General features: G+C 48.6%; 46 protein-coding genes (2 of these 46 only partly in view). 24 read left to right on the top strand and 22 right to left on the bottom strand.

The window, feature by feature from the left end:
- Positions 1–783 carry the 5' portion of an alpha/beta hydrolase gene (locus tag ACJJIY_RS17200; protein ID WP_445358470.1) on the bottom strand. It extends 39 nt beyond the left edge of the window, so only the first 783 of its 822 coding nucleotides appear in the window; it begins with the start codon at positions 781–783; its stop codon lies off the left edge, out of view.
- Between the two features lie 558 nt (positions 784–1,341).
- Between ACJJIY_RS17200 and ACJJIY_RS17195 the strand changes: the two genes are divergently transcribed.
- From ACJJIY_RS17195 to ACJJIY_RS17180, 4 genes are all read left to right on the top strand, one after another.
- Positions 1,342–2,034 (top strand): TetR/AcrR family transcriptional regulator, encoded by a 693-nt coding sequence (locus tag ACJJIY_RS17195; protein ID WP_445358469.1) that lies wholly within the window; start codon positions 1,342–1,344, stop codon positions 2,032–2,034.
- The gene (locus ACJJIY_RS17190) at positions 2,024–3,385 is read left to right on the top strand and encodes an efflux RND transporter periplasmic adaptor subunit (RefSeq protein WP_445358468.1); all 1,362 of its coding nucleotides are present in this window, start codon (positions 2,024–2,026) and stop codon (positions 3,383–3,385) included. The genes ACJJIY_RS17195 and ACJJIY_RS17190 overlap by 11 nt, the downstream gene beginning before the upstream one ends.
- On the top strand, positions 3,382–6,519 hold the full coding sequence (locus tag ACJJIY_RS17185; RefSeq protein ID WP_445358467.1) for an efflux RND transporter permease subunit: 3,138 nt from the start codon (positions 3,382–3,384) through the stop codon (positions 6,517–6,519). Before ACJJIY_RS17190 ends, ACJJIY_RS17185 begins: the two co-directional genes overlap by 4 nt.
- A 600-nt stretch (positions 6,520–7,119) precedes the next feature.
- Positions 7,120–7,512 (top strand): DUF3224 domain-containing protein, encoded by a 393-nt coding sequence (locus ACJJIY_RS17180; protein WP_413665625.1) that lies wholly within the window; start codon positions 7,120–7,122, stop codon positions 7,510–7,512.
- A gap of 288 nt (positions 7,513–7,800) precedes the next feature.
- Here ACJJIY_RS17180 and ACJJIY_RS17175 read toward each other — a convergent pair whose 3' ends face one another.
- The gene (locus ACJJIY_RS17175) at positions 7,801–9,918 is read right to left on the bottom strand and encodes a TonB-dependent siderophore receptor (protein WP_445358466.1); all 2,118 of its coding nucleotides are present in this window, start codon (positions 9,916–9,918) and stop codon (positions 7,801–7,803) included.
- A gap of 224 nt (positions 9,919–10,142) precedes the next feature.
- Here ACJJIY_RS17175 and ACJJIY_RS17170 point away from each other — a divergent pair, with 224 nt between their 5' ends.
- Together ACJJIY_RS17170 and ACJJIY_RS17165 are read left to right on the top strand one after the other, a co-directional pair.
- Positions 10,143–10,643 carry a GNAT family N-acetyltransferase gene (locus ACJJIY_RS17170; RefSeq protein ID WP_445358465.1) on the top strand — a complete coding sequence of 167 codons (501 nt, stop codon included), beginning with the start codon at positions 10,143–10,145 and terminating at the stop codon, positions 10,641–10,643.
- Between the two features lie 37 nt (positions 10,644–10,680).
- Positions 10,681–11,235 carry an RNA 2'-phosphotransferase gene (locus tag ACJJIY_RS17165; RefSeq protein WP_444905401.1) on the top strand — a complete coding sequence of 185 codons (555 nt, stop codon included), beginning with the start codon at positions 10,681–10,683 and terminating at the stop codon, positions 11,233–11,235.
- Between the two features lie 167 nt (positions 11,236–11,402).
- Here ACJJIY_RS17165 and ACJJIY_RS17160 read toward each other — a convergent pair whose 3' ends face one another.
- Positions 11,403–11,618: a DUF1330 domain-containing protein gene (locus ACJJIY_RS17160; protein ID WP_445358464.1), complete on the bottom strand. Its 216-nt coding sequence runs from the start codon at positions 11,616–11,618 to the stop codon at positions 11,403–11,405.
- A gap of 655 nt (positions 11,619–12,273) precedes the next feature.
- On the opposite strand from ACJJIY_RS17160, the gene ACJJIY_RS17155 reads away from it, so the two are divergent.
- Positions 12,274–12,957 (top strand): hypothetical protein, encoded by a 684-nt coding sequence (locus ACJJIY_RS17155; protein WP_444941879.1) that lies wholly within the window; start codon positions 12,274–12,276, stop codon positions 12,955–12,957.
- 83 nt (positions 12,958–13,040) lie between these two features.
- Here the strand turns inward: ACJJIY_RS17155 and ACJJIY_RS17150 are convergent, their stop codons facing one another.
- Positions 13,041–13,418, bottom strand: a complete 378-nt coding sequence (locus ACJJIY_RS17150; RefSeq protein WP_413665631.1) for a hypothetical protein — start codon at positions 13,416–13,418, stop codon at positions 13,041–13,043.
- 680 nt (positions 13,419–14,098) lie between these two features.
- Here ACJJIY_RS17150 and ACJJIY_RS17145 point away from each other — a divergent pair.
- Positions 14,099–16,060 (top strand): GMC family oxidoreductase, encoded by a 1,962-nt coding sequence (locus tag ACJJIY_RS17145; RefSeq protein WP_445358463.1) that lies wholly within the window; start codon positions 14,099–14,101, stop codon positions 16,058–16,060.
- Between the two features lie 46 nt (positions 16,061–16,106).
- On the opposite strand, the gene asnS is transcribed toward ACJJIY_RS17145, so the two are convergent.
- The 3 genes from asnS to ACJJIY_RS17130 all read right to left on the bottom strand — a co-directional run bounded on the left by asnS (position 16,107) and on the right by ACJJIY_RS17130 (position 18,650).
- Positions 16,107–17,513, bottom strand: a complete 1,407-nt coding sequence (gene asnS / locus ACJJIY_RS17140; RefSeq protein WP_445358462.1) for an asparagine--tRNA ligase — start codon at positions 17,511–17,513, stop codon at positions 16,107–16,109.
- A gap of 199 nt (positions 17,514–17,712) precedes the next feature.
- Positions 17,713–18,186 carry a L,D-transpeptidase family protein gene (locus tag ACJJIY_RS17135; protein WP_444941876.1) on the bottom strand — a complete coding sequence of 158 codons (474 nt, stop codon included), beginning with the start codon at positions 18,184–18,186 and terminating at the stop codon, positions 17,713–17,715.
- A gap of 167 nt (positions 18,187–18,353) precedes the next feature.
- Positions 18,354–18,650, bottom strand: coding sequence for a hypothetical protein (locus ACJJIY_RS17130; RefSeq protein WP_282932628.1), 297 nt, complete (start codon positions 18,648–18,650; stop codon positions 18,354–18,356).
- Between the two features lie 264 nt (positions 18,651–18,914).
- On the opposite strand from ACJJIY_RS17130, the gene ACJJIY_RS17125 reads away from it, so the two are divergent.
- From ACJJIY_RS17125 to ACJJIY_RS17105, 5 genes are all read left to right on the top strand, one after another.
- Entirely contained in the window at positions 18,915–20,549 is a 1,635-nt protein-coding gene (locus ACJJIY_RS17125; RefSeq protein ID WP_445358461.1) for an alpha/beta hydrolase, read from the top strand.
- 51 nt (positions 20,550–20,600) lie between these two features.
- On the top strand, positions 20,601–21,842 hold the full coding sequence (locus ACJJIY_RS17120) for a lipoprotein-releasing ABC transporter permease subunit (RefSeq protein WP_445358460.1): 1,242 nt from the start codon (positions 20,601–20,603) through the stop codon (positions 21,840–21,842).
- Positions 21,843–21,903: 61 nt separating this feature from the next.
- Positions 21,904–22,656 (top strand): lipoprotein-releasing ABC transporter ATP-binding protein LolD, encoded by a 753-nt coding sequence (gene lolD, locus ACJJIY_RS17115; protein WP_445358459.1) that lies wholly within the window; start codon positions 21,904–21,906, stop codon positions 22,654–22,656.
- Complete coding sequence (locus tag ACJJIY_RS17110) at positions 22,649–23,908, top strand: lipoprotein-releasing ABC transporter permease subunit (protein ID WP_445358458.1); 1,260 nt, start codon at positions 22,649–22,651, stop codon at positions 23,906–23,908. Before lolD ends, ACJJIY_RS17110 begins: the two co-directional genes overlap by 8 nt.
- A gap of 50 nt (positions 23,909–23,958) precedes the next feature.
- Complete coding sequence (locus ACJJIY_RS17105; RefSeq protein WP_445358457.1) at positions 23,959–24,333, top strand: hypothetical protein; 375 nt, start codon at positions 23,959–23,961, stop codon at positions 24,331–24,333.
- On the opposite strand, the gene ACJJIY_RS17100 is transcribed toward ACJJIY_RS17105, so the two are convergent.
- The gene (locus ACJJIY_RS17100; protein WP_413665638.1) at positions 24,330–24,854 is read right to left on the bottom strand and encodes a DUF2062 domain-containing protein; all 525 of its coding nucleotides are present in this window, start codon (positions 24,852–24,854) and stop codon (positions 24,330–24,332) included. The two genes, ACJJIY_RS17105 and ACJJIY_RS17100, sit on opposite strands and share 4 nt — an antisense overlap.
- Before the next feature lie 312 nt (positions 24,855–25,166).
- On the opposite strand from ACJJIY_RS17100, the gene ACJJIY_RS17095 reads away from it, so the two are divergent.
- The 6 genes from ACJJIY_RS17095 (at position 25,167) to ACJJIY_RS17070 (ending at position 35,138) form a co-directional block, all read left to right on the top strand.
- Positions 25,167–25,847, top strand: a complete 681-nt coding sequence (locus ACJJIY_RS17095; RefSeq protein WP_282932633.1) for a GntR family transcriptional regulator — start codon at positions 25,167–25,169, stop codon at positions 25,845–25,847.
- Between the two features lie 3 nt (positions 25,848–25,850).
- Positions 25,851–26,729: a methylisocitrate lyase gene (gene prpB, locus ACJJIY_RS17090; RefSeq protein ID WP_413665639.1), complete on the top strand. Its 879-nt coding sequence runs from the start codon at positions 25,851–25,853 to the stop codon at positions 26,727–26,729.
- Positions 26,730–26,839: 110 nt separating this feature from the next.
- A complete protein-coding gene (gene prpC / locus ACJJIY_RS17085) occupies positions 26,840–27,967 on the top strand; it encodes a bifunctional 2-methylcitrate synthase/citrate synthase (protein ID WP_282932635.1) in 1,128 nt (375 codons plus the stop codon).
- Positions 27,968–28,093: 126 nt separating this feature from the next.
- A complete protein-coding gene (gene acnD, locus ACJJIY_RS17080) occupies positions 28,094–30,691 on the top strand; it encodes a Fe/S-dependent 2-methylisocitrate dehydratase AcnD (protein WP_444897150.1) in 2,598 nt (865 codons plus the stop codon).
- Between the two features lie 3 nt (positions 30,692–30,694).
- The gene (gene prpF / locus ACJJIY_RS17075) at positions 30,695–31,873 is read left to right on the top strand and encodes a 2-methylaconitate cis-trans isomerase PrpF (protein WP_444897151.1); all 1,179 of its coding nucleotides are present in this window, start codon (positions 30,695–30,697) and stop codon (positions 31,871–31,873) included.
- Positions 31,874–32,498: 625 nt separating this feature from the next.
- A complete protein-coding gene (locus ACJJIY_RS17070) occupies positions 32,499–35,138 on the top strand; it encodes a TonB-dependent receptor (protein ID WP_444897152.1) in 2,640 nt (879 codons plus the stop codon).
- A 142-nt stretch (positions 35,139–35,280) separates the two neighbouring features.
- On the opposite strand, the gene ACJJIY_RS17065 is transcribed toward ACJJIY_RS17070, so the two are convergent.
- Complete coding sequence (locus ACJJIY_RS17065; protein WP_445358456.1) at positions 35,281–36,078, bottom strand: DUF4349 domain-containing protein; 798 nt, start codon at positions 36,076–36,078, stop codon at positions 35,281–35,283.
- A 222-nt stretch (positions 36,079–36,300) separates the two neighbouring features.
- Here ACJJIY_RS17065 and ACJJIY_RS17060 point away from each other — a divergent pair, with 222 nt between their 5' ends.
- The gene (locus ACJJIY_RS17060; RefSeq protein ID WP_413665644.1) at positions 36,301–36,546 is read left to right on the top strand and encodes a DUF2164 domain-containing protein; all 246 of its coding nucleotides are present in this window, start codon (positions 36,301–36,303) and stop codon (positions 36,544–36,546) included.
- 58 nt (positions 36,547–36,604) lie between these two features.
- Here ACJJIY_RS17060 and ACJJIY_RS17055 read toward each other — a convergent pair whose 3' ends face one another.
- Positions 36,605–37,537, bottom strand: coding sequence for a DMT family transporter (locus tag ACJJIY_RS17055; protein WP_445358455.1), 933 nt, complete (start codon positions 37,535–37,537; stop codon positions 36,605–36,607).
- 103 nt (positions 37,538–37,640) lie between these two features.
- Between ACJJIY_RS17055 and ACJJIY_RS17050 the strand changes: the two genes are divergently transcribed.
- The 3 genes from ACJJIY_RS17050 (at position 37,641) to ACJJIY_RS17040 (ending at position 40,446) form a co-directional block, all read left to right on the top strand.
- On the top strand, positions 37,641–38,546 hold the full coding sequence (locus ACJJIY_RS17050; protein WP_445358454.1) for a LysR family transcriptional regulator: 906 nt from the start codon (positions 37,641–37,643) through the stop codon (positions 38,544–38,546).
- Positions 38,547–38,664: 118 nt separating this feature from the next.
- A complete protein-coding gene (locus tag ACJJIY_RS17045) occupies positions 38,665–39,267 on the top strand; it encodes a nitroreductase family protein (protein ID WP_445358453.1) in 603 nt (200 codons plus the stop codon).
- A gap of 267 nt (positions 39,268–39,534) precedes the next feature.
- Positions 39,535–40,446 carry a right-handed parallel beta-helix repeat-containing protein gene (locus ACJJIY_RS17040; RefSeq protein WP_445358452.1) on the top strand — a complete coding sequence of 304 codons (912 nt, stop codon included), beginning with the start codon at positions 39,535–39,537 and terminating at the stop codon, positions 40,444–40,446.
- Between the two features lie 244 nt (positions 40,447–40,690).
- On the opposite strand, the gene pbpC is transcribed toward ACJJIY_RS17040, so the two are convergent.
- From pbpC to ACJJIY_RS17010, 6 genes are all read right to left on the bottom strand, one after another.
- Positions 40,691–43,057: a penicillin-binding protein 1C gene (gene pbpC, locus ACJJIY_RS17035; protein WP_445358451.1), complete on the bottom strand. Its 2,367-nt coding sequence runs from the start codon at positions 43,055–43,057 to the stop codon at positions 40,691–40,693.
- On the bottom strand, positions 43,054–48,177 hold the full coding sequence (locus ACJJIY_RS17030; protein WP_445358450.1) for an alpha-2-macroglobulin family protein: 5,124 nt from the start codon (positions 48,175–48,177) through the stop codon (positions 43,054–43,056). The genes pbpC and ACJJIY_RS17030 overlap by 4 nt, the downstream gene beginning before the upstream one ends.
- Before the next feature lie 297 nt (positions 48,178–48,474).
- Positions 48,475–48,633 carry a hypothetical protein gene (locus ACJJIY_RS17025; protein WP_282932647.1) on the bottom strand — a complete coding sequence of 53 codons (159 nt, stop codon included), beginning with the start codon at positions 48,631–48,633 and terminating at the stop codon, positions 48,475–48,477.
- 49 nt (positions 48,634–48,682) lie between these two features.
- Positions 48,683–49,093 carry a hypothetical protein gene (locus ACJJIY_RS17020; RefSeq protein ID WP_413665651.1) on the bottom strand — a complete coding sequence of 137 codons (411 nt, stop codon included), beginning with the start codon at positions 49,091–49,093 and terminating at the stop codon, positions 48,683–48,685.
- A gap of 388 nt (positions 49,094–49,481) precedes the next feature.
- On the bottom strand, positions 49,482–50,432 hold the full coding sequence (locus ACJJIY_RS17015; RefSeq protein ID WP_445358449.1) for an IS5 family transposase: 951 nt from the start codon (positions 50,430–50,432) through the stop codon (positions 49,482–49,484).
- Between the two features lie 108 nt (positions 50,433–50,540).
- Positions 50,541–50,960, bottom strand: a complete 420-nt coding sequence (locus ACJJIY_RS17010; RefSeq protein WP_413665652.1) for a hypothetical protein — start codon at positions 50,958–50,960, stop codon at positions 50,541–50,543.
- A gap of 273 nt (positions 50,961–51,233) precedes the next feature.
- On the opposite strand from ACJJIY_RS17010, the gene ACJJIY_RS17005 reads away from it, so the two are divergent.
- Positions 51,234–52,295 (top strand): FAD-dependent oxidoreductase, encoded by a 1,062-nt coding sequence (locus ACJJIY_RS17005; protein WP_445358448.1) that lies wholly within the window; start codon positions 51,234–51,236, stop codon positions 52,293–52,295.
- 84 nt (positions 52,296–52,379) lie between these two features.
- On the opposite strand, the gene ACJJIY_RS17000 is transcribed toward ACJJIY_RS17005, so the two are convergent.
- The 6 genes from ACJJIY_RS17000 to ACJJIY_RS16975 form a co-directional block, all read right to left on the bottom strand.
- A complete protein-coding gene (locus ACJJIY_RS17000; protein ID WP_445358447.1) occupies positions 52,380–52,694 on the bottom strand; it encodes a heavy metal-binding domain-containing protein in 315 nt (104 codons plus the stop codon).
- Between the two features lie 489 nt (positions 52,695–53,183).
- A complete protein-coding gene (locus tag ACJJIY_RS16995) occupies positions 53,184–53,690 on the bottom strand; it encodes an arsinothricin resistance N-acetyltransferase ArsN1 family B (RefSeq protein ID WP_444905377.1) in 507 nt (168 codons plus the stop codon).
- A 93-nt stretch (positions 53,691–53,783) separates the two neighbouring features.
- On the bottom strand, positions 53,784–54,392 hold the full coding sequence (locus ACJJIY_RS16990) for a hypothetical protein (protein WP_444897161.1): 609 nt from the start codon (positions 54,390–54,392) through the stop codon (positions 53,784–53,786).
- A 73-nt stretch (positions 54,393–54,465) separates the two neighbouring features.
- Positions 54,466–54,837, bottom strand: a complete 372-nt coding sequence (locus ACJJIY_RS16985; RefSeq protein WP_444897162.1) for a RidA family protein — start codon at positions 54,835–54,837, stop codon at positions 54,466–54,468.
- A gap of 137 nt (positions 54,838–54,974) precedes the next feature.
- Positions 54,975–55,883, bottom strand: coding sequence for an alpha/beta fold hydrolase (locus ACJJIY_RS16980; RefSeq protein WP_445354345.1), 909 nt, complete (start codon positions 55,881–55,883; stop codon positions 54,975–54,977).
- 88 nt (positions 55,884–55,971) lie between these two features.
- Positions 55,972–57,671: the 3' portion of an ABC transporter permease gene (locus ACJJIY_RS16975; RefSeq protein WP_445358446.1), read on the bottom strand. 736 nt of this gene lie beyond the right edge of the window; the window shows 1,700 of its 2,436 coding nt (coding positions 737–2,436); its start codon lies off the right edge, out of view; the stop codon is at positions 55,972–55,974.

The following is a 57,671-nucleotide window of genomic DNA, read 5'->3' as shown; positions in this document are numbered from 1 at the left end:
CGCATCGTAAACAGCAAGATGCAGAGTGTCACCATGGTCTAGTTGTTCAAAGTAGCCGAAGTGTATTTTTGTGTTGCTCTTCTTATTATCTAGCTTGTTGTATAGTGTTCGCGCTAGGCGCTCCATCACTTCCCCCTCTTTTCCAACTCCAATATAGATCTGTTTGTCCTCACAGCAGTCTTCAGGGATGCTTGTCAGAAGAGATTCTCCACTCCACCATAAGCTTGGGCTGATAATAATATAGTTGTCGAAAAGGTCCGTATGCTTTATCAGGATTTCTGTAGCTACAAGTCCTCCCAGAGACTGACCTATCAGTGTGGAATTTTCTTTTGTACGGAAATTGCTCGCAATAATGGGTTGAACCTCTTTGTCCAAAAAATCAATAAATTCCTTTGATCCGCCTGATGATGGAAATTCTTTTTGATCTAAAGCTATTTTGGATGGAAATGTATAGTCGCGTTTTCTATCAATATTTTCTATGCCTACAAGAATGGATTCTGGAAGCATATTAATCCATGAGAATGAGCCGAATTGGAGCACTCCCGCTATATGGATAAAGTCTTCGGATAAGGAGCCATCTAAAAGATAGATTACGGGGTAGTTTCTTTCAGGTTCACGATGGTAGCTCTCGGGTAAGTAGACATTTAAGGTGCGCTTTTCCTTTAATATCTTTGACTGAAAACTAATTGAGTCGCCAATTACCAGGGGAGAACTCTTAAGGTCTGTAGCCTTTGCGAAAGTAGCCATAAGAAAAAATGAGATGAGAGCGAAATACTTGACCATAAGTTATATGCCCTTTGAAGGTTAAATTATTCTTGAAATAGATAGGGTCTGTAGAATATTCATATTGAAACGGCCTAATACTAACATTGAGGAGGGTGTTGGTTGTAGTAATGCTTTATTTAAAGCTTAAAATTATTCATCACTCATCATTTATACAGAAAGTCTTGTTGGGATTGGCGTTCGGATATGGAAGAGGATGAGATTGCGACGTTTTTCTTCTGCTCTAGCTGAATGGCTTTCCTGGTTTCGCATTCAGGCCGCTTTAAGTAGAAATTTGGATATTTGGCCTGAAAATGTACCAATCTAAGTGGTTGGAATTTTTCCGGTAAGTACTGCTGAATTTAGTAAAGGTGGCCACTTGCAGGAGGTCAATTTTACAACCTATTTTGCTAGCCCCGTCAAACCCTTGATCATTGGCACGTATTGCGTCCCGAGATGTTTAGCTTGTGAATCAGAAATTAACCCGGCACAACCTGACTGTCTGGTCGGATTTTGGGGTTGTTGCATGGGTGTAATTCCTATTTAATTAATCAACTGATTAATTAAGGATAAATGCCTGTGACTGACAATCCATCCGCTCGAGGCCGCGGGCGCCCAAAAGATCCTGAGCGTGAATCCCAGGTGCGCGAAGCGCTCATGCAGTCAGCCTACTCTCTACTTCGGAATAAGGCCTTCCGTGATATTTCCATTCGGGAGATTGCTCAGGGAGCAGGGGTGAATTCTGCGATGATCAGTTACCACTTTGGCGGCAAGGAGGGGCTAATTATCGAGGTGGTTCGGAGCCAAATCATGCAGTATGGCCCCGCGTTCGTCAGTGCAGGGCTGGATGGAGGGGAGCCCTCTTTAGAGTTGCTGAAAGAAGCAATGAGTCGAATGATACGCCTATACATCAAGGAGCCCTGGATTCCGCGCCTGATTGCTGATGAAGTGGCTTCCAAATCTGGTCGAATGCGCGAACTCTTTGTTGACAGGTTAGCCTCACAACTGGTGCCAAAGCTGCGCGGGTTGCTGGGAATTCTCCAATCCAGCGGCCAGTTGCGAGAGGACCTGGATATTGACCTGATGCCAGTCTCTTTTATCAGTCTGATTGCCTTTCCCTTCATCGCTGGCGACCCCTTGAAGGAGGGGTTTGGCTTTGCTCTGGGGGAGGAAAACCGGGAGAGATGGATTAACCATACCGTTCAACTCTTACTCCGTGGCGTTTCCAATAAATCTGTGACCAAAGGCGAGGAAGTCGGCAATGGAAATTAAGACTCATATGAAAGCACTGATGAATCGCCGGCTGGCATTACCAGCTTTGATAGCGGCGGGGGTGTTTATATCTATGGCATTGGTCGTCACTAAAGGTGAGCCTAAACACGATGCTATTGAGGCTCCTATAACGGTGGTAGACGCAATTAAAGTGCAGGAGTTACCGCTGCGAGCTCAAGCTATTGCATATGGTGAGGTGAAACCCAGTACTTTCCTGGAAGCCAATGCAGAAGTCAGTGGTAGGGTGGTGTATACAGCTCCGGAATTGGAGCGGGGAAATATTATCTCTGCCGGTACACTGGTGTTGAAGATCGATGATACCAGCTACCGGCTTGCCCTGGCGCAGGCTGAAAGTGACTTGGCTGCAAATCGCGCTAATTTGCAAGAGCTGGATGTGGAAGAAGCCAATAGTAAACGCTCTTTGGACATCGCCGAGCGCACTCTCAAATTGGGTGAGAAAGAACTCGCTCGCAAACAAAAGTTAGTTGCTAAGGGAACCGTCTCCCGCTCGACCGTAGATACTGAAGAACAAAATATGCTGCGCTTGCGCCAGGAAGTGCAGAACCAGAGCAGCCAGCTTTCCCTTTTCCCGACCCGCCGCAAAGTGATTGAAGCCCAGATAGCTCGCTCAGAAGCTCAGGTACGGGACAGTAAATACAATCTGGAGCGCACCCAGGTGATCCTGCCATTTAATGCTCGTATTGGCGAAGTTCATGTTGAAGAAAACCAATATGTTGCTGGCAATGCCCGTTTATTTGATGCAAGCGGCCTTGCCCAAGTAGAAATTGCAGCAGAGCTTCCTATGGTTCATGTGGCTCCACTTTTGCGCAATTTAAGGCCTGGCATCGCTTCCAATCCGACTCCTGATGATCTACCCAAGATGCTGTTGGGGCTGGAAGCTCGGATCACCCTGGTGGGTGGCCCGGGGAATAGTGAGTGGCAGGGGAGGGTAGTGCGCTTGGGTGGAACCCTGGATAGCACCAGTCGAACACTCTCGGTTGTTGTAGCTGTGGATGACCCCTATGGCAAAGCGGTGACCGGTGAAAAACCACCGCTATTTCGCGGTATGTATGCCCGTGTAGAGTTATTGGCTCCCGCCGCACCAGCACTCGCTATACCCCGCCGCGCCCTCCATGAAGGCAAGGTTTATCTGGTACAAAATGGTCAACTAAGAGTGCGCCCTGTACAGATTGACTACCACCAAGGCGACACCACTGTGATCCGCGAGGGGTTGAATCCCGGTGAGCAGGTTATTGTGACTGATGTAATTCCTGCGATTAATGGAATGGCAGTTTCCGTCGTCAGTGATGAGCAATCCGTTGCGGCGAGTGCTAGAGGTACCCAGCAGTGATACGTTATTTTGCCGGTCACCCAACGGCGGCCAATTTATTGATGGTTGCGCTGATGCTAAGCGGGCTTTTTGTTCTGCCCAGCATGAAGCGTGAAACGATGCCGGAAATCGATAAGTTTGAGGTTCAGGTTTCGGTACCTTATGCCGGCGCTGCGGCAGCCGAAGTGGAAGATAGTATTTGTCTTCCCTTAGAGGAGGCCACCGATGGAATCAGCTTTATTGATGAGCGATTGTGTGAGGCAAAAGATAATTTGGGCCTGATGACCCTCAAGATGCAAGAAGCGGGTGATATGGACCAGTTTGTTGCTGATGTGGAGTCCGCAGTAGACAGTATCGATTCGCTTCCTGCAGAAAGCGAGCGCCCGGTGATCGAAGAACTGGGCCGCACTCAGGGGGTGGTTAGTATTGCTATCAGTGCTGACCTTCCTTTGCCCCAATTAAACCAGCTGGCGGAGCACTACCGCCGCGAATTACTCCGCGATCCCGCTATTCCTATTGTGCGCATTTCCGGTTTTTCTGACCACCAGCTTCAGATTGAAGTTTCAGATTATAACTTGCGCCAGTACGGACTCAGCGTGATGGACCTGGCCAATATTATTGACCAGCAAGCGATCGACATGCCCGCCGGCAAGGTATCCACGCCGGATCGAGAATACCAGGTGCGTTTTACCGAAGAGCGCCGCACGGTTGCAGAATTGGAAAACCTGGTGGTGATTAAAGGTGGTGATGGAGCGGAAGTTCGACTTGGGGATATTGCAAAAATTTACGATGACTTTGAGCTGGCTGAAGACAAAATTACTTTTGACGGTCATCGTGCAGCGCTTCTCAATGTCGAGAAGAATAGTGTGGATGATAGCTTGCGTGTGCTTGAAGCCGTACGGGACTTTGTCGACCGTGAAAATGAAAATCTGCCTGAGGGTATGAAACTCACGCTAACCCAGGACAGCGCCTCTATCGTTGCGGATCGCTTGCAGATGATTATGGCTAACGCCTGGCAGGGCCTGATTTTGGTAGCGCTGGCTCTCTATCTGTTTTTCAGTGGCCGCTACGTCTTTTGGGTGGTCATGGGCTTGCCGGTTTCATTCCTGGGTTCGTTTGCACTGATCACGGCCATGGGCGTGTCCATTAATATGATCAGTCTGGTAGGACTGCTGATTGCCATTGGTATCCTGATGGATGACGCCATAGTGTTATCGGAGAGTATTGCCAGTGAACACCGTGAGGGAAGGTCGCCGTTGGAAGCGGTTATCAATGGCACCAAGCGAGTGGCTCGTGGAGTACTGTCTTCATTCGCAACTACGGTAATGGTGTTTGGAGGACTGGTCTTTATTAAGGGGGATATGGGGCAGGTCCTCAAGGTGCTCCCCATTGTATTGATTTCTGTATTGCTCATTAGTCTGATCGAGGCTTTCCTGATTTTGCCGGCACACTTGCGTCATGCCCTTGAGCATAAAAGTCGCACCCCGGCCTGGAAGCAGGCTTTTGCCAAACGTTTTGATGGTTGGCGAGAAAATATGGGGCGCGCAGCAGATTGGGCTGTTAAATATCGCTATGCCTTTGTCGGGGGTGTATTTGGCTTGTTCCTGGTCACTATTAGTTTGATGACATCGGGGATCGTCAAGTTTCAGGGGTTTCCCACCTTGGAGGGCGATTTATTGCAAGCTCGGATCTTAATGCCTCAAGGCACTTCTTTGGTCGATATGGAGAAATTAGTCGATAAGCAGTTGAAGACGTTGGATCAAGTTGCCTCAGAGTTTTCTGAAAATGAAAGAGCACCTTTGGTAAACCATACGAGTGTCACTTTTGGTGTTAACGGAGATGCCTTTGAATCGGGGCCCCATGTGGCCACAATTAATGTCGATCTGCTTGCCGCTGAAGGCCGCAATACCAGCATGGATGAATTGCGCCATGCTTGGCGTGAGGCCGCCGGCGACACACCAGGGGCAATCGCTATTCTTTACAAAGAACCGGCCTTAGGCCCTGCCGGCCGTGCTATCCACTTGCGCCTTGCCGGTTTGGAGCTTGATCAACTAAAGGCAGCGTCCATTCGCTTGCAGAATTGGTTGCGTGGATACGACGGCGTTGTGAATGTGGTGGATGACTTGCGTCCCGGCAAGCCACAACTCACTGTCAAAATGCGTGAAGGCGCCTATGCCTCTGGCCTGGATGCCAGCAATGTCGCCAATCAGTTGCGAGCTGCTTACCAGGGGATGGAGATAGATGAAATTCAATATCGGGGGGAGACCTACGAGATACAGGTTCGTATGGATGCAGATTCCCGCGGAGCGCTGAGCCGTTTCGATGAATTGGTCATTATCCATCCTGCTACCAAGCAACGTGTTCCGCTGATTGCCGTTGCCGATATAGAAATGAATCGGGAGTATGCGCGTATTCAACGTATTGACGGTGAGCGGGTAGTGAGTGTGTTTGCTGATGTTTTCACAGAGAAAGCGAATGCTGGACAGGTACTTGGCGATACCCAGGAGAAGTTCCTGTCTGAGCTTACCCGTGAGTTCCCAGGATTGCGCGTTGATATGCAAGGGGAAATAAAAAATAGTGAGGTTACCGGTAAGTCCATTGGTCGGGCCCTGTTAATAGGTGCCATTGGTATCTACCTTCTCCTATCCATGCAGTTCCGTAGCTACGTGGAGCCTCTGATTGTATTGGTGGCTATTCCCCTGGCACTGATTGGTGTTATTTGGGGGCATCTGATCATGGGCCAGAATATGTCTATGCCCAGTATGATGGGTTTTGTCTCTCTCGCCGGAATTGTGGTCAATGACTCAATTTTGCTAGTGGAGTTTGTGAAGCGGCGAGTGCGTGAAGGAATGGATGTACATAGCGCGGCAAGTCAGGCCAGTCGCGATCGTTTCCGAGCAATCTTCCTTACCTCGCTGACCACAATTGTCGGTCTGTTGCCACTGCTATTTGAAACCAGTCTGCAGGCACAGGTGTTGGTGCCGCTTGTTACCAGTATTGTATTTGGTATCAGCAGTTCTACTATTCTGATCCTTCTGGTGCTACCGGCGCTCTACGGAATACTGGAGGACTTTGGGTTTACTGAACCTCAAGAAGAGAGTGATGGCGAAGACGTATTAGTACCGGCGCCTATGGTAACTGCGCCAAGTAGTTGATCGTTTTATGTGAAGGGAAGCTAGTTTCCTAGGATATGCCTAGCTTATTACACCTAATAATGGTGCTAATAAGTTAGGCAGAGAGTGTTTTGGGCTAGTCAATCCACAGATCTACGGTCTATCGTTTTGCCAATATTAGTGTAGAAAAAATAACTCATAGCCTCCAAAATGGTTTTAGGGGCATCGTCATTTCGGCTTTGCTCCACTGGACTCTTGTAATCCCGCTTTAGCGATTTCTTTAATTTCCCTCTCTGTAGAATTGACAAGCGTATTTCCACCTGGCCCCAAATAAAAATGAACTATCTTCTCGGGGAGATTGGAAGTGCTAAAAGCCCATGCTGCCTCGGTAAGTTCCAATATTTCTCGCTTATGTCTCTTAACAGTTTGGTGGACATTAGTAATTTTGAGTGTTAATTGCGCACCTTCATAAATATCTCAGTCCATAGTCACTTACTTTGCCATCTTGTGTGTATAAATATACAGTCTTGTATATTAAAATGGAAAACCGATTAGTAGCACTTAAGACTCTCTTAGAGCCTAAGTTGTTACTGGTAAAGCCAGACACGTACTACTTCAATCTAGATTCGCAAAGGAGCAAATATGAAAATTTCAGGAAAGTTCGAGGTTACTGTAAAGCCGATGGATCCGTATGCGAAAGGCAGTGAAGGAAACAGCTTGGGGCGTATGTCAATTAATAAAGTCTTTTACGGTGATCTTTCAGGAGAAAGTCGAGGGGAAATGTTAAGTGCAATGACTCCCGTAAAAGGATCTGCGGGGTATGTAGCTATAGAGCAAGTTGCCGGTACTTTAGGTGGTAAGCGAGGCACGTTTGTTTTACAGCACTTTGGGACTATGAAGAAAGGAGAGGACTTCCTTATTTTAGAAGTTGTGCCTGATTCTGGCACTGGAGAACTAGTGGGACTCTCTGGGAAAATGTCTATTCAGGTGGATGGTGGAGTTCATTACTACGACTTTGAATACCAACTTGATTAATAGGAGTTTGCTGTCTGTATAGCGTCATGGAGAGGTTATTCGATCGAAATTTATACGGTCTGTACTCGTCTTGATTGAAGGTGCAACCTCGGATTGAATATTTGCTAATAGAAATTCAATCTGGGGGATCAGTGTCGTTTTCATAATATCTAAGTTTAGAAGAAGAGCTGAACAGGTGGGTAAGTCTGCGGGGATATATTGGTGAGTGTATCGTCAAAGAACTTCCTTCCCGTATAGAACAAGATGATATCGCCAGTGGAAATCCGCTGACGATAAATTGCTAGGTCGCTAAAAGTCATAGGAAAGCTGGACGATTAGCTCTCGTGGTTGGCCGGGAAAATGTCCTTGCCGCTCATTAAAACCGCTCACTGCATACGTTTTATTCAAAAGGTTTTTCACGTTGATACTCAGCTGAATATCATCCCAGCGAGTTGCCCAGCTGGCATCGAGTACAGTGTAGGCCTTTACTTTTTGATCATCGAAGCTTATTTGATCGCTCACATAGTCGGCACCAATGGCAAATGCTGAGTCCCATATACTGAGGTCATAGCGGGCCCACAAGCCTGCTTGGTGCTTGGGTGCATTTACGAACTGACCTGAGTCTGACACATTGCGTGAGTCACCCTCAGCGATATACGTATCGTTGTACGCATAATTAGCTGTTATGCTGAGTCTCTCAGTTATATCACCGACTAAGGTGAACTCGCTTCCACCACTTTGAACCTGCCCGAGGTTGATAATTTCGGCTTCATTCGGGGTCTCATCGGCACTGATATAGGCGGGGTTACTTTGGGCCATATTTGCTTTTTTTATCTGATAGAAGGCTAGAGTGGTCAGGATACGCCCATCCAGCCATTCCTTCTTCACACCAATCTCCACTTGACTGCCAGTACTGGGTTCAAGCTCCTCGGCGCCGCCCTCAAAGTCGTCTGCGCTCACCGGATTAAAGCTCTGGGAGTAATTTGCATAGAGGGATAGTGTATCTACGGGCTTATAAGTGATGCCTGTACGGTAGCTTGCATCATTATCTTTGTAGCTATTGCCGCTTTCTTTTTCAGTTTCGTCGAACTGATCAAGGCGCGCACCTATCATCCAGAACCACTGATTGGTCAATTCCACAGTGTCCTGGATATAAATGCTGGTACGGATGCTGGCCGTACCATCCTTATTCATATTGATAAGGTTGTAAGTTGACGGGTCAGTTATCCCGTAGTTGAGTTCGTAGATGTTGAGGTTTGTAACACCGTCTGCTCCAGGGCGCGTTCGCCAATAGTCATATTTTGTATCAACATCATGATAGTCACCACCAAGCAAAATCTGATGATTCATACCTGAAATGTCTGTGTCATACACAAAGTCCAAAGTAAGGCTCAGCTCTTCATTTGCCCGGTACTGATCGCGGTACTCACGGCGGATGGTTCCATCTTCAGCATTGGCCATTCCATCACCATTGATGTCTACCCAACCGCGTGATTCGTGATAAGCCTGCTCCCTTTCATTTTCCATGTAACGCACTGTTGCGTTAAAGTTCAGGCTATCTGTCACCTTATGCTTGACTTTAGTTCGAAGAACCAAGGCTTTTAGGTTTTGATAATCAGATTTTTCGTTGGTGTTGTAGGAAGGATCTACCAGGAATTTGCCGTCATCATTAACGGGTACGCCGCGCAAGCGGTTACCGCCTAGGTTTTGTTCTATGTGCTTGAAGGTGGTCGTCAGGTGAGTGTCTGCTGAGAGGTCAAATAGTAGTCCCCCGGCAAGTTCAATGTTCTCGCTGTTCGCATTATTGCGAAAGCTATCTTGAGATTCATAGAAGACTCCTAAACGATAGGCGATATTTCCAATTACACCGCCTGTTAGCTCGATAGAAGCTCCTTTTAGCGATTCGCTTCCGGAGGTGACTGTTAATTCACGACGCTCATCGAAGGTTGGCCTCTTGGAGGTGTAGTTAATCATCCCTCCGGGCTCACCGCTGCCATAGAGGGCGGAGGATGGCCCTTTTAGTACCTCGATGCGCGCTACATTTGATACTTGAGGAACACTAAACCCTGAATAGGGATCGCCGCGGACTCCATCGTAAAATATATTTTTATTGTCTCGAAATCCCCGAAATGTGACTCCGGAATAGCTGAATTCACTAACTCCTGCGATGGAGCGGTACAAGTCAGTGATATCGCGGGCAGCCTGGTCTTCAATAAGCTGTTCACTTAGTACCTGAGCAGACATCGCAATATTTAATAAGTCTGCGTCTACTTTAGTTCCAACTTGTGTATGAGAGTCCAGATAAAATTGTTGGGCTCTACCAATAACTTCAACTTCTTCTACCGTTTGAGTTACTTCCTGGGCAGACACCAACGCAGCAGGGGCTAGTGAGGCCCATACTGCCAAGTTGAGTTGTTGAGGGTACATATTGATAGAATTCCGTACAAATAGGGTCGATTATAATTGATAATGGCTGTCATTTTTGAGATGTAGTAATAAATGTGAAGCAGTCGCAGGAAGCTAAAAAGCTATTGTGCCGATTAGAGGGTAGGCAGGAATAGTTGATAGCTGAGAACCCTAGCTTTCAACAAAGCATTGATTTTCATTGAAAGGGTGTCAGTAATAGGTTAAGGAATTGATGGTTTGTCCGAATGATTGAATTAAGAAACATTGAAAAGAGTGATGAAGCACTACTGGTTGAGTACTTAAATGATGAGTCAGTGCTTAAGTATTTGTCATCGAGAATTCCTCACCCTTATACATTGGAAGATGCGGCTTGGTGGGTTGATAAAGGTTGTGGGAAGGATGGGGTTGTAAAGGCAATAGAGTACAGAGGGGCCTTTTGCGGGATTATAAGTATGCGCGAGCAGCTGTTTGAGCATTCTCACTCCGGTGAGGTTGGATATTGGGTTGCGCGAGAATTTTGGGGGAGAGGAATTGCTACTATTGCTTTGACTCAGTTTACTCGTGAGATTTTTTCTTCACAAAATATTGTCAGGCTTTATGCCTCTGTCTTTTCTGGAAATGTCGGATCAATGAAGGTTTTACAGAAGGCGGGGTATAAGCATGAAGGGACTTTAAGCTGCTCAGTAAAAAAAGGGGGTATTTATTTTGATGAGTACATTTTCGCCAAGGTGAATGTCCCATCATAAAATTTCGAGTTATATTCTTAGTTGTGGAATATTAGAATTGAATAGAGATACTGAATTCAGTAGAGAGCTGAGTAGGATATCAAAATACTTCAGCTACCTGCTCAGGCATAAGCCTGAAGCCATCGGCTTGTTTATGGATGAGAATGGATGGGTGGCAGTTGATGAGTTGATTCAGAAAACTGTAGACTTTGAGCTAAACAGGGATTTGGTTTCTGTCGTTGTGGAAACCAATGATAAGCAGCGGTTTTCTATAAGTGATGATGGTCTTTCTATCAGAGCCAATCAGGGACATTCTGTAGATATTAATTTACATTTAAGCCCCCTTGAGCCACCAGGTGCGCTTCTCCATGGTACTGCAGAGCGTTTTGTTGAAGATATCCTCGCGCAAGGACTGAAGAAAATGCAAAGGCATCATGTTCACCTGTCAGAATCCGAGGCAGTTGCTCGATCTGTTGGGGCCAGGTATGGCAAGCCCGTACTGTTAAGGGTGGAGGCTAAATCCATGCATCGAGATGGTTTTGATTTTTATCGCTCTGCTAATAATGTGTGGCTGGTTGATCATGTGCCAGTCAAGTATATGAAGTTACTTTAAAGGTAGGGATTATCAGTATTGTTATATGGGTACTGTTAGTGGAGGGATACTCTAGAGTCAGCTTATTTATAAAGGAAGAGCCATTGATCAAGATACACCCCTTGAATGGATAGGCCTATTGGGGGTGAAGATCGCTTTATAAATTTTTATGCCATAATAAGGAATAATTATAATTTTTCTGTATACCAAATTTTTGGAGTTACAAGCACGCCAGCCTTTTTTCTAGATTTTTCAAGCTCACTACTATTGACAAACTTGATAGCATGCTCCTTCGAAGGAAACTCATGGATCACTGTTACATTGTGATGGTTGTCAATTTCTCGGTATACAGATGTAGCTGTAGCGCCCATTTGCTTCACTATAGGCATAAACTCTTCTAGCACTCTGTGCCATTCGTTGAAGTCCTTAACATTCGCGTGCATAAATAGATGTATCATATGGATACCAGTTGGTCAGTAGATGCTGCGTGTTATACAACCTTGTGAATAGTTATAGTAGTTAGCTATTCAGGGTCAAGTTTTAAAAAGGTTCCCAATAGTAGCCTTTGGGTCGCAAAGGAGATGTTTGGCGGGTAGTTGGGGGTCGGTTGTTATAATAGGCCTTTAAATTTATTAATTGTATGGAGTCAGGGGATTTGACTTAAATAGTATAGTTAGTAAAGCGCTATCTTGTGAGTCAACCTTTGCCCCTTATTGCGCTGCCTACTTTCTAATTAAATCCATAGGAAAAGTACAAGCTCCGTATATTGCTATTTAATTCTGTGCGATGAGGTGAATTCAAATGGGTACGATTGTTTTGTTTTGGGTTTCTTATAAGGCTCCAGTCTAAAAATAGTAATTTTAACTTATTGATTAGCTTTTCTGAGTAAGTGTATCTTTCTATTTGTTCCTGCCCATTAATGAAAATAGATAGTTTGGCGGTGATTTTCGCAATGTGGCGTGTATCTACTGTGTTGAAATTTTCTGGTATCGGTAGATAGTGATACCAAGATTTGATTTTTAGTGCACATTGAAATTTGAGCTTTTTCTGGGAGAGCTTATGGATCTGACTATTTCTATTTTAGGGCATGCACTTACAGCTATCGCGGCTCTTTTGGCAATTCATGGGAAGACATGGGATGAAACCCAAATTGGCCTGAAAAGGGTAACCAGGATAGGCGGTGTTGCAGCCGGGGTGGCAGTTGTTGGTCTGGCGCTTTCAATCTTTCAGACTATCGATAAGTATCAGGAAAAAGCTGCTTATAAGGAATATGCAATTTCAAAAATTGAAAAGGGGTGGAGCAATCTTTTTGTTCCCTTTGAGGCGCTCCACTACCAGGTGACAGGCTTGAAACCCAAAAAGGGGGAGCACCTGGAGTTTGCCGAGTTAGTATTGAAGGAAAATCTATTGGCCAGTTTTGATAAAGTGGATTTTAAAGAAGTTCATCGATTCCCCAAGTTTGGGACAGTTGGGAATATGGTTTGTGCACAAACACTTTCAGGTATGGGGACGGTTTCCAGATATATTGAAGAGTACTCAGATCATTTGGATTTAGAAATCAAGGCTTCGGTAGAGGAGTTGCAGTTAATGCCTGCTTTTTCCACACTAATACGATTTGGCGGCTGTCCAGGTATTAAGGGGCGCTCAGTCAACGATCCTGATCGTTATCAGGGGAAATTTGATACTCCGGAAATGCGAGCTTACATCAGGAAGCTAATCGCATTTCAGAAATTAATAGGCTAGGGGGTAAGTACTTAGTGGAGAGATAGCAAAACGGCAGCTCAATAGCATACCGTTTTGCAGTCGGCCGTGATCAGGGTCATATATCAGACGGCTCGACCTTGCTTCTTGAAGATTGTGATGGCGCTGATAGTGAGTTCCTTGACTAAAGCCTCAAATTTTTGCAACGGCATATTTCTAGCCGGAGCAATATTCAATAGGTGCTCGCTGACTTGAACGAGTTTCAACCCTTTGGGGGGGTGAATGTGGGCGGGAAATCTACAAACCCATCCTGTTAGCGGTAGTTTGTTGATAGCTTCTCTATCGAGAGCTTGAATTCCTTTGCCGTTGGCAATGATTACTTCGATATCATCAAGGTGGGTGGTATCAATGTTTTGTGGTTTTCTTGGTGTTGAGTTAGGTTTTCTAAAACTCTCGAGTTTTAGAAGTTCTTCGTAGGTGATATAGAGCTCTTTTCCAGACATTCTGATCTCCTTCTCACGGTCATCAACTAAAACTTGTGCCCGATGCTCCTGAGCATTTTGGGTTGAATCGGATCGCTTTTATTTTTTAGTGTTTATTAATCTAGTTGTTATTCCAAAAACCGCAATCAAATTCGATGATTGCATCATATAGACAGATTGATACTTTGGGCAATGTTTTAAGCTCTCAATAGGGGGCTAAGAATATTCCAGCGACTGATTGTGTAGAAAATTCACGAAAACCGCCATTGTGAGTTGAGTTTGTTACTTGCCGGACTGGGTAATTTATTATTTTAAGCGTTGGTGTAATGCTTAAAATAATAAACTTCCTTGCAGTTATTCAAATTTATTTATATTTCCTTTTTGATGTGGTGCTTGAAGGTTTATCTGGTTGATTGAATTTTGAATCGTGAATTCTGGTTTTGGTCAGCTTAAAAACTCGTTTGCCTTTTTATTTGATGCCTCACAGGTGCTTCTCTTCTGAGATCTTCAGGTGGAATGGGAGAGGTTTATTTAATTTCATTTAAGAAGTCTTGCGTCGATATATCTTTTAGGCATGTGATACATCCTGGCGCTGGTAAGTAGGTCGAGTTTTAGATTAAAGCAATCCCTGTAAGACAGAATTGCAAAAGCTGGCGTGCATAATGCTTATCTCGGATACAACATAAAAATGGATAAGCACTATGGAAGAGAAGGATTCGATTGACAAAAAAGTGTCGAGTAAAAAAATTAGCCGTAGAAATTTTACTAAAGGGGCGATGCAACTGGGTATTGCTGCCAGCGCGGCTTCAACAGGATTGGTTTCCGCTCTCTCAATGTTGGATCGGAATTTCTATGATCAATATGACTACGTGATTATTGGGTCGGGTGCGGGTGGAGGGCCATTAGCGGTAAATTTGGCAAAGGCGGGATTTTCTGTTTTGGTGTTGGAAGCTGGTGCTGACGACCCCAGTGATGACACCCATAATATTCCAGCATGGCACCCCTTTGCGTCTGAAGACCCCAAATTGAGCTGGGACTTTTTTGTCAAGCATTATGCGGATATCAATCAGCAGAAACTGGACGAAAAATATGTCTCCGGGAAGGGAATCCTCTACCCACGGGCGAGTACTATCGGTGGTTGTACCACGCACCATGCACTGATTACGGTCTATCCACATAATAATGACTTTGACCGCATAGCTCGGGATACAGGGGATATTTCCTGGGATAGCGCAAATATGCGGCGATATTTTGAGCGATTAGAGCGTTGTGAATATGTGCCCCGCCCAATTTTCTCCAACCCATCCCGCCACGGTTTTGATGGTTGGCTGCCTACGAATCGCGGCAACCCCGCGTTATTGCTGGAAGACCCGGCGATCTTGAAAGTTGCCCAGGCTGCGCTGGCCAAGTATGGGCTCGAAGGGGCCTTGGAAAAAATTATCAGCGGCAATCTTCGCCTGGATATCAATCATTGGGACGTGGCCAGTGGCCAGGAAGGGCCTTTTATCGCCCCTATGGCAGCAGATAGTCGAAACCGCCGTACCAGTGTGCGCGAATACCTCTTAGATACCCAGTCAGTTTATCCAAACTTGCTTCATATTCGTACAAATTCACTGGCAACTCGTGTGTTGTTTGAGGGGAATACTGCTGTTGGGGTGGAGTTTTTAGAGGGGGCGAGCCTGTACAAGGCAGACCCTTACCATGATGAAAGCGGTACTGCCGGAGTCTTGAGGCAAGTGCGGGCAAGTCGCGAGGTTATCTTGTCTGGAGGGGCCTTCAATAGCCCGCAACTTCTCAAGTTGTCGGGAATTGGTCCCGCCCATGAGCTCCGAGATCACGGCATAGAGCCCCTGGTAGATCTGCCTGGGGTAGGAGAGAACCTACAGGATCGCTATGAGGTCGGAATCGTTAGTGAGATGAGTGAGGATCTTGCCCTTCTTAAAGATTGTACTTGGGGGGAGGGGAATGATCCCTGCTTAAATCGCTATCGCTATGGTTGGTTCAATCAGGGGCCCTACAGTGGAAATGGTCCAGTATTGTCTCTGGTCAAACGTTCCAAACCGGAGCTGGAAGATCCCGACTTGTTTATTTTCGGAGTGCCCTCCGATTTCCACGGATACTTTCCCGGGTACTCCCAGGCGTTGCGGGACTACAAAGACCGTTTCTCCTGGATTGTACTGAAAGGCCATACGAACAATACCGCCGGGCGTGTGACCCTGCAATCTGCTGATCCCAGGGACACGCCGGAGATCAACTTCCACTATTTTGGTGAGGGTAATGATGCTCTGGGAGAAGACCTTCAGGCAGTTGTTGAGGGGGTAAAAATTTCCAGGGATATTATGTCGGGCCCTATTGTGAGCAAGCAGGTCTCCAGGGAATTATTGCCCGGTAAAGAGGTTCAGTCAGATCAGCAAATTGGCGATTTTGTTAAGAACCAAGCTTGGGGACATCACGCTTCCTGTTCCAATAAAATGGGGCCTGCTAGTGATCCTATGGCAGTTGTCGACAGTAAATTCCGGGTTCACGGCACCAATAATTTAAGGGTGGTGGATGCTTCGGTGTTCCCCCGAATCCCCGGTTTCTTCATTGTGGTGCCGGTCTATATGATCAGTGAAAAGGCGAGCGATGACATCATTGCTGCAGCAACTGGGCTGAGCGCTTGAAGATTGGTATGTGAAATAAAAAGCCCCGCGTTGCGGGGCTTTTTATTTAGAACGAGATGTTCTTCGGTGTGCGCGGGAAGGGGATTACATCGCGGATGTTGCCCATGCCGGTCACGTAGGACACGATGCGATCAAAGCCCAGGCCAAAGCCCGCATGAGGCACTGTACCGTAGCGGCGCAGGTCGCGGTACCAGTCCAGGTGTTCCTTGGGTACATTCATTTCATCCATACGCTCATCGAGCTTTTCCAAACGCTCTTCACGTTGGGCGCCGCCGATAATTTCGCCGATTCCCGGTGCCAGAACGTCCATTGCGGCAACAGTTTTACCATCGTCGTTCATGCGCATGTAGAAGGCTTTAATATCCTTCGGATAGTTCATCACGATAACTGGCTTTTTGAAGTGCTTCTCTGCCAGGTAACGCTCATGCTCAGAGGCCAGATCAATACCCCAGGATACGGGGAACTCGAACTTCTCTTTGCAGCTTTCCAGGATTTCAATCGCTTCGGAGTAGTTGATGCGGGCGAAATCGTTGTCGATGATATTCTCCAGGCGGCTGATAGCCTCCTTGTCGATGCGCTGGGCAAAGAAGGCCATATCATCGGCGCGCTCTTCCAGTACCGCCTTGGATACATACTTCAGCATTTGCTCGGAGAGATCGGCTACATCTGCCAGGTCTGCAAAGGCAACTTCCGGCTCAACCATCCAGAACTCTGCCAGGTGGCGCGTGGTATTGGAGTTTTCTGCACGGAAGGTGGGGCCGAAGGTGTACACCTTGGACATGGCCAGGCAGTAGCTCTCAACATTCAGCTGGCCGGATACAGTGAGGAAGCTCTCTTCGCCGAAGAAGTCCTTGCTGTAGTCCACCGCACTTTTATCTGTGCGCGGCAGATTCTCCATATCCAGGGTGCTGACCCGGAACATCTCGCCAGCACCTTCACAGTCAGAAGCGGTGAGAATTGGGGTGTGCACGTAGAGGAAGCCGTTCTCGTGATAAAAACGGTGGATCGCTTGTGCGATACAGTTACGTACGCGGGCCACGGCACCACTGACATTGGTGCGCGGGCGCAGGTGAGCGTGTTCGCGCAAGTGCTCCATAGTGTGGCGCTTGGGGGACATGGGATAGGTATCCGGGTCTTCCACCCAGCCGACAACCTGGACTTCGGTGGCGAGCAGTTCGATAGACTGACCCTTGCCTTCGGATGGTTTGATGGTACCGAGGATATCTACCGCGCAGCCGGTAGTCAGGCGCTGCACTTCTGATTGGTAATTGTGCAGGTGATTCTCAGCAACGACCTGGATCGGATCAAAGCAGCTGCCGTCATGTACGGCCAGGAAAGAGAGGCCGGCTTTGGAGTCGCGGCGGGTTCTGATCCAGCCTTGAACGCGGACTTCTTCGCCCTCGCGACCGCTGGATTTCAATAGGCTATCTACGGATTCGACTTTTACTGTCATTTTCTATCGGTTTCTCATTAGTCCGGAAGGTGGTGTTCTGTCAGCTTGCCTAAAAGTTGACCACCCCACCAAGGTGAAGTTACGGCGGGCATATTGACTGGTTGTAGAGGGGAAATCCAGTCCCTTGGCTATCGGGCAGCTCTTCAAAATCTCCCTAAGGACTTTGAAGAGCTGTTATGGCCTCTATATTGGTGATGTCTCACCAGCGGATTGCAATGGGGGTGCCGATTTTTACGAGAGCCATAAACTCATCCATCTCGTCATTGGTAAGGGCAATGCAACCATCAGTCCAGTTAAAACGTTGGGTGATTGGAGCGAGCCAGCCGAGTCGATTGCGCTGGCCATGGACCATAATGAAGCCACCTGGCGAGACTCCCCGAGCCTCAGCTTGAGCGCGGTCTTCGGCATTGGGGTAGGAGATATGCATTGCCCGATAATAAGAGGAGTCTTCTTTTTTGTAATCCAGCGTGTAGTGTCCCTCAGGGGTTTTTTCATCGCCTTCCTGCTGCTTGTGTCCTTGGGGTTGCCCGCCGAAGGCTACATGGTAGCTCTTTATAACCTTGTCGCCATCGAGCAAGTGCATTTTGTTTTCGGACTTAATCACTTCCACCAGAGTGACTTCAGCCTGGGCAATAGTGGTTAATGTAAAAAGCAGAATGGCGATATAGCGCACGGCTTGTAACTCCGGTTGGAGGTGGTTGATTCAGGTTGCTGTGATATAAATTTTCCGAATCAGCAAAAGGGCGGGGCTGAATTATCTTGCAGCTGCAGCTAGAGTGGGGTGCTTCACTTTGGGTGAGGCAGGCAGCTTCAGTTGAGCGCCTGCCGGGATGTGCTAGATCAGCCGCTGGGTTTTTTTACTGTGTGTAGGACGGTGTCCTGTTCAAAGAAAACGTAGAACTCGCCGTATTCCCAGCGCGTGATAGCGGGCTCGCCAATTGGCCCCTCAATACCAAGGGGTTCTCCTAGGCGTGAGGTCACATCATGTTTTTTAAGCCCACGGACTTCTTCAATGGTGAGCTCCCCACCCTGGGTGCCTACGGGTACTTCAATGGTTGTCGCCTGGGCGCCAAAAGTAAGAAGTAGAGCCATTGAGCCAGCGAGACAATTCAATCCGCTGCGGAGTCTGCTGAACATTTTTTGTTCTCCGATGTAGATGTTCCATTAGCCGTCCCATTAAAACAGAATTTCCGCCAATGCTCCTGTTATTCTTCACGTTTTCGCGCCAAGAATAGAAATAAATGCGCCTCTTTGGAATGTTAGGTGCCATGAGTTGATGACTAAATTCTTGCAGCGCTACTACTTCGAATTTTGATGCGATTTAACAGAAGACGGCTTGGCTGGCTGTATCAGCGCCTATGCTAGGCTGTTAATTATGCTTGGCTTGTCGAGCGGACAAGAATGAGGCTGGTTAATACCTTTTCAATTCTCGGCCTTCTTATTGGTTCTATCTGCTTTGCGCTCTCCCTTACGCCATCCCTTATTCCTCGCAGTGATGTAATGCAGGGAATACTGGGCGGCGTCGCATTCTTTGTCGGCTATGTTTTCGGCGTCTTTCTGAGTTGGCTTTGGAAATACCTGGGTATCCCCAATCTGCCGATTTCCACATGGCAAAGACGTCTATTTGATCGAAGTGTATTAGCCGTATGTCTCCTTCTTTTTCTTGTTTCTCTCTGGCAGGGAGTGAAGTGGCAGAATTCTATCCGCGCCCTTATGGGTATGGAGCAGGTTGGATCCGTTGAGCCTATTACGATTGCTGTAATATCTCTCCTTATGTTCCTGGTGTTGTGGTGCCTGGGAAAAGGGTTTCAGCGAATAGTCCTCCTGGTGGCTTGCTATGTGGAGCAGCATGTGCCCGAGCGAGTGGCGATGCTTGTGGGTGTGTTGGCGGCTGTGCTCCTTTACTGGGCTGTTTTTAATGGGGTGCTGTTGAAAGCAGGTTTGCATGTGATTTCATCGACCTATCAGCGGCTAGATAATTCTTATGCGAAGAGTATTCCCCCTCCGGCAGACCCCAATCTTCCTGGTGGCGCCAATTCGCTGATTAAGTGGGATGACATTGGCAATCAAGGGCGCCGGTTCTTAACGCTGGGGCCGACAGAGGAAGAAATAAAAGAGGTGGCAGGTTCTGCAGTACAGCCCATCAGGGTTTTCGTTGGGCTTGATAGTGCTGTGACGCCCATGAAGAGCGCTCAGTTGGCGCTGGAGGAGTTAAAGCGGGTTGGTGCATTCCGGCGTGAGATCTTATTAGTGGCAACTCCAACCGGCGCCGGCTGGGTTGATCCCGGTGCTGTAAATTCTTTAGAGTTTTTATATCGAGGTAATACCGCCACTGTTGCGGCGCAGTATTCCTATTTATCCAGCCCGATAGCGCTGATGGCGGATGATTCTGAGGGGCTCGAGTCGGCGCGAGCACTATTTAAGGTCATTTATGATTACTGGGCTGAGTTGCCAGAAGGTGAGCGGCCCCGAGTTTACCTGTTTGGCCTCAGTCTTGGCGCTCAACTTTCCGAAGACTCCTTCGACTTCTATGACATTATCGATGACCCAATTGATGGAGCCCTTTGGGCTGGGCCGCCCCTCGGTGTAGGCATGTGGAGCCGGATTGTCAGAAATCGAGATCCGGGCACTCCCGCCTGGCTGCCAGAGTTCAAAGGGGGGGAGGTGGTGCGCTTTGGTAATCAGTACGGAGGCTATATTGGTCGTGAGCCATGGGGTGAGTTCAGGATTGCATTTTTGCAGCACGCCAGTGACCCGATAGTATTCTTTAGTGTGCGCTGGGCGCTGGAAAGGCCCGACTGGTTGAACCATCCCAGAGGACCTGATGTATCGCCGGATCTCCAGTGGTACCCTCTAGTTACCGGATTGCAGCTACTGGCAGACTTAAATGTAGGGCTCGCTCCGTTATCTTTTGGCCATCGGTATACCCCGTGGGGATACACCTTGGCGTGGCTCGCCCTTACAGAGCCGGAGGAGTGGGATGATGAGGCGTTGAAGCGCCTGAAGGCCCAGCTCAAGACTTACAACGTTCGGTAAACTTGCCTAAATCTTTGGATTTCCTGACGTTTTTCCGTTTAAATCGACCCTATGTTAAAACCTGTCCCCCTATTTATTGGTCTGCGCTACGTGGCTGCCCGCCGCAGGCAGCAGTTTATTTCCTTTATCAATGGCTTTTCTCTACTGGGAATGGCCCTTGGTGTTTTTGCGTTGATCGTTGTCGCTTCTGTTATGAACGGCTTCGATCGTGAGCTTAAAACTCGACTACTAAGTGTTGTACCTCACGGCTTTGTCGAGCGGGAAGGCGGTCTTGTGGACTGGGAGACACCTGCACGGCAGTTGGAAGCTCAGCCACATGTCGAAGCGACCAGCCCTTTTGTGAATGGCTACGCCCTTTTGAGTGCTCATGGCAGCAGTCACGGTGCCCAGTTCCAAGGTGTGGAACCGCAAGCGCTGCGCAAGGTGTCTACCGTCGGTGAGCATATGGTGATGGGTAACCTGGATTTGCTCGAGCCCCGCAGCTACGGGGTGGTTCTGGGACGAATCCTTGCCCATCAGCTCAATGTGATTCCCGGAGATTCGGTAATACTGACCCTGCCAGAAGTCAGCGTGACCCCCGCCGGTATATTCCCCAGAACAAAGCGTTTCACGGTCGCCGGTGTTTTCTCTGTGGGTGCGCAGGTGGATCAGAATGTCGCGCTGATCAATATTGAAGATGCTGCGCGCCTGACCCGGATGACGGGTAAGGTCCAGGGGCTGCAGTTGCGCTTTGACGATATGGACAATGCGCTGGGGCTTGTTTCTGTTTATGCAAATGAGCTGGGCGAGGGTTTTCAGGGTGAAGATTGGGGGGATTCCCAGGGAAGTCTTTTCCAGGCAGTTAAAATGGAAAAGACCGTTGTCACGTTGATGCTGATGATCATTGTCGCCGTGGCCGCATTCAATATTGTCTCCGCATTAGTACTGATGGTTGCGGATAAGCGCTCCGATATTGCAGTGTTGCGAACATTGGGGCTGACCTCCCGTCAGATTATGGCGGTATTTGTGATTCAGGGCAGTGCCATTGGCATTATCGGCGCTTTTGCCGGTGCTGTTTTAGGCATCGTGATAGCGATGCACCTGACTGAAATGGTGAGCTGGATTGAGTCGGTAGTAGGCGCCAAGATATTTGATCCCCGTGTTTTCTTTGTTAGTTACCTGCCTTCTGAATTCCGTGTTGGCGATGCAGTGGTGGTGTTAACGGCGGCAATTTGTATGAGCCTGCTGGCAACGATATTTCCTGCCTGGCGAGCGGCACAGATTGAGCCGGCGGAAGCTTTGCGTTACGAATAATTTATATAAGCCGGCCTGTTTTGGTGTGATTTATAGATGTTGAGAGACAGCGAATAATTTGATGAACAGTCGAGTGGAAATAGATACGGAAAAAGCGCAGCCAGCTCCGGCCCCGGATGGTGCTGTTTTGGCTTGTCGGCAATTGCGCAAACATTACCGCCAGGGAGGCCGGGACCTGGAGGTTCTGAGTGGTGTTGAGCTTGAGGTAAAGCGGGGCGAGAAATTGGCCATCGTCGGCGCTTCTGGTTCTGGTAAATCGACACTGCTCAACTTGCTTGGTGGCCTCGATACCCCAAGCTCCGGTGAGGTCTGGGTTGCGGGTAAGAATCTCGCTGAACTCAACGCCAATGAGCGGGGCTGGCTGAGAAATAGCAGTCTCGGTTTTGTATACCAGTTTCACCATTTGCTTAACGAGTTTTCCGCCCTGGAAAATGTCGCCATGCCATTACTGATCGGCAAGCGTTCAGTTGCCGAAGCCCGCAAAGAGGCCGAGGTGATGCTCACGGCGGTAGGCCTGGGTGAGCGCATGGGGCACAAGCCATCACAGCTTTCTGGCGGTGAACGGCAACGGGTGGCCATTGCCCGGGCACTGGTGACAAGGCCTGCCTGTGTTTTGATGGATGAGCCCACTGGCAATCTGGATCGGGCTACGGCGGCAGAGATCCATAAATTGATGGATCGCTTGAATCAGGAGATGGGAATTAGCTTTGTGATTGTTACCCATGACCCGGATCTGGCGGCAGCCCTGGATCGCTGTCTACATCTGATCGATGGGCGGCTGACTGCTGACTGGCACCAGGGTGATCATGTTTAAGCCTCTTCCCGCCTATATTGGGCTTCGCTATGCCGGTGCCCAGCGCAGAAATGACGATTCGGCTGGTTTGGTCTCATTCATTTCCGGTTTGTCGATGATTGGCCTGATCCTTGGCGTTGCCTTGATGATTGTGGTGATGTCGGTGATGAATGGTTTTGACCGGGAATTGCGCGAGCGAATCCTGGGAATCATGCCCCATGTCACTATTTACAACGGGAGCCCTGATGTGGATTGGGCCCAGTTGCGCCAACAGTTGGTTTCCGACCCTGCGGTTCTCTCTGCGGCAGAAGTGTGGCAGGTCAATGCGCTCGCCAGGCGTGGGGCTGAAGTGACGCCGCTGTTGGTGCAGGGGATCAACCCGGAGACAATTACCGAAGTCTCCAATATCGGGGACTTTCTTGAATCCTCATCCTTCGATGCCTTGCTTGATCCGTCTGAACCAGGGGTGGTTCTGGGCAAAGGGCTCGCGGAAAAGTTGGGGGTTGAGGCGGGTGATTACCTTTCCCTGATTGTGCCAAATAACGATAGTGCCACCGGTGCACGCAAGGCGGCTCGGGTTGCTGGATTTAAAGTGGCGCAGGTTTTTCACTCTGGCACTGTATTGGACCAATCTCTCGCCCTGGTTGCCTGGCAGCAGGCCAGGACTCTGGCTGGAGGTAGCGGTGGGGCGGGGGTCCAGTTACGGGTCAATGAAATGCTCGAGGCCAACTGGATTATGCGGCGTCTTCTGCAAGACCTGCCTCGGGGCAATTTCTACGGCACTGATTGGAGCCGAACCCACGGCAACCTCTACCAGGCTATTCAGATGTCCCGCAACCTGGTGGGGTTACTGGTTTTCCTGATTATTGCGATTGCCGCTTTTAATGTGGTTTCCACTTTGGTAATGGTGGTTATCGATAAGCATGCTGATATCGCCATCCTCCGCACTATGGGTGCCAGTACCCGACAGATTTTGCTGACTTTTGTGAGTCAGGGGGCGCTGGTCGGGCTTGTGGGGGCTGTAGCTGGCGGTGCGTTGGGGGTGTTAGGCTCGCTGACGGTGACCAAATTGGTAGCGGGGCTGGAGTCAATGCTCGGCATTCAGTTCCTAAAGTCTGATGTCTACCCCGTGGATTATTTGCCGTCCCAGTTGGTATGGGCAGACGTGGCACTGGTTGTGGTGGCGGGTTTCCTGCTTAGCTTGCTGGCAACTTTGTATCCGGCCTTTAAGGCCAGTCGGGTTCAGCCGGCAGCAGCCTTGCGCAATGAGTAAGTCGGGCTGGGCTTTTGGGTAGGGTCTCAATTTTCAGAAGATATCTGCCGGTGCCCGCCGCAATTTTGGCTTGGGTGCTGGCTGCCTGTTTTACCTTGATGCTGGATGGGTGGTACCTAAGGGTTTTTTGTCCGCCAGGCATGCGTAGTGGTTCAGTTTGCTACGCAGAGGGGTGGGAGGTCTGGCCCATTTGGATTGTTTCACTGGGAGCGGTACTTTCAGCGTTGTTTATGGTGGTGTGGGCGGCAGCGTTGGCTGCGGCTACCGCCAAAATTAAGGAGGCCCGCAAGGCTTTATTTGTTGGAGCTATTGCAGCTCTGGTGCTAGGTGCTCTTACCGAGTATTACCTGCAGGCATTGCTGGCAATTGCTTCAGGGGCTTTTGCCTGTTGGTGCCTGCAGAGGGTTTACAGTGGGAAAAGTTAACTGACCGCTGATCGCCTTTGGATTCGCAATTTCCATCTTTTCACAACGTGCCAGCGCCAGAGGGCACGCATGGCAAAATAGGCCACTGTCGCAAAGAATGCCCCGGCAATCAGAGAGCCGGTAAATAGTGGCAGCCAGATCTTCCCGACTTCACTGGTCAACCATTCCCACGACAGTTCGATGCTGAAATCCACCGGTGGCGCCCCCAGAACCCAGGCGCCGAGCTTGTAAGTGCTAAAGAAAATAGCCGGCATGGTGATCGGGTTACTGATCCATACAAGAATCATCGACAAAGGTAGATTGCAGCGCAGCCAAAGTGCGAGCAGGGCGGCAATAACCATTTGCCCTGGCAAAGGGAGGAAGCTGGTAAATACGCCAACCGCAAATGCGACCGAGACTGAGTGTCGGTTCAAATGAAAAAGGTTGGGGTCGTGGAGAAGAGTCCCCAGAAATTTGAGGCCGTTGTTGGCTCTAACTTCTTCGGGGCTTGGCAGCCATCGCCTGATAATACTCTTCGGCATAACTCTGTCTGTAACCTGGGTGGTGGCAGCCTAAAACAAGCGCTGTTCCGAGGCCTGGATATTCTTTCTGTGGGATTTTCCCTAAGCCCCAAATAAAGCATAGAGCGCTCGCGTTAGTCGAACAGGCTCATCTGGCGCGGGCGCTATTATGCCCACTTAAACATGGCAAGACTACTGCTCTGTTGAAAGTCACCTATTTTGCCCTATTGTCAACAATCCTTAATGTTTAATCGGGGATGCCTGCAGTTGACGAGAGAATGCTGGTGATTTAATGTCATGCCCCATTAAGATTGTCGACAATCCAGGTCTTGCATGACTGTAGTTGGTACTGCCGGTTCAGCTTCAGAGGAGCGTCAAAGCCTTGCTGAACGCTTATTTCTGACTTTGCGCGCTGAAATTGTGGAGGGGCAAATCGCCTCTGGCAGCAAAATTAGCGAGCCGGAACTTGCACGTCGCTTTAATGCCAGTCGCGGGAGTTTGCGCGAAGCAGTGATGCGCCTGGAGTCTTTGGGACTGCTGGAACGTAAGGTCAATGTCGGAGCCCGGGTTGTAGAGTTAAGTGAGCGCGGCTTACTGGAACTCTATGAAGTTCGCGAAGCCCTCGAGGGTATGGCTTGCCGTCTGGCAGCGGAACAGCGCACCGAGGAAGACCTGGTCGAGCTGCGCCAAATGCTCTATCACCATGAGCAGCAGGAAGAGCTGCAGGCCGGTAAGGCGTACTTCCAGCCGGAAGGGGATTTTGATTTTCATTTCCGTATCGTGCAGGCATCAAAGAATGATCTTCTGATCGATACCCTGTGCAATCGACTTTATTACCGTGTTCGTATGTATCGCTACCAGTTGGGAATGGCCAGTCCCCGGGCCCAGCGGGCTTTCCGCGAGCACAATCATATTATTGAGGCCATTGAGGCCGGGGATGGTGAGCTGGCGGAGCTGTTAATGCGCCGGCATATCCGCGCCTCGAGAATAAACATTGAAAAGAAACTGAGGTAGAGCATGAGCCAAAAGCCTTCTGCTGGCGCACGTTTCCGCGCTGCACTCGCCGAGAATCAACCGCTGCAAGTGGTTGGTACCATCAACGCCTATTCCGCCATTATGGCCGAACGTATTGGTCACAAGGCGATTTACCTGTCTGGCGCCGGTGTTGCCAACGCCTCCTACGGTCTGCCGGACTTGGGTATGACCAGTCTCGATAATGTACTGGAGGATGTGCGGCGTATAACTGCTGCCAGTGAGTTGCCGCTTTTAGTGGATATCGATACTGGTTGGGGCGGCGCTTTCAACATTTCCCGCACCATTAAAGAGATGATCCGCGCTGGTGCCGCTGCGGTACACATCGAAGATCAGGTAGCGCAGAAGCGCTGTGGCCATCGTCCGAATAAAGAGATTGTTTCCAAGCAGGAGATGGTCGACCGTATCAAAGCGGCGGTAGATGCTCGTACTGATGACGATTTCTTTGTAATGGCTCGCACTGATGCCTTTGCACAGGAAGGGCTCGATGCGGCTATTGAACGCGCCCAGGCTTGTATTGAGGCTGGCGCCGACGGCATTTTCGCGGAAGCGGTAACTGAACTTGAGCACTATCGTGCCTTTAAGGACGCGCTAAATGTGCCGATTTTGGCGAATATTACCGAGTTTGGTAAAACCAAGCTGTATAACGCCAAAGATTTGGGCGAAGCGGGCGCAGATATCGTACTGTATCCACTGTCGGCGTTCCGTGCGATGAACCGTGCGGCGGAAAATGTTTATACCAGTATCCTGCAAAATGGCGATCAGCAAGCGGTTGTCGACACCATGCAGACTCGTGAGGAGCTGTACGATTACCTGAATTATCACGAGTTTGAACAGAAGCTGGACGAACTTTTCAATAAGTAGGCATTACGGAGTTATTCAGAGGCTCCCAAGCAGCCCGGTGCGAAAGCCGGGCGCTGCGCTTTCAATTGGATGAACACAGCAAATGTGTATACAACAGGGGAAATAAGAAGATGGTAGAGAAAGCATTGGGCGGTGCTGGTCTGCGCGGCCAGGTAGCAGGTAAAACTGCACTTTCTACAGTGGGCAAATCCGGTTCCGGCCTGACTTACCGCGGTTACGATATTAAAGATCTGGCCCAGCACTGTGAGTTTGAAGAAGTTGCCTACCTGATTTTCTATGGGGAATTACCCACTGAGGGAGAGCTGGCGGAGTACAAGGCGCTGCTGAAAGCCAAGCGTGGCCTGCCGCAGGCATTAAAAGAAGTGCTTGAGCGCATTCCGGCTGATGCCCATCCAATGGATGTAATGCGCACAGGTTGTTCCATGTTGGGTAACTTGGAAGGTGAAGAATCCTTCGCCCAGCAGTTGGATAAAGCCAATCGCCTGCTGGCCGCATTCCCCTCCATAATCTGCTATTGGTACCGTTTCACCCACGACAATGTGCGTATCGAAACTGAAACCGATGACGACAGCATTGGCGGCCACTTCCTGCATATGCTGCGCGATGAGAAGCCTAATGAACTGCACGAGCAGGTCATGAACGTTTCCCTGATTCTGTATGCAGAGCACGAATTTAACGCGTCTACTTTTACCGCTCGCGTTTGTGCTTCCACTTTGTCCGATCTGTTCAGCTGCATTACCGGTGCTATCGGCACCCTGCGTGGTCCTCTGCATGGTGGTGCCAACGAAGCGGCAATGGAACTGATCGAGCGTTTCGCCAATCCCGACGAAGCAGAGAAAGAACTGCTGGGTATGCTGGAGCGCAAAGAGAAGATTATGGGTTTCGGCCACGCCATTTACCGCGAGTCCGACCCGCGCAATGAGATTATCAAAGGCTGGTCTGAAAAGTTGGCTGAAGATGTTGGTGATACCGTGCTGTACCCGGTATCTGTTCGCTGTGAAGAAGTGATGTGGCGCGAGAAAAAATTGTTCTGTAATGCAGACTTCTTCCACGCTTCCGCGTATCACTTTATGGGTATTCCCACAAAATTGTTTACCCCGATTTTTGTAATGTCCCGGGTTACCGGCTGGGCTGCACATGTATTCGAGCAGCGCGCTGATAACCGCATTATTCGCCCGAGTGCAGAGTACGTAGGTGTTGAGCCCCGTACAGTAACTCCAATCGCTGAGCGCGGTTAATTTTCATTTCACTTTTGAAATGAGGCACACCCGGTGTGCCGGCTCCAGGTTGCCTTTGGTGAGTGGCCTGGAGCCACCCTCAGAAGAGACACGATTTTAAAAAAAGATTCGACTGATTTACCTGCTATGAATACTGATTACCGCAAATCACTGCCCGGTACAGACCTCGATTATTTCGATACCCGAGCCGCTGTTGACGCGATCCAGCCCGGAGCCTATGCCAAACTGCCGTATACCTCACGTATTCTGGCGGAAAACCTGGTGCGTCGCTGCGAGCCGGCAAAACTGACCGACTCCCTGAAACAGATTATTGAGCGCAAGCGCGAGTTGGACTTCCCTTGGTTTCCAGCCCGAGTGGTGTGCCACGACATCCTCGGCCAAACCGCGCTGGTAGACCTGGCTGGTCTGCGCGATGCCATTGCCGATAAAGGCGGTGATCCCGCCAAGGTAAATCCAGTTGTTCCCACCCAGTTGATTGTGGATCACTCCCTCGCGGTAGAGCACCCCGGATTTGAGAAGGATGCTTTTGAAAAAAATCGTGCGGTAGAGGAGCGTCGTAACGAAGATCGCTTCCACTTTATCAATTGGACCAAAACCGCATTTGAAAACGTCGATGTGATTCCCCCCGGTAACGGCATCATGCACCAGATCAATCTGGAGAAAATGTCTCCGGTGGTGCAGGTGCGCGAGGGCGTGGCCTTCCCGGATACCTGTGTCGGTACCGATAGCCACACGCCGATGGTAGACGCTCTGGGTGTGATTTCTGTGGGTGTTGGCGGCCTGGAAGCTGAGAGCGTGATGCTTGGCCGCGCCTCTTATATGCGTCTGCCGCATATTGTTGGAGTGGAACTCACCGGAAAGTTGCAGCCGGGTATTACTGGTACCGACTTGGTATTGGCTCTCACTGAATTCCTGCGCCGCGAGCGCGTGGTCGGCGCCTACCTGGAGTTTTACGGTGAGGGGGCTTCCAACCTGACCCTGGGCGATCGCGCCACTATTTCCAATATGACTCCAGAGTATGGTGCTACTGCGGCCATGTTCTCTATCGATGAGCAAACCATCGACTACCTCAAACTCACCGGCCGCGATGATGAGCAGGTAGCTTTGGTAGAGAAGTTTGCCAAAGAGACGGGCCTCTGGTCTGACACCTTGAAGGATGCCGAATACGAGCGCGTACTGAAGTTTGACCTGGATACAGTAGGTCGCAACCTTGCTGGCCCCTCCAACCCCCACGCGCTGCTGCCGGCCTCAGAACTGGCTAATCGTGGAATCGCTAAAGCCTGGGAAGAGAAAGCCGGTGAGATGCCCGATGGTGCTGTGATTATTGCTGCGATTACCAGCTGCACCAATACCAGCAACCCGCGCAATATGATTGCCGCAGGCCTGATTGCCCGCAATGCGAACAAGCTCGGCCTGACCCGTAAGCCCTGGGTCAAGTCATCCCTGGCACCGGGTTCCAAAACGGTAAAAATGTATCTGGAAGAGGCCGACCTGCTACCGGATCTGGAGCAGATGGGTTTCGGCGTAGTGGCTTTCGCCTGCACCACCTGTAACGGCATGAGCGGTGCCCTGGACCCGAAAATCCAGCAGGAAGTGATCGACCGCGATCTGTATGCCACTGCAGTCCTGTCCGGAAACCGCAACTTCGACGGTCGTATCCACCCCTATGCCAAGCAGGCTTTCCTGGCTTCACCGCCGCTAGTCGTTGCCTACGCTATTGCCGGCACCATCCGGTTCGATATCGAAAAAGATGCGCTGGGATACGATGGGGAAGGCAACCCGATTACCCTGAAAGATATTTGGCCCAGCGATGAAGAGATCGATGCGATCGTACGTCAGAGCGTGAAGCCACAGCAGTTCCGCGATGTGTATATTCCCATGTTTGAAGAGCGGGATGCCGCAGAAGAGCAGGGCCACGCACTCTACGACTGGCGCCCGATGAGCACCTATATCCGCCGCCCACCTTATTGGGAAGGTGCCCTGGCAGGCGAGCGCAGTTTGAAGGGCATGCGCCCTCTGGCGGTGCTGGGTGACAATATCACTACCGACCACTTGTCTCCGTCCAATGCCATTCTGGCCAGCAGTGCTGCCGGTGAATACCTGGCGAAAATGGGATTGCCGGAGGAGGACTTTAACTCCTACGCGACCCACCGCGGCGACCACCTCACTGCCCAGCGTGCAACTTTCGCCAATCCGAAGCTACTCAACGAAATGGTGCGCGATGATAACGGCGAGGTCCGTCAGGGCTCCCTGGCTCGTGTCGAGCCGGAAGGACAGGTTACCCGTATGTGGGAAGCCATCGAGACCTATATGGATCGCAAGCAGCCGCTGATTATCATTGCGGGTGCCGATTATGGGCAGGGCTCCTCCCGTGACTGGGCTGCGAAAGGTGTGCGCCTTGCGGGTGTGGAAGCGATTGTGGCCGAAGGCTTCGAGCGAATTCACCGCACCAACCTGATCGGTATGGGTGTACTGCCGCTGGAGTTTAAGCCGGGCACTACCCGTGAAACCCTGGGTATCGACGGTACCGAGAGTTTCGACGTAATCGGTGAGCGCACTCCCCATGCCACGCTGACCTTGCTTATCCACCGTGCCAATGGTGAGACGATTGAGGCTCCTGTTACCTGTCGTTTGGATACCGCAGAAGAAGTTTCCATTTATGAGGCTGGGGGTGTTTTGCAGCGCTTTGCCAAAGACTTCCTCGAAGCAGAAGCGACGGTCTGAGTTATGAAGTTTGCTCCTCAAGTAAAAATCCCCGCGACTTATATGCGCGGGGGAACCAGCAAGGGCGTTTTCTTCCGCTTGCAAGATCTGCCCGAAGTTGCACAAGTGCCGGGGCAGGCCCGTGACAACTTGCTGCTGCGCGTGATTGGCAGCCCGGATCCCTACGGTAAGCAGACCGATGGTATGGGTGGCGCTACTTCAAGCACCAGCAAAACGGTAATTTTATCGCCCAGCGATAAAGCCGATCACGATGTGAACTACCTGTTTGGTCAGGTTTCCATCGATAAGCCGTTTGTTGATTGGAGTGGTAACTGCGGCAATCTCACCGCCGCCGTGGGTGCCTTTGCCATCAATAGCGGTTTTGTAGAGCCCGACAGAGTGCCAGAAAATGGCATCTGCACCGTGCGCATCTGGCAGGCCAATATTGGTAAGACCATTGTTGCCCATGTACCTATGACCAATGGTGAAGTTCAGGAAACCGGGGACTTTGAGCTGGACGGAGTGACGTTTCCGGCGGCTGAAGTGGAGGTGGAATTTATGGACCCTGCCGACGGTGAGGGTGCCATGTTTCCTACCGGTAACCTGATCGATGATCTGGAAGTGCCCGATGTAGGTGTGCTCAAGGCCACCATGATCAATGCTGGCATTCCGACAATTTTCGTCAATGCAGAAGATATTGGCTACACCGGCACTGAATTGCAGGATGCCATTAATGGTGACAGCAAAGCACTGGCGATGTTTGAGAGCATTCGCGTTCACGGTGCGGTAAAGATGGGATTAGTTTCTACCATTGAAGAAGCAGCCAATCGCCATCATACCCCCAAGGTTGCTTTTGTCACTAAACCGCAGGATTACACTGCATCCAGTGGCAAGGCAGTGGCATCTTCCGAGGTTGATCTCCTCGTGCGCGCCTTATCTATGGGCAAGTTGCACCACGCCATGATGGGCACGGCAGCAGTAGCTATTGGCACCGCTGCGGCGATCCCGGGCACTTTGGTTAACCTTGCAGCTGGCGGGGGGGAACGCAACTCTGTTTGCTTCGGTCACCCATCGGGTACCTTACGTGTGGGTGCTCAAGCCAAAGAGGTCGATGGTCAGTGGACTGCTACCAAGGCCATTATGAGTCGCAGCGCCCGAATCCTAATGGAAGGTTGGGTGCGAATACCTGGCAATAGCTTTTAGGACTTTGGTGATTTCTTTACAGGGGGCCTTTTGGCCCCTTTTTATTTCCTACTGTAAAAATGATTAGGAATCGGTTTTACATTTTTACTCCAATCAAATTTAATATTCCGTATATATTTAAATTAATAGGCGAATATTAATCTCAGTAATCCTGACAATAACTTTTTTTCCGGTTTTCCTGTGTTTTCCGGTAGGTTTTTATCTGAGAAAAAAGGCTGTGTTTTTATCATTGTGAGACAGGGCTTGCCTTAATAGTCACATCTAGGTCTGTTTAGATATAGCCTTTATTGCTCAGCGTACGTATATTTAAGGCCTGCTGTTGGGATGCGAGGCTTTGGGTGAGCAAGCAGATAGACTCTAAAAAATCCCCAATATTCGTAGAAAGCTGGTGTATGAATCCTACGGTTTCAGTACTTACTTGACTTGCTGGTCGCAGCTAGTGGCAACAAATTGTGAACTAGTCCTCTTTGTCCTAGTCGCGATCCGCTCTATCGTATCTGAGTTTCTTACGTCCCTTCTTTTTGAGATTTTAGCCTAGCCGCCGTACTGCCGACGGCCCTATGGGATGGCCATTCATTAAAAAATAAATGTGGCTTTCCTTTTGCAGCAGATTGGAGAGACATCAATGAGAATTAAAAAACCACTTACCTTTGCAATTGCAATGGCAAATGTCGCGGTAGTGTCGGCTTGGGCTCAGGAAGATAGCCAACAGGATGACGATTGGGCGCTGGAAGAAGTAACGGTTACCGCAACCAAGCGCGAAACCAACCTGATGGAAACCCCCGTAGCAATCAGTGCATTTACACAGGAAGAGCTGGACCGTCAGGGTATTAAAAATATTAAGGACCTGGGCAACACTATCCCCAATGTGGATATCGGCTACGATGCCTCCCAGTCTTCCCCAGTAATTTCCATGCGTGGTGTTCGCTCTACAAACACCAGTGAATTGGGTGATCCGGCGGTAGGGTTACACTTTGACGGCATTTACTCAGCGCGCCCCCAGTCTGCAATGGCAATGATGTTTGACTCCGAGCGGGTTGAAGCCATGCGCGGACCTCAGGGTACCCTATATGGACGCAACTCTACCGTTGGTGCCATAAACGTTCTCTCCAAGAAGCCAGTAATCGACGAATTTGAAGGCAACGTCGGCGTAGAATACGGTAGCTGGGATCGAGAAATGGTAAGAGGGGTGATCAACATACCCGTCTCCGACACCTTTGCTCTTCGTGTATCTGCCATGAGCGAAACACGGGACTCCTACCTTACTGGTTACTACGATGCTAACCAATATGACAATCGTTATTTCAGCGCGGATAGTCTAGGCGCAACCCCTCTCGCTGATGATGCTGAGCGTACATTTATTCAAAGCAATAACTGGTGGACATCTGAGGATGTTTCTCTGGTAAAAGCCGACCCTGAAGACTTCTACGGTAATGTTGATCAACAGGCGATTCGTATTGGCGCCTTGTGGGAGCCAACAGAGGATATTTCCTGGTACACCGTTGTCGAACATTATCAGGATCAAAGTGCCGGTGGTATTAATACCATTGACTGTGAAAAGGCCGCGAAGCGGACAGATGAAACAACTTGTGAAACTTATTATGGTCCTGGTGCTGACGAGTACACAGTAGCAGTAAACGTTCCCGGCAAGCTTGACCTGACCATGGATGCATTCCGTTCCAACTTCCGTTGGGATTTTAGTGACAGCATGGCGTTTGTATATAATACAGGTTATGCGGTACAGAATCGCAGTAACTTGATTGATGCTGATGCTGGTCGCAATAGTTGGGATATGAGCATGAGCATCACTGATGCAGAAAATGTCTCATACTCTCATGAGCTACAGCTGCAATCTACTGATGATGGCCCCCTTGAGTGGATCACAGGTCTATTCTATTTTCATGAGTCTAACGACCTGAATGGCTATTTCTTGGCATCACTGGATAATTCCGTTTTCTGGCGTCAACCGGAGAGAAATGTTGATGCACTTGGGGCATTTGCTCAGGCGACTTATAGCCTCACAGACACTCTGCACCTCACATTTGGCACTCGCTATACTTATGATGAAAAAAGTGATGAGGGGGGTAATAACCTAAGTTGCCGCCGTGATTGGTCACTGGATACTGAAATAACTGGCGAATACGGGTGTTTTCCTGCTTATAACCATCCGACCTTCAGTGAGCTACCCTCCGACTACTTTGCGGATGACTCCATTTATTCCATCGATACTTACAATGATGTCGATGATAATTGGGAAAATGTCGATTATCGTCTTGGGGTCGATTACGATCTGACTGACGATATAATGCTCTATGCTTATTTCGCAACCGGGTTTAAGTCTGGTGGCTTGGGTGATGTTGTTTACAAATACGCGCAGGACCCTGAGACTGCCGAAGATATTCTCGATGCAGATGGCAATCGTGTTGTAGAGCAAACTTTTAAAACCAACTATGATGAAGAAACGGTTGACACCTGGGAGTTTGGGGCCAAAGGTAGTTTCCTCGATGGTCGCTTGAATCTTGCCGGTACATTCTTTTTCTCAAAATATAAAGATATGCAGCTGGCCGCTCCAGATGTTGCCTATACGTTTTTGGTGAGAGAGGTTGATGATGCAGGCGAACTTACAGGGGAAATCACTTCAGAACCCGCGGTAATTTATCGAACCAAGAATGCTGCGCATTCAGAAATTAAAGGATTTGAGTTTGAATTTGACTGGGCTCCGTATCCAAATGGCCATATCAGTGGTTTTGCAACTTGGATGCGAACAGAGATCACGTCCGATTTCGTAAACCGCTGGAACTATAACAACCCATCACTGTTTGAGATTACTGATTGGGCTGCGGCTCATGATGACAGCAACCCTGAGCTCTACCGTAACCTGAAGGGTAACGAACTGCCGGTATCGCCTCAGTACAGTTTCACTATTAACTACGACCATACCTTTGAGCTGGCTCACGGTGGCGCAATTATTCCGTTCATCAGTGTTCACTGGGAAGATAAGTCATACCTGACCTTCTGGAATGTTGACAAGCATGACTTCCCGGTTGGTGATACCTCTGCATTTGATGATAGCCGTGATCCGTTCTGGATGATTAATGCTTCCATTAAGTACGTAAGCCCCGACGATCAGTGGAATGTTGAAGCTTATGGTTATAACCTGACCGATGAAGTTATTCCGTACTACGCGGAAGGTAGCGATGCACTGGTGTCTGGACCATTCTCTACCCCAGCTAACTATGGTGTACGTTTCAACTACAACTTCTGAGTAGTTATTGCTACTCCATAATAAAAAAGCCGGACCATTTTAAATGGTCTGGCTTTTTTATCTCTCGCGTGTGGTATCAAAGCTTCTTACGAGTTCTATAGCCTTGTTAAGACATACAAGTATCTTGAGGTTATGTAAGTAGCTAGGCTCTGGTTTTACGCCAAATTATGCGAATCATATAAAATAAAAATAGGGCGATAAGAGTCCAAGGTAAAAGGTATGCGATTGCAGTGATTGCTTCAGATAACCCGTCAGACAAGTTTTCACCAAAATGAGATAGGGAGTCTGATATGGGAGCCCAGAAAGAAGTGTAGGATTTTGAGTGTAACTCAATTTGAACCACATCCATCTGAGTTCGCTTGAACAGTTTAGCTTTTTTCCCCTGTGAATACTCAATATCAGATTGTACCGATGCTAACTTTTCAGCAACCTTGATTAGAGTATCGATGTCACTGGCAGATTTTTGTTCCAGCTCTACAAGCCTCGACTGATACTGGAGTAACATTTCAAGACGCTTTTGGTTGTCGATAATGACATCTTGTAAATCTTCTGCTTTGGTTTCTCGCTGTATCACTCCTCCTTGCTCTGATGCCAGATCAATAATTTTGTCGACCCTACTGGGGTGAGTTCTAAAGTGAATCCTTCCGTAGGGCTTTTCATCATTACTGAGACTAGAATGCAATATAGTGCATTCTTTCTCCATCTCTTGTTGGCAGAGTAATTGGAGCTTGTGGAATACAGGTTCAACCTCTTCAGCAGGTAGCTCAGTTGTCAGGAAGTGTTCGTAAGCAATATATTGACTTCGCCCACCTTGATTGCCCCCTGAAATAGTTTCCGGGAACCGGATATCTGCAACTACTTTACTGGAGGCGCGAGCATTGTTATATGAGGTTACTGAACTTTCGCTGCCTGATTCTGAACAACCGTAGTTACTGCCCAATATAAGAAGGGCAAGTAGGTAGTTAAAGAGTCTCATTTGGATCCTGTTTGATTTTAGTTGACCCGAAAAGACTTGAATCTAGCATCGTTCGGTTTACTGATAAAGGTTGGTGTCGGTGTAAATGCTGCTCACTTGGTTTCATTAAGGGGACTCAAGATTTGTGTTATTCTTCTACGAGCCTGGGTGTTTGTTCTAAATCTGTGTATTGGTGGAAAATAGAAAATGTCTACAATAGAGCTGGAAGAAAGACGGAAATTAGAGCTAATCGAAAAGGTTAGGGGTTATTTGTCTAAAGAATTTGAGCTGGAAATTGGCAGTTTTGAAGCGGAGTTCTTTATTGATTTTCTTGCAAAGGAGATGGGGGCCGGATTTTATAATCAGGGTTTACATGATGCTCAGGTAATAGTGTCCTCTAAGTTGGAGGATATTTCTGATGCAATTTATGAGATAGAAAAGCCTGTAGACTAGAAATATTGCACTTATTGATAGCAGCACCATTCTATCTCTTATAAGCTGTTCAGAGATATTATTTCTTAGGTTTTTCCGCCTGGATAAATAGCATGGCTGCAAAGACCAACACTATTCCAGGTATAAAGCTGATATTAAAGTTTGCCATTTCCAATACTATGGCCACTATTAGTACAAATATCGGATTCAAGAAACTATATGCTGCAACCTTAGTTGCCCCGATCCTTAATGTACTGAATTGCAGCAGAAAAAAACTAATTAAAGTTGAGAATAAGGCTAAATAGAATAGCCCGCCGTAAGTCTCGGTGGGTATATTTCGCCATTCTATCTGGTTCAAGTTTGGAAAAGAGAGCAATAGTAACCAGAGTGCACCAAATAGAATAACCCAGAATGTCATGACCTCTATAGGCTCCCCTGAGTGAACCTTCTTGATAAGCGGGTTATATAAACTGAGTGATATAGCACCTAGGGTGAATATCCAATCCCCTTTGTTTAGGTCTAGCGTTATCGCTGTTGAGATACTCCCCTTGAATACAATCCAGGCTGCACCCAGAGTCCCAAGGGTTAGGCCGATAACTTTGCGGGTGCTGCTTCGCTCGCCATTGATGATCAAAGTAAAGATGGCTGTCATCGCCGGGACGGTTGTAAAAAGAGCGCCGGTATTCACTGCAGTGGTGTATTTGAGTGCTTCAAACATACACCAGAAAAAGATAACTAGTGGGATGCTGAGTAGAGCATATCCCAGCAGTTTTTTGGGTTCTGGAAGCTGAATCCCGTGCTTTAAAAATATGAAGGGTGCAAATAGTCCCGCCGCAATTAAGAATCGAATCAACATCATGGAATCCGCCGGGAGTGAATTGGCGATTAACTCCCCAATAGGAAATGATCCTGCAACCAGTAGTGTACAAAGTATCATCAGGCAGTGAACCCACCAGAGCGAGGCGTTGGGGCTTGTAGTTGATGGGGTTATGCCCCTGGTAAGCTCACTCATGCTTCTTCCCTCTATTAGCGAGAGATAAGTGTATGTCGTTTCTGGTAAACTGATAATCCAGCATTATAGACACTCACTGTTGAGGAGAAGGATACAGTCGCTTATGGAGACAATTGCAGCGATTCCAATATTTGTGACTGTGGCAGAAACCGGTGGCTTTTCCCCGGCGGCAAAGTTACTTGGCATCTCAAAATCAGCGGTAAGTAAGCGGGTTACCCAGTTGGAGCTGCAGCTTGGGGTGAAGCTTTTGCACAGAACTACGCGAAAGTTGAGCCTGACGGAGGCTGGGGAGCATTTTTATGAGCACGCACGCGTTGCTTATAAATCGGCCAAAGATGCACAAGACGCAGTTCTGCAGCTACAGGGGGAGCCTCGGGGACGCTTGAGGATCAATGCTCCTATGTCCTTTGGTAGATTGCACCTGGCTCCCTTAATTCCCGTATTTATGAAGCGTTACCCCGAGATTAGTATCGACATGATACTGGACGATAAAGTTGTCGATTTAGTGGGGGAGGGCTTTGATATCGCTATTCGCGGAGGTGACCTTCCCGATACCAGCCTGATTGCCCGCAAACTTGCACCTCTGAAAAGTGTACTCTGTGCGTCACCTTCCTACTTGAAGGAATTCGGAGAGCCCACAGAACTGGAGCAGTTGAGCGCCCATAATTGCCTGATTTTTACTTATTCCAGGGATGTGAAAGAGTGGGGTTTTATCAAAGACAATCACTTACATACCATCGAGGTGAAGGGTAACTACCAGGTAAATAATAGTGAGGCACTGAGGGAAGCTCTTCTTCAGGGTGTAGGGATAGGTCGCTTACCCACCTTCGTGGCAGGACCAGACATTGAGGCTGGAAAGCTAATTCCTCTATTTGAGGAGTACCAGATGCCTGCCAAGTCTATCTACGCGGTTTTCCCTGAGCGGCAGTTTATGCCAGCCAAAGTCCGCGCCTTTATAGACTTTGCAATAGAGTACTTTGGCGGCGATACACCTTACTGGGATCAGTAAATTGTTAACCTTTCGTCAACAGTAAGTCTCCGTCGAACCCCATTATCAGCGATAGGGAAACCCAATAAGCTTCTTCTCATCGACATTCAATCAACGAACGATAGTCAGAGAGAAACTTATGGAATTGTTTAAAGCTGTTGAATCCCGCCGCTCGGTTAAGCATTTCGATGTCACAGCAGAGATGCCTGCCGAGGACTTCACCCGTCTGGTCCAGGCGGCTATGTTGTCGCCGACTTCTTACAATATCCAGCATTGGCGCTTTCTGCGCATCACTGACATTTCCCTCCGCAGCCAGCTTAAAGATGCAGCCTGGGGGCAGCAGCAAGTAGAAGATGCTTCTGAGTTGGTCATACTTTGTGCAGATATTAATGCCTGGAGCGATCGGCCGGAGCGGTACTGGGCCGATGCGCCGAAAGAGGCCCGGAATGTGTTAGTGCCAATGCTAACTGAGTTCTACAAGGGTAAGCAGCAACTACAGCGGGACGAGGCCATTCGAAGCTGTGGATTGGCAGCACAAACCATGATGTTAGCGGCAAAGTCGATGGGATATGACACAGGTGCAATGGTTGGGTTTGACCCAGAGAGAGTCGCTGAGCTGATCAATTTGCCCGACGGTTATTTGATCGGGATGATGATAGTGATTGGAAAAGCGGCAAAAGTTGCGAATGGGCGTGGTGGACAGCTGTCGATAAATGACGTCCTGTTCGAGAATAGCTTTTAAGGTGATGATAAATAGGGGTGAATCGCTATTGAGGCTCTTTTAGCAGGTCTCAAGGATTAATTGTGTAAATTGTAAAGGCAATTACAGTGTCTATTTGCTGACGTTATCAAAGTTTCGTTATGCTCGCCTACCTCAAATAATAGATGTGAGATAGAGCTACATAATAAAAGCTCCCTTAGGCTCAGAATGAATTCTTTTCATTGATATTGGAAACGTGAAGTGTGGCTTATGCCTACAATTTTCTTATATCAATGAGAGGGACCTGCCATGAGCACCTGTTACCATAAGTTAGTCACAGCTTTCGTCACAAGTGCTACTTTATTCTCATCACCACTAGTTATGGCTGTTGATTGTGGCGATGTAATAACAGCAGCTGAAACCCTGTCGGAAACGCTGAATTGTGAACTGAGCCTGGCGAACCCCTATGCGGTAACAGTAACTGGACCCGGTGGAAGCCTTACGATGGCAGAGGGCGGGGAAATTATTTGTGATAACCCAAATCTAGAAGGTATTGCTGGAATTTTGGTTAATGGATTATCTGGTGCCGTTTATGGTGGGACGATAACCGACTGCCCAGATGGTTTAAACCTGGAGGGAGATGGATTTCATACCATAGATGGAATTATGATCTTAAATTCTCCACGAGAGGGAATTGTTATTGATAGTGACTCCAATAATATTGTTGGGAATCAAATTATTGATACTGGCAATGATGATGGTATAGATGTTAGAGGCGATCGAAACCAAATTATCAATAATTATATTGAATCAGCCGGTGATCAGGGAATTACGGTAAATGGTGTGTTTACACTGGTTCAGCTAAATACTGTTGTCGGTAGTACTGATGGTGATAACGGAATTGATATTAATGAAAGTAACACAACAGTTATTCAAAACTTTGTTACCGGCAGTGCGAGTAATGGGATTGAACTCAATGTGGATGTATCAAGTACTTCTATAATACAAAATATAGTCATGGAAAATGGTACAAATGGCTCGCCTGATACAGCCGGTATCAATATCGCTGGATTCGATAATGAGAATAATATAGTAGTAGGGAATACATCGCTTGATAACTCTGCATTTGATTTGCGTGATCCTACCGATCCAACCTGTAGTGGAAGTAATACTTGGATTGGCAATACTCATGTAACAGCAGAACCTGCCTGTTTGGATTAAAATCGGGGAGGCTTTTAATCTGGGAAAAGTAGAAGTGTGTAAGTGATACTGCTGGAGAAGGCGGAAAGATATACTGCGTTTAAGGTGTGCTGTGCATTCGTGTGTTCCCTATTTTGGGAGTTACTAAAATTAAACCCGAACTACGATGTTCCACGCCAATGCTGACACTCGATTGCCGATAGGGTGACACTAAGGGATATGTTCTGTGAGAGAAACGACATGGCAGTTTTCTGCTTTATGAAAATCAGTTGTCGCTTCCTACAAAAATCTCAATCCGATCGACATTCCCGCTAGCATCCAGTACAGCAATTTGGTGCTTACCACTTCCCGGAAGTAGTGCCAGGTTTTCGTTTCCGAGGGTTTCGCCCTTGGGTTCACCGTTTAGGAACCAATAGCGCTTTCCCTGTCCGCCAATCGCACTTAGAGTTAAACGCGGAAGTGGGGCATTTTTGCCGGTAGGTCGATACTGGTTACCATCTCCAGCTCCGACAATCTTTAGTGGGGTCCCTGTTGTTGCCGTCGGGGTGTAACACTCGGGAGCCGTCGGAGGGATTTGTTGGGCCCGGGTTTGGTTTGCGGGTAGCCAGGATTCCAGTTCTTTCGGCCAAAGGGCTAGGCTATGCCTTTCAGTAGTAGAATCCATACAACTGGGCTTTACCCGCATACCTTGCCGGTTTGCAAAGAAACTAAAGGTTTGTGCTGCCCGCAGAGGCTCACCTTGCGGCGATAGTGTTCTGGGCGTGCGCCCTTGGATTAACCAGGCGTTGTGTTGCAGATGGCAGTGGCTGGTTTGTGTGAGCGTCTTCTGGCCCCCAAGCGGCCAACAAATAGTCTCATGAGTTACTGAGTCTGGCTTTTTCAGGTGCTGTTGTTTGTTGTCTGGTAATGCGGCGATAACTGTGTTCAACAGAGGTGTGGCACTAATGGAGCCATAGTAACCGGGTAGGGGAGTGCCATCCGGTCGGCCTACCCAAATGCCGACGGTGTAGCCGGGAGTTACGCCAATCGCCCAGGCATCCCGATAGCCGTAGCTGGTGCCTGTCTTCCAGGCGATATCTGCCTTGTTTTGTCGCACCAGATTGCGCCAACGGCGGGAACCTCCGCGATTGGAAGCGAGCATTTCAAATGTAATCCAAGCCGCTTCAGAAGACATCAGATGCCTTTCACGTACGGGCTCCTCGGGTAAATAGCGGGGAGCTGCAGTCTGGCCTCCCCGTGCCAGTGCGGCATAAATACCTGTCAGCTGGTCAAGACGAGCACCTACGCCCCCCAAAATCATGGCCAAGTTGGGTCTACCACCACTGGGAAACTCTAGTGCTAGTCCGGCATTCTCCAGGGCTGCGGCCAATCGACCAGGGCCGTAATGTTCCAGTAGCTGAACTGCAGGGACATTGAGAGATTTCTGAAGGGCGGCAGTGGCGGTGACAGGGCCGGCGAAGCCTCGATGGAAATTTTCAGGGCGGTAATCGCCGTAGATGCGGGGCGCATCGCTGAGCAGGGAGGCGCTGTGAATCAGGTCCTCATCAATGGCAAGTCCGTACAAAAAGGGTTTGAGCGTAGAGCCCGGTGAGCGTACAGCCCTGGCCATATCCACATAGCCATAGCGGCGCCCGTTACCAAAATGAGAAGCTCCCACGTAGGCTCGCACGGATAAATCGGAATTCTCCAAAACTACAACAGCTGCAGATGTTTTGGCTGGATAGCTATCCATATGATCGCGCAGAAAATCTTCCAATCCGCGCTGGATGTTGCCGTCGATTGTGGTGCGGATAACTTCTTGATCGCTGATGGTATTCACCAGCCTGCGGGCTAGGTGCGGGGCGTTTTGTGGGAATTCCAAGCGTTCCGCATAGACCTGCTCAAGTTGAGCGCGCTCAACATCCTCTGCGCTCCAGACGGTAAATGACCGCAGTCTATCCAGAACTTTGTCCCGGGCTTTTTGTGCCTTTAGAGGATGCCGATCTGGCCGCAGGCGGCTCGGAGCCTGAGGCAGTACAGCTAGCAGTGCAGCTTCCGCATGGGTAAGGTCGGAGGCTGATTTACGCAGGTATAGACGGCTGGCTGCTTCCACGCCTTCAATATTGCCGCCGTAAGGTGCGAGGTTCAGGTACAGATCGAGAATTTCATTCTTGCTGAAGTGCCACTCCAATTGCAATGCACGCAATATCTGCTTGGTTTTGCCCGGCAGAGTTTTGCGGTGTGGGTCCAGTAGTCGCGCTACCTGCATGGTGAGAGTGGAACCGCCGGAAACGACTCGTCCATTGCGAAGGTATTGGACTGAAGCTCGCAATAGGGCTAGCGGGTTTACGCCTGGGTGCCGATAGAAGTGTCGGTCTTCATAGGTGAGAAGAGCTTCGATAAAGCGCGGTGATACATTTTCCCGAGATATTGGGTATCTCCAAACTCCGCGACTGTCGGCAAAGAAGCGTAGTGGTTTGCCGTAACGATCTGCAACGACCCGTGCAAAATCTTGAGTTTCGGGAAGAGGTGGAGGGAAAGCAAAGTCGAGCAGTAGCAGTACCGCTGTGAGGGCGGCGGGCGCAAGCAGCAGTGCGCGAACTCTGCGACTGCTGCGTTGCCAGGCTCTCCGGATAGTGGCCAACAGCTTCACTGTTTACCGATTACCCGCATTTGCGTTAGGGGATTTTCACCGATAGCGAAGCGTTCCGGTTTGTACATATCCTCTACGTAGGGTGGGGGCACCTGATAGTTGCCGGGGGTTACTGCGCGGGCGATATAGAAGAGATTGGTGGTTTTGTATCTCAGCTGATCCAGTGCCGCCACAAAGCGGTCATCGCGATATTCAGTGTGTTGGATATTGTCCTGGGTGTCCTGCCACTGGGCAATACTTTTGCCATCGAACTCGAGTTCATCCACTTTGACACTGTCGGCCAGGTTTTGATTCTCCAGCTCAAAACCTGCGGGCAATAGGTCCACTGCAAGTAGGTCGGGCAGGCGTTGGTCCGCATCAATTTGCAAACGCACCAGGTAAAGCTCGCCCTCACGAACTTGATTGGGAATGACTTCCGTGCCATCCAAATTGTGGTAGCTGCGTTTAATTCTGACACCTTTATCCATCTCCGCCTCAGGTGACTTCTTGCTGTAACCATTGATGGTAATTGCTGCATAGAGTTTTTCTATCTGTGCAGTTACCTCAAGTGCGCTGGCGGCTTCGCGCCCGCGGAATAATGCGCTGTGCGGGTTATCGCTATTGAGCTCGCGCAAGCCATCAATACTGGCCAAAGTCGCAGACCAGTTTGCACTGCTATTGAGTTGCAACTGTGCTCCAGCCATAAACACACTATTGCGCTCCTGGGTGCTGAGATATTGGCGACCGTGGAGAAGATCGGCCAGCTCGAACACCAGGGATTCTGTTTTATCACCTGCGAAATTGTGCTCTAGGAGCAGGGAGATCATTTGGGCCGTATCCCGTAGGTCTGACCCATAATCGCCATAGTAGCTGCGGCGTTTGCGCTCGATTTCAAGCGCTTTTTGTAGGGCCTCCTGGGCCAAGGTGGCATCGCCCATGGTGTGCAAAGCGATTGCCATATGCAGATTTGGTAAGGGAGATTGGGTCAGGCTAGAGCCGCTTTCATAAAGGGTACGCAGTTGCCCGAGAGACACTTTCTGTACTCGTGAGAGCACATAAGCTGCGTAAGCTCTTGAGGCATAAGCATAGAAATCGGGACTATAGCTATAGCGTTGCTGATAGAAAGCACCGCGCTCACGGGCGTAATCCTGCAGGCGCCTGAGTGCGGATTCCAGGCGGTTATCGTCAAATACGATTCCCTGGTCCCGGGCCCGCAATAGAAGGTCGACTACATAGGCGGTTAGCCACTGGCTTTCGGAAGACTCGGAACTCCATAGGCCAAAGCTGCCGTTCCCTTTTTGCATACTGAAAATGCGCTCAATACCTGCGTCGATACGCTCGGCCCGTTCATTCTCATCCAGAGGTTCAAGGCCCAGTTTTTGCTGTCGCTGCGGCGTTGCCATGACTAGCGGGAAGGTCCGGCTGGAGGTTTGTTCCAGGCAGCCGTAAGGGTATTGCAGGAGGTTGGATAGGTGATCCTGTAACTGCAGTTGCGGTCGGCTGTCCAGGGATACCAGGGTTTGAACAGTTCCAGGCATTAGGGAATCCAGGAAGCTGCTATCGGCACTGAAGCTCTCGCCCTGGGACAGGAGTCTGCGCTGGTTTCGTGTGGTTGCCGGCCAAGCGGGGCGCACGCCCAGGCGCCACTGCTGTTCGATATCGATATTATTTCCATCTTTATCGACGGCACCCTGCACGACCAGTTTGAACTCCGCATCTCCGGTGGCATCTTTGGCGGTGATAGGGAAGCGCAAAGTTTTGCGTTCACCATCCGCCAGTTCCAGCAACCGCTCACCCATTTCCAAGTCTACCGCGCCCACCGATTGCATATTTACAGTGAGTTTTTGGGAGCGGCCACTTAAGTTATTGAGGTCAAGGGCCAGTGTGCTGCTATCACCAGGGGCCATAAAGCGAGGCAAGGCGGCTTGGGTGACAACCGGTGAGGCGACTGTTACTTCTCCGTCGGTGCTACCGAATCGGTCTTTGCTGAAAGAAACCGCCATCAGGCGCAGCTGTCCGTTAAAATCCGGTAGTTGTAGCGCGACCTTTGCTTGGCCCTGAGTATCAAATTCAACGGGTCCTGAGAATAAAGATACTATTTGAACGTCAGAGTTGGGCTCGTCGCCGCCTCGGGCCAGTTCTGCATCGCCGCCAAAACGTTGCTCCACCAGTTTGCCACTGTTGGATTCAATAATGCGATGATAGATATCCCTTACATCCACACCGTAACGGCGCTGGCCAAAAAAGGCCTCGAAGGGATCCGGGGTTTTGAAGCGGGTGATATTGAGTACGCCGACATCGACGGCGGCAAGGGTGGCCCAGGCTTTGCTTCCGTTTTGTTCGATAGAATTTTCGTCAGTAGAAATGGTAACTTCAATTTCCGAGCCGGGTAGGGCATTCGTGGGCGCTTCGAGTGAAATGGGCAGGCGCCGAGGATCGCGATTCAGGGGCAAGTGGGCGAGACCAAAAGCGCGATTGGGGGCGATACGCTCATTCTTGTCCGCAGGGCGCAGAGCAGTAACAGAAATATAGGTGTCGTGGCGATCCCACTCAGGAGAGATTGGGATTTCGATATTGGTGCCCGACTTTTCTACAGGTAGTCGTTTGGACCACAATAGTTGGTCGCTCTCCACCAACACCAACGCCTCTCCGTCAGCGGGCGGTACTATGGTGAGTTGCGCCAGATCTCCAGAAGAGTACCTTGGTTTATCCAGTGACAGGGCCACGGTATCTGGACGCGCAGCCTGGCCTTTGGCTACTTGATCCTTACGCCACCAGTAATACCAGTCCCGGCCGGCGTGGAAGCGTAAGCTGCTGGTTGCCCCCGTATTGGTATCAGTGACTTCTAAGCGGTAGTGGCCGTGTTCCACTGGGACTGTGAGCTTCAGTGGCTGCTCTTCGGTGAATTGGAGCTGGCGACTGAAAGTTTCAAATTCAGCACTTGAGTATTCATAGTGCCAGCCCCGATTTGAAGAGTACTCCCAAAAGTACTGGCGGTCTTCGGAAATTAACACCGCTTTGAGATCCCGCCCGATAACAGGCTCGCCCTGTGCGTCGGCAACCACTATTTCAAATTCAGGCCTGCTGTTGGCCGATGGGTTTTCCTCTCCAAAATTTGGGCGAATACCTACCACCGGGTGTGTGGGCCATACCAGGACTGGATGTTGGCGAGTTACCGGGCGGCCGCCGGATTCGAACAGGCTGGAAACCAAGTTGATTTTCAGCGGGCTCTTAGCTCGTTTCCAACGGGAGCGCAAGGTCAGATTGCTCAACCCTTCCTCATTGAGCTCAATCGTTGGGGCATGAAACTGTCGCGTGGGCAAAGATTCATTAGTGTTCCCAAATAAGAACCCTTTCCACTGGGGGAAGGGCTCGCGATAGTGGCTAATTTGCACCAGAGTTTCCAGGCGATTCTTTGCCGCTGGCGCACCATAGAGATAACTACCTTGTACCTGAAGTTCGAAAGATTCTTTATGGCCCTCTACCAGACTGCGCTCTTCACCGTCTTGCAAAACCAGCTTCATTCGCTCTGGCAAGAATTCTTCTACCTTAAATGGATATTTCACTTTGCGCCCATCGGCTAGCTCAACATCCAAGCGCCAGTCACCGGTAGGTGCATTTTGTGGAAGTGGGATAAGCTTTTCGTAGTATCCGGGCGCGCTGGCGTGCCATGTAAATACGCGCGCGCTGGTATTGTCCGGCTTTATGAGTTCTGCCTTGATCGGCAGGTCTTTGATATAGCGACCATCATAGTTGCGCAGCAGCCCGCTCACCTGGATCGATTCATTGGGGCGATACAGATCTCGCGGACCATACATGAAAAACTCCATCGGTCTCGAAGGGCGCTGGCCCAACTGAAAATCCGAAAGGTCCAATGCAGGTTCACGTAGGTCGAGTATGGAGAAGTGACCGGTATCAGGATCTCTTGCGATGAAGAAGCGCTGTGAGTCTTCCTGTTCCTGCGTCAGAGCAAAGCGCACCTGGCCGTCTTGGTCGGTTGTGTATTGCTGGATTAGCTCCCCTTTGTTGTTGAGCAGCTCAACTTCAATGCCCTTAAGAGCCTGCCCTTCATCCAGAGATGAAACATAGAGGTCCACACTGTTTGGATAGTACCGCGCATGAAGGCCTAAGTTGGAGATGGAGAAGTGGGTGACATCATAGAGGTTGGTGTCATACATGCCTGCCGGCTGCATAACCGCGACATAGATACCTGGTTGTTGCAGGGGCTTTATATGCCCGATAGAAAGGTCGAAATCTCGCTGGACGTATTTCTCCTTGGTGAGATCGAACTGGGCACTATAGACAAAATCGGCCACTTGATTGAGGGACTTTAAGCGATAGTAGTATTTTAATGACTGGCTTTTGATCAACCTGAAGAACTCAGAATAATGTTCAGGTTTCACTCTATGGAAGTGAATCTGTGCGGCCTCAACACTGACTGCAGTAACAGGTAGGCCGGGAGTTACCGTCGCGGGAAAAATACTTCCATTGCTGGCAAAGCTGATACTGGGCTCAATCCGTCGGGTGCGAAGCTTCTCCTGTTTCTCTTCCTGTAACTCCAAGCCGTTTTCGCCGGGCAGACCCGGGAGCAGGGTGAGTTTATAGCGAGTATCTGGTTCAATATGAGGAAAATAGAGAATTTTCTGGTTATCGGAGAGAACCCAACCACCATCTACACGCTCGCCATCGTCACGGGATAGATTCAAGTAGGAGCCAAAATGGGCATTGCCCAGTAAAGGTTCAGAAAAGATAACAGCGATGGCCCGTGCATCTTTAAACGTCCGCTCCCCAACATGGAGGACCTTTAGAAAGTGATCCCCGGAGATTTGAGTACTGGCGCTGGCTGTGACTTGTGCAGGGGTAGCATCATTCTCTGTCAGCTCAGTAGAATTAGTTTCAGAAGTGCGCTGAACTTCATCAGCTTTCGAGATTGCTTCACTAGAAGAGGCTGCTTCTTTTTTATGCACTTTCTCAGTGGGGCTGAGAGCTTGTGCCTGGTTGTTACCCTCTTCAACGCTCCCGCCTTCCGCAAGCTTGGGGGTGTCAGCGAGTTTCTTCTCTGACTTTTCTTGTGAGCAAGCCATAGCAATAAGACAAAGAAGAATGACCGCAATCCAGCGTGGTGAGCGGTGAAGGGACATGGGTATTTCCTTATAGAATCCATTTAACGGCGCACAATTTAGTCCGTCTTTAAATATGTCTCAAGTTTCCTCCATAGTTTCCGTGCTCGGTATCTATTCCTGATGCAAGTGTGTACCAATAGTGAGGTGGGGATTACTGATGGCTGGAAAATAAATTTATAGAATGATGGGATGGCAATTAGGTGGCTTAGGGAGTAAGCGACCTTCCTGTTCTATGGTGCCAGGTTGAGGCGTGTAGTTTATTCGATAATCACTAGTTCAATTGAATCTAGCCGAAGTAACGTTGTATTACTACACCTATGTTGGCTTCTTTTTACGTTTAAATAGCTTAATCCAGAAGATTCCTTCAAAGATAATGCCAAGAGCAAGGAAGATTACTCCTCCCACAGGGACTCCGAAAGCGTAGCAGGCAATCGCCGCAAATAAAAATAGCAGTGCGGTGGCAATTCTTTTCACTTTGATATTCCTTTGTTATGCCTCAGTACTAGCCTAAGCTTGTCCTACTTCAAAGACTATACTGAATACCGGACTTAAACCCAACATAAATAATGCCCAAGCATAGAACTGTAGAACAGAAAGCTAAAGGCAGATAGAGTTTGTGATGGCCGTGCCTGACCCTGTAAATCGTCACCACTATCAGCGAACTTAAGGCCAAAAGTGCCGATAAGCCTAGAGCCATTAAGATGACTTGAACTTCAGTAATGCCATCATTTCCGGCAGCTAGCGTCGGTTCTATATACTTGGGGCCGTTTTTCCCGGCAGTTGTTACAGCGGAGACACTTCTGGCTAAAAGAAGTTCGTTACCATTAAGCCCTCGCCAGTACTCCATAATGGAAATAAGAGTTGCTATTGAACTTGCTATAAGGCAAAGGCTGATTTTTGAAGCGGTAGCCATGATGCTTGAAGTTGGGGGCATACAGAATGTCTTATTTTGTCTTTCTATTGATCTTGCTTAGCCAGAGTGTGATTAGTAAGCAGGCAGTGAATGTAGGTATGAAAACGACTGAAGCTTGAAACATCAATATGGAGGCCTGGATCTTCAGAATTTCACCTTCACCAAAAGAGTTATCGTAAATGTAATGTGCAGCCAGAGTGTAACTTAGGCTGACTAATATAGAAGTAATCAGTGATCTTAGAATCATTGTTTTAGTTAAGGACCCTCTGATCAACGAAGCATTTTTCCAGAATTAAGCTGAGCTGCTTGAAAAATTCACTTTATTACGCACAAACGCGTAATTTGCGCGTAATAGTCCACTAATTTTTCATCTGAAACCCTCAATAGGTGGATTTCAGGCGAACCACCCCTAGACAGCCAAGTATTTTCTCCCTATTATTAAGTTGGTAAAGCCTGCCAGTAAGCACAGCCTCTCAGTATTTTTTACCAGTCCCCGATAGCGGACCTTGTCATAACCAAATACCCGTTTGATGTAGCGGAAGGGGTGCTCGACCTTCGCTCTTATCTGCGCCTTGATCTTTTCCGCTTTACGAAGTGCATCACGCCCTGGAAGAGTTTTTAGCTTGCTCGGCTTCATTGCTATATACCAATCCGCCTCCCGCTCTTTCAACTCTTCACGTTTCTCCGCACCAATGTACCCAGAGTCTCCCCAGATTCTTTTCTCCTCCCCGTGGAGAACTCGCTCTGTAGTTGTGACATCATGCGAATTCGCTGCTGTTGTATCTATGCTATGTATTACTCCGAGCACATCATCAACCCCGATATGCATTTTCATTCCAAAATGCCACTGATTGCCTTTCTTTGTTTGATGCATTTCTGGATCACGTTTTTTCTTTTTATTCTTGGTTGAAGTTGGCGCAGAGATAATAGTGGCATCTACAATCGTGCCTTCACGCAGTACCATGCCATTCTCAGCAAGATGCTTGTTGATTTCATCAAAAAGAGCTGCACCTAGCTGATTGAGCTCCAGTAAGTGGCGAAAGTTAAGAATCGTTGTTTCATCGGGAATTGGGCCGCTCAAAGTCAATCCAGCAAAACTACGCATGGATTCAATTTCATACAGTGCATCCTCCATAGCGGGATCACTGAGATTATAAAATAGCTGCATGCAATGAATACGGAGCATGACACTCAATGGATATGGCTGTCGGCCACGTTTGCCTTGTGGATAGCAAGGAGTGATCTGAGCTTCTAGTCGCTGCCATGGGATGAGGGCTTCCATTTGAGAAAGAAACTTCTCTCGGCGAGTTATACGGCGCTTTAGCTTATATTCTGCTTCGGCAAAGGTGACTTGGTGCATAATTCATCGTAGTCTTGATGGGTAGGTGAATATTACCAATATTGGCTTGGAATTATTCAGAGGTTCCTTAACTATGATAACTCAGCTTGGATGGTCTTTAAGGGTAAACTAAACCTGTATAAGATTTCTAAGGAAATTGTTAATGGATTCTTGTAGTTCATAATCCTCTGTACTGACAGAATAGATACGTGCTTTATGGGCAAATTTCAAGGCTTTATCTTGATTGTTTAGTCTCAAAAAACATTCAGCCATTTCCAGGGCAATTGAAGCTGAATACAAAGGGAGATCTAATTTTATGGAGCAGTTAAGTCCCTGGGTGTATGCCTGTATTGCATCCTCACAGCTTTCTGAAAAATCACCCAGAGCCTCCCACTGTAGGGGATGGTCTAGCTCGCCTCCGGCATATTTTGCACATAGTCTCTCTAGCGAGTTGAGGGAGTCTTGGCACCCAGCTTTATCCCCAGAGGCGGATTTATTGACTATCTCAAGTGCGAGTCCATGTACATCATCGTAAAGTGGTGTAATCATTTAGAAATTATACCCAAGAGCTGAAACATAAAAAATATCGATATAACAGTGGGTACTTATTGGCAAGACGAGTCTTCTGTAGATCGTTGCCAGATATTAGAGGTTTCGACTTCGCAAGTTTAAGCACGTACTCACCAAGCGGTGACTGGTATTGCTGTGAAGAGATCACTGGTGGCGACTGAGGTTTTTTATGAAGAGCCTCAGACCAGCTAGTCACCCTTACTCTTTCATATGTACTATCTTACTGTTAGGTGGGGTTATTTGAGGTAGCCTGTGAAAGTACTGATTGTTGGGGCTGGGCCCACGGGCCTTACAACAGCGGTCGAGCTTGCTCGGCGAGGGCTACTGCCAAGAATTGTGGACCGCCGGGATAGCGCGTCAACCCTTAGTCGAGCAGTGGGAGTTACTTCTCGCAGCCTTGAGTTGCTTTCTCACTCTGGCGTTTCTGAAAAGTTGATTGCTGAGGGGATCGCTGTTCAGAGCGCATGCATTTACCTAAATACGCATTTAGCACTAGAGTTCCCCCTTCATTCCGATCGGACTTATTTCCCCGCCATTCTTGGACTTCCTCAAGACAGAACTGAAGCTCTCATGGCTCAGGTTTTATTTGGTATGGGAGTCGAAGTTGAATATAGGAAAGAACTCAAAACCCTTACCGAGGAAAAGAGTGGGGTAGTGGCTTTTTTTGATAATGGTGAAGAGGAGCAATTTGACCTGGTCGTAGGAGCGGATGGTATTCGCAGTACTGTTCGTGAAGCTGCAGGTATCAGTTATCCTGGATTTGACTTGGAAGAAGTGTGGTCAATCGCGGATGTTGATACAGGGGATTGGCCTCCTAAAAGAAAGTTTACCTTGGTCAAAATGGAATCTGGCGTGGTCGCTGTTGCCGTGTCATTGGGAGAAGGCCGACACCGTCTGGTAGCTAGCTGTGATAATGCAATTAAAGCATTTCCGATGGCGGTGGATGTTAAGAGGGTTCGGCGGGAGGGAACCTTTAAAATCTCAATTCGGCAAGCGGAAACTTACTCAAAGGGCAGGATACATCTAGCTGGGGATGCTGCCCATTGCCACTCTCCGGTTGGAGGTCGTGGTATGAACCTTGGGATAGCTGATGCAGCCGAATTGGCAAAACGGATCACTGAGGGGCAGCTCCTAGGCTACTCTGATTTGCGCCACCAAGAAGATAAAAAGGTTATTGAGGTTACTGAGCGTGGCCGGAAAATGATCACTGGACAATCCCTGAAAGCAAGATTTGAATTTCGAGCGTTAATCGCTGCCGCCAGTTCTATTCCTGCGGTGCGGAGAAAACTGGGGCAGTTTGCGGTGGAGCTTTAGGGGTCAAATAAATTTGTAATCATTTGTAGGTTGAGCCAGTTGTCTGCGAGCATGCGTGTCAAACATTAGGGATATTTAAATCTATCATTTTAGTTTTACAGCCGTACCAAAAACAAGAATTTCTGAGGAGCCATCCATAATTGCGCTTGTAGTAAAACGAATGCCTACTACGGCATCAGCGCCTTTTTGCCGGGCACTGTCACTCAATCTTTGAAAAGCTTTGTTTCTCGCTTCGGTCAGCATTTCCGTATAGCCTCGTATCTCTCCACCGACAATACTCTTTATACCTGCCATTAAGTCGCGGCCGATATGTTTTGATTGAACAACGTTGCCCGTAACGATATCCAGTACCTCCGATATTTCTCTTCCTGGTACTGTTTCTGTAGTTGAAAAAATCATATCACTTCCTTAATTATAATTACCTATATTTTTGGCTCTATTGGTGATCTTACCCTAACCTGGATCCGTTATGCGAATATATTTAATTGTTTGATGGTGATCGAATGTTTGTTTTAGCTGCCGTGTCTTTTCTGGATTTTAGCTTTTATCTTACATTAAATGAGGTAGGGTTCCGGGGTGAAAAGTGTAATGATCATATAGGTCAGTAACTTTTGATGGAATATGAGTTAAATTAAAAGTAATCCAGTAATTTCTGAAACTTTCTCTATAGTAAGTTGTCCACTTTTATTTTGGTGTAAATTGGGAGGGAAATTAGTGCCCTCAATAAAGTCTCGGCTACTCAATGTAATAGCCCTTGCTGCGCAAAAGCGCGCAGTTATGACCTTAGATTAGAGAGGATTTGGTAAAATTTAGGTTAAAATTCCCTAGTGGGGTTAATGTGGGTACATAAAAGTTGCTTAAAATGTACTCCTTCATGAAGTACTTATTTCATGCTTTCTCCTTTCTTAAGGGGAGTAAGCACTGCCAATAACCAACATCTATCCACTGGTTAAATTTTCGGCCGACCTCTTTGAAATGAGCAACTTTTTCCATTCCAAACTTCTCATGAAGTGCTACGCTGCCTGCATTTGGTAGAGCTATACCGCAGATTACCGCGTGGACATTGAGTTCACTTAACTGTTTAAACAGTTCATTATAGAGCTTCGAGCCCCAGCCTTTAGAGGAATAGTTCGTGTCCAAGTACACGGTAGCCTCCACCGAATACTGGTAAGCACAGCGTCCTTTCCATTTACTGGCATAACAATAGCCAATTAAACGGCCCTCATTCTCAGCAACTAACCAGGGAAGATTGTTTTTTGAGCATTCTTCGACTCGGTCGGCGATAATTTCTGCAGAAACTGGCTCTACCTCAAAAGTGATACAGGTATTCTCCACATAGTAATTGTAGATTTTAGCAATCCCAGCAGAGTCAGAAGCTTTAACTGCTCGTATCATACTGTTGTCTCTCCCTATGGTTGATAGCATTGGCCAGAGATTGGTGGTGAACTGACTAGCCAGATACCTGCTGGCTGGCTCTGTACAGCTTTATTAATGCTTACTTTTCTTTTTACTATTTAGCGACTTTTCCATGGCCTTTGATTCTTCTAGTGTACGAACGGACCAATCTATTCGCTGCTGATCAGAGACTATATCAGAATCAATGTTATAAAGGCTCCAGTTTCCAGAGTCATCTTTAACAAACTGAGTGCCGTACCACTGTGGCCGACCAAGATTCATCATTAAACGATCCCAAGTGGCCGCCTTTAGCCAATTAGCTTTATTCTTATCCTCTGCCAGGGTTGCTGCAATAGTGGCAAGAGCATGGGCCAGTCTTATATCTTCTGACTTATTACCATGCTGGAAGATAAGTGCTGCATGATAGTAATCCTTTGACGTTCTAATATGCCCATTCTCAAGCATTTTTAAGACTTTTATCCGCCGGGTTTTGTCTTCATGATTTAGTGATTCCCAGTCAATGTCACGGTGGGGGGCAATGCGCGCGCTTTGGTCTTGGGTGAATAAATCAGTGAGCAGTTTATTTTCCTGTGCAACCTTCTCCTTTGGTATTTTATGTATTGTTACTTCATTACTGGCAATAGAATATTGGGCCGAAATGCAATATAGAATAGTAATGGCTTTTGTCGTTAAGTGTCTCATACTCAAATGTTGGGTCTCGCTTTTCGTGCGTGAAGTGTAAGATAAATGTTGTGAAATTTTGTAAGTTTCATCGCTAAAGGGCTGCTATAGCTTCTATTTCTACTAGTAAATCTGGGTGTATTAGTTTTGAAACTTCCACCAATGAACAAGCGGGTAAACTTTCTTCGTAAAATTGAAAAAGTAGCTCTCGAATGGATGTTAGACTGCCAATATCGCGAACAAAGATTGTTAGTTTGACTAAATTATTTTTTACCAGTCCCTCGCAATCAAGGATTATTGAAAGCTGGGAAAGTATTTCAGTAGTCTGAGCAATCAAGCTAGAAGATTGTACTTCGGTTTCATACGCTGTAAGGCCAGATATGTATAGGGTGTTGTTGTGCTTTGTTGCGTGTACATAAGGGCCTGCAGCTTGGGGAAGGTCTTGGTAGTTTATCCTTTCGATCATTCTATCTACTTTTGTGCTCTGTAATTGGGTGATTTACTAAATTAAAACAGGAAGATTCCAGTCTTAGTTATTACTACTAGTGGCTAGTGTGTCGGCATTGCTACTATGATTAGCTCTCATTACCCTAGTAGTTTACTTTACTCCGATAGTGTAGAAAGTAAGAAAGGGTTGTTCTGGTGTATTTTTAGGAATTTTAGATATTCATTCCCAACATTTTCAGGAGCCTCCCACTGCGGATAATGCCCAATCGTTCCCAGCTCAACAATATCCGTTGGCCGATCTATCAGTTGCCGAAATCGATCCACCATATGCTTCCCTGAAACTGGGTCTAATGAGCCATTGATTAGTAATAGGGGGCCGGGGTATTGCTTTAGGGCGTCGACCCAGCGCTGACGATGTTGGCGCCTGTCGCGCATATAGCTGATTAGTTTATAAAGGAGCCGGTTGCCATTCTTATATTGGAGAATTTGCCACAAGTCTCGCAACTCTCTGTCAGAGGGTTGTGTCTCTGGTCCGAAAATGGCACTGAAGCTGCGGCAAAACTGCCGGTAATTCATCAGTTTATTGATCAGGAAGCCTGCGGGAGAGAGCAGCAGTTTTTGTACGAAACGCGCTTGATGAGTTTCTGGAAATAGACCTCCGTTTAGCAGGCATGCTGAGGCATACCTCGTGGTACCACCGCTATTGGCTCTGGCGAGTAACTCCTGGGCAACGGTATCCCCATAGTCATGGGCCAGCAGGTGGACCTTGTTGATGTTTAAATGTTGCAGAAGAGCTTCATGTAAATCAGCTTGCCCGTGGATACTGTAGTTATGCTGCTTGGGTTTGTCTGAGTAACCGAATCCCAGCATATCCATAGCAATACAGCGATAGTGCGCTGTCAGTTGGGCCCATACCTTTTGCCAGTCATAACTACTGGTTGGAAAACCGTGAATCAAAAGCAGCACTGGTTTATGTCGGCAGCTTGGGTTGCTATCGACATAGAAGAGTTGGTGGTTTTGATAATCAAAAATCTTTCCGTTTGATAACCACTGCTGAGGCTGCATTGGCTGTTCCATTTCTTATTGTTGTATTTGCTGTAAAGATTGCACGATGAGCGCGCAACCTCAAGCAGCGGCTACAGGTGGAAAGTAATTATCCTGTTCCTTGCAATGCGTAAATCGCGGGCTTGTTGATTATCTTCCATACTGAAAGCAGGGTCACCGAGGCGGTTAGGCCGATAATAAGCAATGGTGGTAGCAGCCAGCCCCATAGGCTGGTTTCAATACTGAACTCGCTTTGCTCAAGCCAAAGCGCCAGAGGGACGAGGACCAAAGTCGCTACAGCGATACCGATAACGACGGGAATCAGGCTATCGATCAGGGTGTGATAGAAAATCGTCGCTGTGCGGGCGCCGATTGCCATGCGCACGCCAAGCTCAGTACGCCGCAGTTGTACACTGTAACTGAGCACTCCAAAGATACCGATGGCAGCGAGGCTAAGTGCCAGTAATGTCAGGGCGGTGGTTACCCAAACTGAGACCCGGTCATTGGTTAGGAGTAGGTCTCGCGCCTGCTCCAGGGTGAATAGCTCAGAAACTTTGTACTGCCTGTTTACTTCGGCAAACTCCCGATTAATCTCTGTGGTGCTGAGCGGTTGGTGAGGCTTATGTCTAAGTACGAGTAGGGGATAGCTCACGTTGATACCGCGCACAAATAAGCGGGCGGGTTCCTTTTTGCCGGGCAGGCTTGCGTTGCGTACTACACCGACCACTTGGTAGGGCAAGTCACCTCGCCAGTAGTAGCGATTGCCTAATACTTCTCCATCCGGCTCCAGTTGCTGGGCCAGGGTTTCGTTGACGAGCATCATGCGATTGTTATCGGAAAATTCAGCCGCATTGATATGGCGGCCAGCTATCAAAGGCATACGCAAAATGGAAAGGTAGTTTTCGTCGACCACTGTGGTCTTGGCCATCACCGGGTTTTGTCGGCTGGCATCATGACTCAGGGATGTGGTCCAGAGTGGCCGGCTGATAGAGATAGGAGTGTTTAGGCTCAGGCTGGCATTTTGCACTTTAGGGTGCTCCAGCAATCTTTGCCTGATGGCCTTCAGATAACTCTCCCGTTCGGCAGTGGGGGCACTCCTAAGATTGCCGATATTCAGCGTCATTACTTGAACGTTGTCCAAAGGGAATCCAAAGGGCTGGTTAATCAGTCGGTTAGCTTGAAGGAAAATCTGCAAGCTGGCGACGATAAGCAAACTGGTCATCGCCACTTGGCTGCTGATGAGGACTTTGCGGATTAGAGGCGAGATCTGTACGCCAGAACCTTTGCCGCTGCTCTGCAGCATTTGATTCAGTGCGCGGTAATTAACCTGGCGACTGACTATGGCTGAGAAGAACAGGGCGAGCAGTAAGGCACACAACAGTGCAAAAACCAGTGTCTGCCAGTTTAAGGTGAGCTCTTGAATGCGAGGAATTTGTTCCGTAGCCATCACCTTTAATACTTCCGTCGATCCCAGGGCTAAAAGTAGAGAAAGTAATGCAGCCCCTAACATAAGTAGGCCGATTTCACATAGCAGGGCCAAAAAGATATGTTTTTTATGTGCGCCCAACGCGACCTGTATCGCCATATTGCGTTGTTGTTTGGCTGCGCGAGAAAGAATCAGGTTGGTAACATTGGCGCAGGCAATTAACAGAAGCACCAGTGTACCGCCCATTACCATTAAGGTTCGCGTGGCGCTGTCGCCAAGTATTTTATTGGCGAAGGGGGTGAGTCGGTATTCAACGGACCTTTCTACCGAAGAGGACCTTCTCGCTAGGGCCGCTTGATACTGGGCATCCATTAATGTGCTCA

The sequence above is a fragment of the Microbulbifer maximicatervae (SeqCode) genome (assembly GCF_052468155.1).
The sequence above is the reverse complement of the archived record's forward strand: the minus strand, read 5'-3'. Positions and strand labels throughout refer to the sequence as shown.

What these genes read in the sequence shown, in the direction of transcription:
- ACJJIY_RS17190 (WP_445358468.1), top strand. Translation starts at nt 2,024, where the DNA reads ATGGAAATTAAGACTCATATGAAAGCACTGATGAATCGCCGGCTGGCA.
- ACJJIY_RS17180 (WP_413665625.1), top strand. Translation starts at nt 7,120, where the DNA reads ATGAAAATTTCAGGAAAGTTCGAGGTTACTGTAAAGCCGATGGATCCG.
- ACJJIY_RS17175 (WP_445358466.1), bottom strand. Translation starts at nt 9,918, where the DNA reads ATGTACCCTCAACAACTCAACTTGGCAGTATGGGCCTCACTAGCCCCT.
- ACJJIY_RS17170 (WP_445358465.1), top strand. Translation starts at nt 10,143, where the DNA reads ATGATTGAATTAAGAAACATTGAAAAGAGTGATGAAGCACTACTGGTT.
- ACJJIY_RS17155 (WP_444941879.1), top strand. Translation starts at nt 12,274, where the DNA reads ATGGATCTGACTATTTCTATTTTAGGGCATGCACTTACAGCTATCGCG.
- ACJJIY_RS17150 (WP_413665631.1), bottom strand. Translation starts at nt 13,418, where the DNA reads ATGTCTGGAAAAGAGCTCTATATCACCTACGAAGAACTTCTAAAACTC.
- ACJJIY_RS17145 (WP_445358463.1), top strand. Translation starts at nt 14,099, where the DNA reads ATGGAAGAGAAGGATTCGATTGACAAAAAAGTGTCGAGTAAAAAAATT.
- asnS (WP_445358462.1), bottom strand. Translation starts at nt 17,513, where the DNA reads ATGACAGTAAAAGTCGAATCCGTAGATAGCCTATTGAAATCCAGCGGT.
- ACJJIY_RS17130 (WP_282932628.1), bottom strand. Translation starts at nt 18,650, where the DNA reads ATGTTCAGCAGACTCCGCAGCGGATTGAATTGTCTCGCTGGCTCAATG.
- ACJJIY_RS17125 (WP_445358461.1), top strand. Translation starts at nt 18,915, where the DNA reads ATGAGGCTGGTTAATACCTTTTCAATTCTCGGCCTTCTTATTGGTTCT.
- ACJJIY_RS17120 (WP_445358460.1), top strand. Translation starts at nt 20,601, where the DNA reads ATGTTAAAACCTGTCCCCCTATTTATTGGTCTGCGCTACGTGGCTGCC.
- lolD (WP_445358459.1), top strand. Translation starts at nt 21,904, where the DNA reads ATGAACAGTCGAGTGGAAATAGATACGGAAAAAGCGCAGCCAGCTCCG.
- ACJJIY_RS17110 (WP_445358458.1), top strand. Translation starts at nt 22,649, where the DNA reads ATGTTTAAGCCTCTTCCCGCCTATATTGGGCTTCGCTATGCCGGTGCC.
- ACJJIY_RS17100 (WP_413665638.1), bottom strand. Translation starts at nt 24,854, where the DNA reads ATGCCGAAGAGTATTATCAGGCGATGGCTGCCAAGCCCCGAAGAAGTT.
- ACJJIY_RS17095 (WP_282932633.1), top strand. Translation starts at nt 25,167, where the DNA reads ATGACTGTAGTTGGTACTGCCGGTTCAGCTTCAGAGGAGCGTCAAAGC.
- prpB (WP_413665639.1), top strand. Translation starts at nt 25,851, where the DNA reads ATGAGCCAAAAGCCTTCTGCTGGCGCACGTTTCCGCGCTGCACTCGCC.
- prpC (WP_282932635.1), top strand. Translation starts at nt 26,840, where the DNA reads ATGGTAGAGAAAGCATTGGGCGGTGCTGGTCTGCGCGGCCAGGTAGCA.
- acnD (WP_444897150.1), top strand. Translation starts at nt 28,094, where the DNA reads ATGAATACTGATTACCGCAAATCACTGCCCGGTACAGACCTCGATTAT.
- prpF (WP_444897151.1), top strand. Translation starts at nt 30,695, where the DNA reads ATGAAGTTTGCTCCTCAAGTAAAAATCCCCGCGACTTATATGCGCGGG.
- ACJJIY_RS17070 (WP_444897152.1), top strand. Translation starts at nt 32,499, where the DNA reads ATGAGAATTAAAAAACCACTTACCTTTGCAATTGCAATGGCAAATGTC.
- ACJJIY_RS17060 (WP_413665644.1), top strand. Translation starts at nt 36,301, where the DNA reads ATGTCTACAATAGAGCTGGAAGAAAGACGGAAATTAGAGCTAATCGAA.
- ACJJIY_RS17055 (WP_445358455.1), bottom strand. Translation starts at nt 37,537, where the DNA reads ATGAGTGAGCTTACCAGGGGCATAACCCCATCAACTACAAGCCCCAAC.
- ACJJIY_RS17050 (WP_445358454.1), top strand. Translation starts at nt 37,641, where the DNA reads ATGGAGACAATTGCAGCGATTCCAATATTTGTGACTGTGGCAGAAACC.
- ACJJIY_RS17045 (WP_445358453.1), top strand. Translation starts at nt 38,665, where the DNA reads ATGGAATTGTTTAAAGCTGTTGAATCCCGCCGCTCGGTTAAGCATTTC.
- ACJJIY_RS17040 (WP_445358452.1), top strand. Translation starts at nt 39,535, where the DNA reads ATGAGCACCTGTTACCATAAGTTAGTCACAGCTTTCGTCACAAGTGCT.
- ACJJIY_RS17030 (WP_445358450.1), bottom strand. Translation starts at nt 48,177, where the DNA reads ATGTCCCTTCACCGCTCACCACGCTGGATTGCGGTCATTCTTCTTTGT.
- ACJJIY_RS17020 (WP_413665651.1), bottom strand. Translation starts at nt 49,093, where the DNA reads ATGCCCCCAACTTCAAGCATCATGGCTACCGCTTCAAAAATCAGCCTT.
- ACJJIY_RS17015 (WP_445358449.1), bottom strand. Translation starts at nt 50,432, where the DNA reads ATGCACCAAGTCACCTTTGCCGAAGCAGAATATAAGCTAAAGCGCCGT.
- ACJJIY_RS17010 (WP_413665652.1), bottom strand. Translation starts at nt 50,960, where the DNA reads ATGATTACACCACTTTACGATGATGTACATGGACTCGCACTTGAGATA.
- ACJJIY_RS17000 (WP_445358447.1), bottom strand. Translation starts at nt 52,694, where the DNA reads ATGATTTTTTCAACTACAGAAACAGTACCAGGAAGAGAAATATCGGAG.
- ACJJIY_RS16995 (WP_444905377.1), bottom strand. Translation starts at nt 53,690, where the DNA reads ATGATACGAGCAGTTAAAGCTTCTGACTCTGCTGGGATTGCTAAAATC.
- ACJJIY_RS16990 (WP_444897161.1), bottom strand. Translation starts at nt 54,392, where the DNA reads ATGAGACACTTAACGACAAAAGCCATTACTATTCTATATTGCATTTCG.
- ACJJIY_RS16985 (WP_444897162.1), bottom strand. Translation starts at nt 54,837, where the DNA reads ATGATCGAAAGGATAAACTACCAAGACCTTCCCCAAGCTGCAGGCCCT.
- ACJJIY_RS16980 (WP_445354345.1), bottom strand. Translation starts at nt 55,883, where the DNA reads ATGCAGCCTCAGCAGTGGTTATCAAACGGAAAGATTTTTGATTATCAA.